The following is a 57671-nucleotide window of genomic DNA, read 5'->3' as shown; positions in this document are numbered from 1 at the left end:
GATATCTTATTAAGCGAATACCATACCAATACTAATCCCAGGGTTAGTGGTAATCCAATTTTCAAGATGGTCTTCGCCGTTTTAGACAAATTGTTACTTTAAAAGATTGGTATTTTCATCAGGAAATACCAGAGATGGTTTAAATATCTTAGCCTCTTCAAAATCCATCATTGCATAGGCGATTAAAATGAGTACGTCGCCAACAGCAACTTTTCTAGCCGCAGCCCCATTTAATGTTATTTCACCAGAATTACGTGGCCCTGGAATAACATATGTTTCTAATCGCTCTCCGTTATTATTATTAACGATCTGAACTTTTTCACCTTCAATAATATTTGCTGCTTCCATCAAATCCTGATCAATTGTTATGCTGCCGATATAATTTAAATCAGCACCTGTACACTTAACACGATGGATTTTAGATTTTACTACATGAACCAACATACTAATTTCTAAATTTAATTAAGGGCTATATTATCTATTAATCTCACATCCCCAGCAAACACCGCAATGAAAGCCCTATATTTATTATTGTCCTCTTTTTCTTTGATTGATTGCAGCGTCTCAGAATCGGCAATTGTAAAATACTCCAATTCCAATAAAGGTTCTTCCATGAACTGTCGCTGAACCCAATCATTAATTACTGTTGCATTTTCTGTGCCAAATCTAGATTTGGCAGATTTTAATACTTGGTAAATAAGAGGGGCCACGGCCCTTTGGCGGTCTGTAAGTCTTTCATTTCTTGAACTCATAGCCAAGCCATCGTTCTCCCTGAATATTCTGCAAGGCACTATAGTTACAGGTATTTTGAGAATTTCAACCATGCGCTTGATGATCAGGAGTTGTTGATAGTCTTTTTCTCCAAAGTAAGCCTTATCTGGGCCAACAACCTCAAACAACTTACTGACAATTGTGGCAACCCCGTCAAAATGTCCAGGTCTGAATTCACCTTCCATTTCATTCTCCAGTCCCTGAAAATCATAATTCACAGATTCCAATTCTTCAGAGTACATTTCATTCACTTCAGGCGCAAAAATCAGCAAGGGTTTATCAACGCGATTTTTTAAGAAGTTTTGATCTCTTTCTAAATCTCTTGGATACTTTTCCAGATCGCCAGAATTGTTGAATTGGGTAGGGTTAACAAATATAGACACAATGACAACATCGTTTTCAAAGGCGCATTGTTTTACAAGAGACACATGACCTTGATGCAAGGCCCCCATGGTTGGTACCAAACCAACGGTCTTTTGATCCTTTGACAGAAGATTGAGCTCTTTAATCAGCTCGGATTTTAAGAAAAATGTTTTCAAAACCTAGGCCAAAAATAATGGCCTGCAAACTTAAGATAATAAAGGCAATCTGCATAAATTTTTGTAATTTTGCATGTTTTTACTTTGAAATTTGCAAAGCACCATTTTTATGAAAGATAAACGTATATTATATGTCTCCTCTGAAGTAGTACCGTATTTACCTGAAACCGAAATTTCTTCGATGTCATTTGAGGCACCTAGAATGGTAAATAAACAAGGTGGACAGATACGTATTTTTATGCCCCGATTTGGCAATATTAATGAACGTAGACATCAATTGCATGAAGTGATAAGATTATCAGGAATTAATTTGGTAATTAATGATTTGGACATGCCCTTAATCATTAAAGTTGCTTCCATTCCAAAAGAGCGCATACAGGTTTACTTTATAGATAATGAAGAGTATTTTAAGCGTAAAGCTACTCTCACTGATGAAAATGGTAAGTTATTCTCAGACAATGATGAACGGGCGATCTTTTTCGCGAAAGGTGTCATTGAAACTGTTAAAAAACTTAATTGGGCTCCAGACATTATTCATGTCAACGGTTGGATGGCATCCCTTTTACCGCTGTATTTAAAAGAATACTATAAGACCGAACCTTTGTTTAACGAAAGTAAAATTGTAACCTCAATATACAATCAATCCTTTGACGGAACGTTAGATAAGGATATGAAGAAAAAGGTGAGTTTTGACGGTTTGGATGAAGACGCTATTAGTCTTTTAGATAAGCCCGATTATTTAAACTTAATGAAAATAGCCATCGATAACTCGGATGCTATTATTAAAGGATCTCCAGAACTAGATGCCGAATTGGAGGCTCACTTTGAAGCGGCAGATAAACCAAAACTTGATTATCATTCATTAGAAGATTTCTCAGAGCCATACACTGAATTTTATCAGACTGAGGTTCTTGGATAGCCCAAATTATTATGAATAATAAATTAAAGCGATTTGAATCCCTGCTTTTAGTAGGGTTCTTAGTAACACTTTTTATTAGTTGCAACAACGATTTTGTTGATATAAATTCTGACTTAGTTAATACGGAAGTAGCTACAAATTTTGGCCTAGACTCTTTAGAATATGACGTTGTAGCTTACAATTTACCTCTGGGGCCTGTACAGTCAAACAATTTGACATTAAATTATATCGGTGTTTATGGCGACGGTTATGGGAGTTCTAACTACAACTTTGTCAGCCAAATTGGGCCAACCATTTATGACCCTGAATTTGGTGACAGTGTGACTATTGATTCTGTAACATTTTATGTTCCTTACTTCAGCACCAATCTGGGGTCGGACGAAGATGGTCGCATTCAATATCAATTGGACTCGGTATTTGGTGATAAACCCATAAAATTGAGCCTTTTTGAAAGTGAGTACTTCTTGCGAGACTTTGATCCAGATGGAGATGTTGGAGATTTCCAAAGATATTACTCCAACAAGTCAGCTTCTGAAAGTGAACCCATTCCGGATAATGTTTTAGAGGGTCCAGTTATTCTTGCTCAAGATACCATTGAGGTAAGCAACCGATCCATTTACCTGACCCAAGGAGAGGATGTTACCGACTCATTATTTCCTGGGTTTTATTTCAAACTAGACACACTTTTCTGGAGACAAAAGATTATTGATAAGCAAGGAAGCCTTGAACTGTCCAATGAAAGTTCTTTTAGAAACTATTTTAGAGGAGTTTATTTTAAAACAGAAGGCATTGAGAATGATGGATCTTTACTTGGAATGAATCTTGGCAATGGCCAGGCTAATATTACCATCTATTATAAAAACGAGAATTCGGATAACCCTGAAAATGTAGATGAGGATGGAAATCCACAGCAGTTTACGTATAGGTTTAATTTCGAGAATAATCAGGTTAATTTTATTGACAATGACTTTACAGGATCTATTCCTGTTGGGGATATGGAAAATGGAGACCAATCGCTCTACCTAAAGGGTGGTGAAGGAAGTTTAGCTGGAATTGAATTATTTAAAGGCGAAACAGACACTGGAGAGGACAGGCTTCAGGCCTTTAAAAACGAATTTGCAGAATTTGATGAAAATGGCAAATTCCTTGCTTACAAGCGCCTGATTAACGAAGCTAATTTAGTGTTGTATGTAGATCAGACTCAGATTAGTGGAAACGAGCCCGACCGGATTTACTTATACGATCTCGACAACCAGACCCCTTTAATTGATTATGCTATAGATGCCTTTGTGTCCACTATACCTCGACTATCAGTCTCTTCTCACTTAGGAATTTTACAACGTGAAGGAGAAGAACCTGATGGTAAGGGTATTAGATATACTATGAAATTAACAAGTCATTTATTAAATATTATAGATTCAGATTCTACTAATGTTCGCTTGGGCCTTGCGGTAGCCTCAAATGTTAATTTAGAATTAGATACGAGTCAAGGTGATGTACAAGATATTGACGGATCTGCAGAAGCAGTTCCATTAAGTTCCATCACATCTCCTAAAGGAACCGTTCTTCATGGGAATAGGTCTTTAAATCCTGAAGTTGCATTAAGGTTAAAGATTTTTTACACCTGTCTAGAGGATATTGAAGATTGCAGTTCAGATAACTAATCAAAACTAAAACCTTAAACAAATGTGTGGAATTGTTGGTTACATTGGTCATAGAGAAGCTTATCCGGTAATCCTTAAAGGCTTGCAGCGATTAGAATACAGAGGTTATGATAGTGCTGGTATTGCCTTATATGATGGTAGCTCCATAAAACTGTCTAAAACCAAAGGAAAGGTGTCAGATCTGGAAGAAAAAATTACCAGTTCAATGCCTACCAAAGGAACACTCGGTATTGGTCACACACGATGGGCCACACACGGTGAACCAAACGACATCAACAGTCATCCCCACTATTCCAATTCTGGTGACTTAGTAATTATCCATAACGGTATTATTGAAAACTATGAGTCCCTTAAAAAGGAGCTCACTAAAAGGGGTTATGTTTTTAAATCCGATACCGATACTGAAGTACTCATCAACTTGATTGAGGATGTCAAAAAAAACGAAAAGGTCAAACTTGGAAAGGCCGTTCAAATTGCATTAAACCAGGTTATTGGAGCCTATGCTATCGCTGTTTTTGACAAAAACAAACCCAATGAAATTGTAGTTGCAAGATTAGGCAGCCCTTTAGCTATTGGTATTGGGGACGGTGAGTTTTTTATTGCAAGTGACGCCTCTCCGTTTATTGAATACACCAAAAATGCCATTTATTTAGAGGATGAAGAAATGGCTATTATAAGAAGGGATAAAGAAGTTAAGATTCGAAAGATCTCCGATGACGCGTTGGTTGATCCTTACATGCAGGAACTTCAAATAAACCTTGAGCAAATTGAAAAAGGTGGTTATGAACACTTTATGCTTAAGGAAATTTATGAGCAACCAAGCGCAATTCTGGATACCTTCAGAGGAAGACTCCTTACAAACGAAGCTATTATTAAAATGTCTGGTGTTGAAGATAACATGAAGAAGTTTCTCAATGCAGATCGCATTATTATAGTGGCTTGCGGCACCTCTTGGCATGCTGGTTTGGTGGCTGAGTATATTTTTGAAGATCTGGCACGAATTCCTGTTGAAGTGGAATACGCTTCAGAATTTAGATACCGTAATCCTGTAATTACCGAGAAAGATATTGTAATTGCCATCTCACAATCTGGAGAAACGGCAGATACTCTGGCAGCTATAAAATTAGCCAAATCAAGAGGGGCTTTTGTCTTCGGTGTCTGTAATGTTGTTGGCTCATCCATTGCCCGAGAGGCAGACGCAGGTGCTTACACCCACGCTGGACCAGAAATCGGAGTTGCTTCAACCAAAGCTTTTACTACTCAAATAACTGTATTGACACTTATCGCATTGAGATTAGCAAGAGCTAAAGGCACCATATCAAGCTCAGATTACAGACATCATTTGATAGAACTTGAAACAATTCCTTCAAAAGTGGAGGCCGCTTTGACTTCTGATTCATATGTTCAGGTAATAGCTGATATTTATAAGTCAGCTAGAAACTTTCTTTACTTAGGAAGAGGGTATAATTTTCCCGTTGCATTAGAAGGCGCTCTCAAGCTAAAAGAGATATCCTATATACATGCTGAGGGCTATCCCGCAGCAGAGATGAAGCATGGTCCTATTGCACTTATCGATGAGCATATGCCTGTTGTTGTCATTGCAACTAAGAAAGGGCATTATGAAAAAGTAGTTAGCAATATTCAGGAAATAAAATCCCGCAAAGGAAAAATAATTGGTATTGTAACCGAAGGAGATGAGAGCGTTAAAGGGTTAGCTGACCATGTTATTGAGGTACCAGAAACTTTAGAATGTCTTAGCCCCTTGTTAACTACGATTCCGTTACAATTACTCTCATACCACATAGCTGTTATGTTGGATAAGAATGTTGATCAACCAAGAAACCTCGCAAAATCGGTAACAGTTGAATAAGAGACTGTTAGGGATTTAAATTTTGAGGATTACTTTGTTTTATTGTTAAAATCAACTTAAATCTTTAACAAATTCTCTTTTTAAGCTCATCTTTTTAAGAATTTCTTATTGTTTTCTTTGATATTTATTTAAATTGGCATCCATATCCATTTAAATTAACTAATTCTTTAAAATGAAAACAAAATTAACGCTCGTCGTAATGCTTTGCTTTGCGTTTGCTTGGTCACAGACAACAGTTAAAGGAAAGATTACTGATGACACCGGGCAACCTTTGCCTGGTGCCAATATTATTATTGTGGGAACTACGGTTGGAACTAGTTCCGATTTTGACGGAAACTATACTTTAACCACAGACCAAACTCCCCCATTCACAATTCAAGTTACCTATACTGGATTTGAAACTCAAACAGCTGAAGTGACGGGGAATAATCAGACCTTTGATTTTGGAATGAAAGAAGGAAATACACTTGATGAAGTGGTAATTTCTGCCTCTAGAACCCCAGAACGAATTTTCGAATCTCCTGTTACCGTTGAGCGCTTTGGCTTAAAAGAAATTAAAAATACGGCATCCGCGGATTTTTACGATGGCTTAGAAAATCTTAAGGGTGTAGACATTAATGTTAACAGTTTAACCTTTAAGTCTATTAACACAAGAGGATTTGCAACTTTCGCAAATACAAGATTCATGCAATTAGTGGACGGAATGGATAACTCTGCCCCGGCTCTTAATTTTCCACTTGGTAATTTACTAGGTATGACGGAAACTGATGTCAATAGTGTGGAGCTATTGCCTGGGGCCGCCTCTGCACTTTATGGAGCTAATGCCTTTAATGGCATCCTTTTTATGCGAAGTAAAAGTCCATTTGATATTCAAGGTATCAGTGGCTACTTAAAAGGAGGGATCACTTCGCAAGAAGCCGCTGGAAATAATGAGTATTATGACGTAGGGCTTAGAATGGCCTATAAATTTAGTGAGTATTTTGCTGCCAAGGTTAATTTTGGATATCTGAAAGGAACAGACTGGTGGGCTACCAATACTGACGACAAGCTCTTTAGGGGATTAACAAGGGATGACTATGATTATGATGGAGTTAATGTCTATGGAGATGAAGTTGCCACTGATATTAATGTAGTAGCACAAATTTTAGAAGATGCTGGTTTACTTCCTGAAGGAGGATCTGCATTAGTCCCTTCTGTAGATGTTAGTAGAACGGGGTATGATGAAAGAGATCTTACCAACTATAATGCCGAAAGTATAAAAGCTGACTGGGGTCTTTACTTCAGACCTTGGGCTAATGATTTTGAAATTCAATATGTCGGTAAAGTTGGATCAGGTAATACTATTTACCAAGGGGCTAACAGATACAATATAAAGAACTTTTTTCTACAACAGCATAAACTCGAAATTCGTAATAATAATTTCTTTATTAGAGGATACGTGACCGAAGATAAAGCTGGTGATTCTTATGACATGGTCTTTACCGGTATCAATATTAATCGCGCTTGGAAAGACGATAGTATTTGGTTTGGAGAGTATGTTGCTGGTTTTGTTGGAGCAACTCTTGGTGGTGCCAATGAGGCGCAAGCTCACCAGGCAGGTCGAGCCACTGCAGATACTGGAAGAGTTGATCCCATAGATAATCCGGAAGAATTTCAAAGGCTTTTTAATCAAGTAACAAATGATCCTGACTTGGCAACAGGTTCAAAATTTCAGGATAATTCAAAAATTTACCATGGAGATGCTAATTATAATTTTAGCCATATTTGGGATTGGGCTGAAGTTCAAGTAGGAGGATCAGCTAGACAATATTCGCTTAATTCGTTTGGAACTATTTATACGGATACTGACGGACCTATCAATTATTCAGAATTTGGTTTGTACACGCAGTTGCAGAAGAGTTTAATTTTATCAGAGAGCGTAAATCTTAGATTAACAGGGTCCATTCGCTATGATAAATCACAATTATTTGAAGGTTTCTTCTCTCCAAGAGTATCAGCCGGATTTACAATAAATGATAATCATAACATCCGGGCATCTTTCCAGACTGGATTCCGTAATCCTACCACTCAGGATCTCTATATAGGTCTTGACGTAGGACGAGCTATATTGGTTGGTGGTGCTGCCGATAATCCTGCAAGAGACGTTAGAAATTATGCACTTAGTCCATTTGGTCAATTAGTGACTGGACAAGCTAATTTAGATGTTACTGGTGAGGGTGCTTACAATAATTCCTTTTTTGCAAGTTCAGTAAGTGAGTTTGCACAGACTGGAAATCCTGCAGATTTAAAAGTAGCCAACTCAAATCTTGTGCAACCTGAACAGGTCACTTCCTATGAAATAGGGTATAGAGGAAAGTTAGGAGACATCATAATTGATGGATCTGCCTATTATAACTCGTACAAAGACTTCATAGCAAATGAAACTGTTATCTCACCATTTTATGGTGATGTTGGCTTAACGCAGACAATCCCTGGTGATCCAAATAACACCCCTCTGGCCATAGCCGCCATTGCTAATAGTGATTTTCAGGCGTATCAGACCTATACAAATGCCGATGAGGATGTAAGTTCTTACGGTGCGGCCGTTGCTGTTTCCGCTAAGGTTTTTAATGGTTTTGACCTAGGTCTTAATTATACATTTGCCCGATTAGAGTTTGATAGGGAAGCGAATCCAGATTTTAGAACAAGTTTTAATACACCACAGCATAAAGTGAAAGCCTCTTTTGGAAAAACTGAATTATTTAAAAACTTTGGATTTAATGTGGCCTGGAGATGGAGTGATACTTTTTTCTGGGAAGCGTCCTTTGGTGACGGTGTAGTACCGTCATACAATGTTGTTGATGCTCAAATTAACTATAGAGTTCCCGGCATTAAATCCACTTTTAAATTAGGTGCAGCAAACATTCTTAATCAAGAATATTTTACAGCCTTTGGTACCGGTTTCATCGGTGCGCAATACTATGTATCTTGGACAATTAATAATTTATAGTAATGATAATGAAAACACTAAAATATATTGGCTTAAGCTTATTAGTGCTTGCCTTTCTATCATGTGACGATGATGTTAACAATTTTAGACTTCCTCAGCAAGAGGTGTTTCCACCTCTTGAAGCGGGAACTGCAGATTTTTCCACCTATGTAGCTTTGGGTAATTCCCTTACATCAGGGTTTACAGACAATGCCCTTTTCAGAGCATCCCAGTTTAACTCTTATCCTAACATTATGGCCGAAAAGATGGCCTTAGTTGGTGGGGGAGCCTTTAACCAACCCTTAACCAATGACAATTTTGGTGGTTTAGCGGCTGGTGGAGTGCGCATTCCTGGATTTGATCCAAGACTTGTATTTGGTGGTGCAGGTCCTGTTCCACTGGAATCGGTAATTGGTCCAGTAACCGTAACTACGGATATCGTATTAAATAATCCAATTGGTCCGTTTAATAATTTAGGAATTCCTGGAGCTGCCAGTTTCCACTTATTGGCACCTGGTTATGGAAATATTGCAAATTTACCAGACGCAGCAAATCCATACGCCGTTCGCGTTACGGGAAATGCACCAAATGCAACTATGGTAGAATTGGCGTTGGCTCAAAACCCTACCTTCTTTAGTTTATGGATTGGTAACAACGATGTACTTGGTTTTGCTACTAGTGGTGGTGTAAGACCTATAACCCCGCAACCAGTTTTTGATCAAGCACTTGGGGCCACTGTTGCTCTCATGGCAGGAGCTACTTCTGGCGGAGTTATAGCCAATATCCCAGATGTAACGACTATTCCATTCTTAACTACTATACCTTTTGCACCGTTGGACCCATCTAATCCAGCTTTTGGACCTCAAATTCCTGCCTTAAATGCGCAATTCGCAGCTTTAAATGCGGCTTATGCCTTTCTAGGTGTGCCTGAGCGATCGGTAGTCTTTTCTGAAACAGAAGCAAGTCCAGTTGTTATTTTCGATGCAGCACTCCCAAATATTTCGGTTGAGCTTGCTCAAGTGCTTATAGGAGGTGGTTTAGATCCTCAGACAGCAGGGCTATTAGCACAGCAATACGGCCAATCACGTCAGGCCAATGCAAATGATCTTTTAACCTTACCTAGTTCAGCTGTCATAGCTACCCTTAACGAAGCACGCTTTGCTGAATTAGTAGGTCTTGGAGTAGATCCTCAAACGGCAGGACAACTATCAGTAAATGGAGTTACCTTCCCTCTTGAAAACCAATGGGTGTTAACAGGTGGTGAAAATGGCGAAATTGATATGGCAAATATGGCTGTAACTAATTTCAATGCCACCATAGAATCACTCGCTAGCCAAAATGGTCTGGCTTTAGTTGATGCAAACGCATTATTAGTGGAGTTAAACACGACTGGAATCATGTTTGATGATTACATGTTAACGTCTGACCTAGTGTTTGGTGGTGTATTCTCATTAGATGGAGTGCATTTAACCGCAAGAGGCTATGCTCTTGCAGCTAATAAATTCTTGGAAGCTATTGATGAGAAATATGGTTCCAACTTTATAGAATCGGGTAACGGTGCTAAGGCTGGAGATTATCCAACAAATTATTCTCCCACTTTACAATAAGACCAAGTTTAAAATATCTAAAAAGCCCAGATTAACTCTGGGTTTTTTTATATCCAAATAGAAGGTTTAAACTAGGCCAATAAACGCAAGTTCTTTAGTCTTTTTTTTGACAAAAATATTGTTCGCATAATTAATTTAAAACTGTATCTTTGCAGCGCAAAAACCAGGTGGTTTTTCTTATTTAAAATATTGAGAAATAAAAACATATAAGTAATGTCAAAAGTTACAGGTAAAGTTGCCCAAATTGTAGGTCCGGTTATCGATGTTGAATTCGGGACTGAAGTTGAACTTCCAAAAATTTATGATTCCTTAGAAATTGCAAGACCTGACGGTTCAACATTGGTACTTGAAGTACAATCACACATTGGTGAGGATACTGTACGTACCATTGCAATGGACTCTTCTGATGGTTTAAGCCGTGGAACAGAAGTTGTAGCAACTGGGGCTCCAATCCAAATGCCAATTGGTGAAGACGTTTACGGACGTTTATTTAACGTAATTGGTGATGCCATTGATGGTCTAGGAGATTTACCTAAAGCAAATGACGATGGTCTTCCAATCCACAGACAGGCTCCAAAATTTGAAGAACTTTCAACGTCTACAGAAGTACTGTTTACTGGTATTAAAGTAATTGATTTGATCGAGCCATATGCGAAAGGTGGAAAGATTGGATTATTTGGTGGTGCTGGTGTTGGAAAAACAGTACTTATTCAGGAATTAATTAACAACATTGCAAAAGGTCACGGTGGTTTATCTGTATTTGCTGGTGTAGGAGAAAGAACACGTGAAGGAAATGATCTTTTAAGAGAGATGTTAGAGTCAGGAATTATTAAATATGGTGATGACTTTATGCACTCTATGGAAGAAGGTGGATGGGATCTTCAGAAAGTGGACAAAGCGGCTATGAAAGAATCTAAAGCTACCTTTGTTTTTGGTCAGATGAATGAGCCTCCTGGTGCACGTGCACGAGTAGCACTTTCTGGTTTGACAATTGCCGAGTATTTCCGTGATGGAGCTGGTGATGGTCAAGGAAAAGACGTGTTGTTCTTCGTAGATAACATTTTCCGTTTTACGCAAGCGGGTTCTGAGGTATCTGCACTTCTAGGTCGTATGCCTTCTGCGGTAGGTTACCAACCAACTTTGGCAACAGAGATGGGTGCGATGCAAGAGCGTATTACCTCAACTAAAAAAGGATCTATTACTTCTGTACAGGCAGTTTATGTACCTGCAGATGATTTAACTGACCCTGCACCTGCTACTACGTTCGCCCACTTAGATGCAACAACAGTACTTTCTCGTAAAATTGCAGAGCTTGGTATCTACCCTGCGGTTGATCCATTAGATTCTACATCTAGAATTTTAACGCCTGAGATCTTAGGTAACGATCATTATGACTGTGCACAGCGTGTTAAAGAGTTATTACAACGCTATAAAGAATTACAGGATATTATTGCCATCCTTGGTATGGAAGAATTATCAGAAGAAGATAAATTAGCTGTGTCAAGAGCAAGACGTGTACAACGTTTCTTATCTCAGCCATTCCATGTTGCTGAACAGTTTACTGGTATACCAGGTGTACTTGTAGATATTAAAGAAACTATCAAAGGATTTAATATGATTATGGATGGTGAATTAGACCACCTTCCAGAGGCAGCTTTCAACCTTAAAGGTTCTATTGAAGAAGCTATTGAAGCTGGAGAGAAAATGTTAGCTGAAGCTTAATCAGCAGTTTATCAATTATTAATTGATTTTGTATGTATTTAGAAATTGTATCACCGGAAGCCACCTTGTTCAGTTCAGAAGTTGATTCTGTAGTTGTCCCTGGGGTTAAGGGTGAATTTGAAATGCTGAATAATCACGCGCCTATCGTTTCCACACTAAAGGAAGGCACAGTTAGAATTAAGGTTCATACACAAACTCACATTGTTTATGACGAATTACACAGTGATATCGAACCGCATTTCGAAGACCAAAAGGTTCTTACCTTGAATATCAAATCAGGTACTGTAGAATCTAAAGACAATAAAGTAATTGTATTAGCAGATTAATACAACTAAGCTATAAACAACAAAAAAGTCGCAGTTTCCACTGCGACTTTTTTATTGAGTCCCCATTTTTAAACGGAACTTAATTGTGCTACAGCATTATAATACATTTGATCCTGAAAAGCATCAATTAGCATTATAACCGATTTAATAAAGAAAATTAAGAATAGAACAACGGCTACTACTGTAATTGCATCAATAATGCGATTCTCTGTAAAAGAGCGATTGATTGGTTCCATAACCGATTGATTTTGTTAGTTATGTCATCAAGTTACAAAAAAATTAACAATTTTTTAAGATTTGATACTATTAACTCATTTCAAAGCCTCTAATTTGCTCCAACTCAACTTTTAATTCCTGGAACATAGTCATAATACTACTGAGTTTAAGTTCCTTTTCGTCATACTCCTGTGTGTTGATACAACAGGTAAATTCCCAGAGCTCCAAAATAGCCGCTTTTGGCACCAAATAGGGCTGGTATGCTTTATTATCAGAACTTAATAATAAGTGGGTCTCATTGCCCTCAGGAAGGTACACGCGTTTATATACCAAGCCATCATCCTTAGTTAGTACAATATAGGTGCGCCCTGTTTTAAGTTCACTTATATTTTCTAAAAACTTTGCCACTACAAAAGACCCATCTTTAACCGGCAGCATGGAATCACCCTTAATAGGGAATGCCCTGTGCGTTCCCGTAGGTAAAAAAGGAAGTTTTATCTTCTGAAGCTGTTCTATATACTCGGGATCATCATAACCCGATAAATAACCGGCCGATGCTTTTGCTGGGATAATTTCAATAAGGTCTTCATTATCTTCATTAACCGTTACAGGAAATAAGACGCGTTTGTTACCCACCTCAATAAAAGAGGTGTCCTTAGCCAACCTAAGGTCTTTTCTAACCAGAATATCAATTGGAATATTAAAGTAATTAGACAGATCTATCAATCGCTGTATAGGAGGTTCAGATCGCCCTTCTTCATAGGAGCCTACCATGGATCGGGACCATTGTAATTCATCGGCAAAACGCTCTTGAGACAACTGTTTTAAATTTCGCAGGTGTCTGATATTGGCTTGAATGGGTTTCATAATTGTTTCAACTTTAACATTGTTTACTACAAATGTAAGCAATAATAGCTACATATAGGGGTTAATTTTGTTCTCCTGATGTATTTAAACTGTCACACATATTACAGCCTAAGATATGGCACTATTAAACCAGAACAGCTACTCGCTATCGCTTCAGAAAACGGGGTGAAAACGCTAGCGCTTACAGACATTAACAGCACTACTGCTTGTTTGGATGTAATGCGGCTTTCAAAAAAATACAAGATAAAGCCAGTACTAGGAGTCGACTTTAGAAATAGTGCCCAACAACAATTTATTCTTATAGCCAAAAGCAATAAAGGCTTCCAAAATATCAACAACTACCTCTCGACATTTCTACACCAACCCAACTCCAGAATCCCTGAACGGCCAGAATATGTTTTAGAGGATTGTTATGCTATTTATCCGTATCAAAGTGGTAAAGACTTTCAATTGAGAAAAAATGAGTTTTTAGGGATCAGCCCCAAAGACCTCAATCAACTTAAATTTTCTAAATGGAATGAGTATCGGGACCAACTGGTCGTTTTAAAAACCGTTTCATTTCAAAACAAAAAAGGATTCAATACCCACCGCCTTTTGCGCGCTATTGACAACAACACACTTTTAAGTAAACTTCCTAAATCCGAAGAAGGGCAGCCCGATGCTACCATGATACCTTATGAGGAATTGTGTGCTCAATACCGTAATTTCCCGGAGCTTATTAGCAATAGCAATGCTTTACTTGACAGCTGTCATATCACTTTTGATTTTGAAAGTATTACACCAAAAAATCAGCGGTTTTATACCAACAATGCAGAGCTGGATTTTAAGCTACTAAAGAAGCTTACTTATGACGGATTGCACTATCGCTACAAAAAACCAGGAGTACGCATCTTTAACAGAATTGAGAAGGAGCTTCATATTATTAAAGAGAAGGGCTTTGTCTCCTACTTTCTAATCAATTGGAAGATTCTAAAATATGCCCGAAGTAAGGGCTATTTCTATGTAGGACGTGGTAGTGGAGCTAATAGCATTATCGCTTATCTATTACGTATTACTGATGTAGATCCAGTGGAGCTGGACCTGTATTTTGAGCGTTTCATTAACCTATTCCGCACCAATCCCCCTGACTTTGATATCGATTTTTCCTGGACCGATCGTGATGATATTACACAATTTATTTTCAAACGTTTTAAGCACACGGCGCTGCTAACTGTTTACAACACCTTTAAGTTTAGAGCATCTGTTAGAGAATTAGGAAAAGTATTTGGTCTCCCTAAGTCTGAAATGGATGTACTCACCCGTGGCAAATACAATATCAATCAACTGGACAAACTCTCACAATTGGTGGTCTATTACAGCACCTACATAGATGGGTTTCCTAACTATCTGGGTATTCACGCTGGAGGTATTTTAATCTCAGAACGTTCTATCCATTATTACAGCGCTACTTTTATGCCTCCAAAGGGTTTTCCTACCACTCAGTTTGACATGGTAGCAGCTGAAGATATCGGTCTTTATAAGTTTGATATTTTAAGTCAGCGTGGGCTAGGCAAGATCAAAGAAACCACAGAAATCATTGCCTATAACCATCCCCAACTACCACCAATTGACATCCATGATATTAAGGGTTTTAAAAAAGACCCACGAATTAAATACCTGCTAAGACATGCTAAGGCTATTGGTTGCTTCTATGTAGAGTCTCCAGCTATGCGTATGCTGTTAACTAAGCTACAAGTAGACAATTATCTGGGATTGGTAGCTGCCAGTTCTGTCATTAGACCTGGTGTGTCCAAATCAGGAATGATGCGCGAGTATATTTTGCGTTACCGCTATCCAGAACGCCGTAAGGATGCCCATCCAGTATTGTTGGATATTATGCCTGAGACCTATGGAGTTATGGTTTATCAGGAAGATGTCATTAAGGTTGCCCACCATTTTGGAGGGCTCACACTTGGAGAAGCTGATATGTTGAGACGGGGCATGTCTGGGAAGTTTCGCTCCAGAGATGAATTCTTAAAAGTAAAACAACAGTTTTTTGACAACTGTGAAAACGCCGGAAAAGCTAAAGATCTCACTAAAGAGGTCTGGCGACAAATTGAAAGTTTTGCAGGCTATGCATTTGCTAAAGGGCATTCCGCCTCCTATGCTGTAGAAAGCTACCAGAGTCTTTATTTAAAAGCCTATTTCCCATTAGAGTATATGGTGGCTACCATTAATAATTACGGAGGCTTTTATCGTACAGAATTTTATGTTCACGAAGCACGTATGCATGGGGCTGAAATTGAAGCTCCTTGCATCAATACCAGTTTAAGTAATACCATTATTAAAGGCAAGACCATCTATCTGGGTTTTAAATTTCTGCAGTCACTGGAATCTAAAACCATCCAGTACTTTTTAAGAGCACGTGATGAAGATGGTCCTTTTTCAAGCCTAGATGATTTTATTGAACGGGTACCTATCTCTATAGAACAGATAAGCATTCTCATTAAAATTGATGCGTTTAGGTTCACACAACAAAACAAACGCAAGTTACTATGGGAAGCTCATTTAAAAATTAGTAAAACCGTTTTAGAGGAGCATCGGATGACACTTTTTAAAACCGAACGTATTAATTATAGAACTCCCGAATTACCAAGTACTGCTTTAGAAAATGCTTTTGATCAGATCGAGTTATTAGGCTATCCCTTATACAATCCTTTTCACCTTCTAAAAACGGTCTCTACCAATACAATGAGAGCCAAAGCCCTCAAACATTTTGAAAAGCAACAAGTAACTATTGAGGGCTATTTGGTCACCACTAAAACTACCTCAACTTCTAACCGAAAGGTCATGTTCTTTGGCACTTTTTTAGACCGTGATGGAGACTTTATTGATACGGTTCACTTCCCCCCTGTTGCCGCCAAATACCCCTTTAGAGGAAAAGGTATCTATGAAATAACTGGAACCGTTTTAATAGAATTTGATTGCATCAATATTGAGGTTTCTAAAATGGAGCATCTGGCCATTATAGAAGACCCAAGGTATGCAGATGAAACACCACTGGCTTCATGAATCAAAATCGCTCTATAGTACATATGGATTTAGACACATTTTTCGTGTCTTGCGAGCGTCTGCTAGACAGTCGCCTCAACGGCAAACCCATTCTCATAGGAGGCACCAGTGACAGAGGTGTGGTAGCCTCCTGTAGTTACGAAGCTCGTAAATTCGGAGTCCATTCGGCCATGCCCATGCGTATGGCCAAGCAGCTATGTCCGGAAGCCATCGTATTGCGTGGCAACTCCGGGGTATATACCAAATTTTCAAAAGAAGTCACCGATGTTATTAAAGAAAGTGTACCGCTCTACGAAAAATCTTCCATCGATGAGTTCTACATTGACCTGACAGGGATGGATAAGTTCTTTGGCTGCCATAAACTAGCCTCAGAACTTCGGCAGCGTATTATGAAAGAAACAGGTCTGCCTATTTCCTTTGGTTTATCTGTCAATAAAACAGTTTCCAAAATTGCCACCGGAGAAGCTAAACCCAATAATGAAATCAGGATTGTTTCAGGAACCGAAAAGCCCTTTTTAGCACCGTTATCAGTTAGAAAGATTCCTATGGTTGGTAAGGTAACCTATAAGTCTTTGTGTGATTTAGGTATTAAACGCATTAAAACCGTTCAGGAAATGCCAATGGACCTCATGCATAAGGTTCTGGGTAAAAATGGTCTGGGCATTTGGAAAAAAGCCAACGGTATTGATAACAGCCCCGTAATTCAATACCACGAACGCAAATCCATTTCAACCGAACGCACCTTTGGTCAGGACACTACCGATATGCACAAGTTAAAAGGCTTGGTTATTGCCATGACCGAAAATCTGGCTTATCAGCTTCGACGGGGCAATAAACTAACAGCCTGTGTCACATTTAAAATTCGTTATTCAGACTTTCAAACCTATACCCAGCAGAAACGAATTCCCTACAGTGCTATGGACCATAACCTCATTCCTGTGGTACTGGAACTGTTTAATAAGCTCTACAACCGCAGGTTACTGGTACGACTTATTGGAGTGCGTTTTAGTCATTTAGTAGAGGGAGGGCACCAAATCAATCTATTTGAAGACAATGAAATTCATCTGAATCTGGCTCAGGCCATCGATAAGATGCGGGAACGTTATGGGGACAGAGCTGTGGTTAGTGCGGCAGGGATGGAGGCCAAAACCATTAGCCGCTGGAATCCTTTTACGGGAGAACCCCCCCCACTTCTAGCCAACAGACATCAATAATTTTAGCGTTTCAAGGAAAAATGCGATGCCAAAATCTTTAATTCACCATTAGGATCCGAATAGCTTACTTTAAACCAATAATCATTAGCTGGTGATGGTTGTCCATTATACCTTCCGTCCCAACCAGGGCCATCAGGCCTAATTCTTGTCAGTTCTTTTCCATACCTGTCATAAATATTTATAATGGCGTTCGACTGATCCTGAAGGCAGTAAATATTCCAAAAGTCATTATTGGAATCCCCATTAGGGGTGAAAAAATTAGGATAATCAAAAACTCTAAATTTTGCAGAAGCAATATTACTACAAGTGGTAATTTCTCTTGCCTTAATTTCTAATTCATCGCAACCTGTCAATCCTTGAAATACATTGGATTCTTGCCAAACTATACCATCCAGAGAATACTCATAATTACCAGAACCGCCAGTGACCATAGCTTCTACCGTCTGATTTTCTGCAAATGGTTCTGAAACAAGACTCACCGAAATCCCTAATTCAAATATTGGATTGACTATAATTTCTAAACTAACCTGCACATTAGTACATTGTCCTGGATCAGGAGTAAAGGTATAGGTGGTAGTTTCCTGATTATTCAAATCAGGAGACCAGGAACCTGATACCCCATTTGCAGACATAACAGGAAGGGGCATCATAACATCCCCCTCACAAATGGAATCTCTCTCATTAAACACAGGGACTACCGGATCGATAACGACAATCTCAAGAGTAGATTCTACAGTGCACCCCTGTCCTGAAAGTGGAGTAAATGTATATATTGTTGTTTCCAAATTATTGAGTTCTGGAGACCAAACCCCTTCAATTCCATTGTTAGAAATTAGTGGCAAATCACTTAAGGTATCACCCGGACAGATGGGGTCTACTGGATCAAACTCAGGGATAACTAATGGAACCACTTCAATTTCCATTGTTACCGTTGAGGCACACTCATCAAAATCTGGTGTGAAGATATATAATGTAGTTCCTTGATTATTTAAATCTGGCGACCAGGATCCAGACACCCCATTTAAAGAAAGAACTGGCAAGGGAGTCAATGTTTCTCCCCGGCAAATTGGCTGTACCTGATCAAATAATGGAGTTACAATTGGAACAATCTCAATCACTAAACTAGTACTTTCAGCACACTCATCAACATCTGGTATAAACACATAGGTTGTGGTGACCAAATTATTCACTTCTGGAGACCACGAACCAGAAATACCATTATTTGATACCGTTGGTAGCGGATTAATGGATGCCCCCTCACATTGTGGAGCAATTGCGTCAAAAACAGGAACTTCTTTAGTTATAACTTCTAACAACAAAGTCGCTTGAACGGTACAACCTTGTCCCGGCTCTGGTGTAAATGTATAAAGTGTGGTTTGGCTTGTGTCTAATGTTGGTGACCAAAAACCTGATATTCCATTTGTTGAAATATTTGGTAACGGACTTAGTGCTTCTCCTTGACAAACTGGATCAATGGGATCAAAAAAAGGAATTATAATAGGGTTCACTACAATTTCCATGGTGGATGATAAGGCACATTGATTGGTATCAGGAATAAAAGTATAGGTTGTTGTAACGGTATTATTTAAGGCTGGAGTCCATACCCCTGTAATACCATTATTTGATATAGTTGGCAGCGGATTTAAGGTCTCCCCAAAACAAATAGGATCCACCGAGTCAAATACAGGAGTAGACTCAGGCAATACTGTTAAGGTCACATTACCTGTGGTGGTCTCTCCACAGATATCTTCAATCGTAACAGTGTAGGTCGTCGTCGTAGATGGAGTAAAAAAGGGATTAGGACTATTAGGATCACTAATTCCTTCTGTAGGGGACCAAGAATAATTAACACCACTTGGTATGCTAGCATCAACAATAACGGTTTCACCTTCGCAAACGTTCCTATCTTGAAGCTGTAGATTATCTACAAATGAAATACTATTAAAGCATACTTCATGGATATTAGACAGTCCGCCTGTTGACCCCACAAACCCAAAAAACACAGAATCATCACCAGAAAATATGGTTTGTTTTACATTTTGATTCAAGGTTAGCCTTAGATCACAATCAAAAAAGATATTTAATTGATTACTAGCAGCAATCCACTCTATTTTAACTTCATGCGGTACTCCATCTTCAATATTAGGATTTGAACCACTTGCCTGAACGGGCCCAGCCAGATTATTCGCTACACTATTATGATTAGGATCACCATTTCTCATAATGGCGATATGATCAAAGGCCGGGTCATCAAGCAAACCCTCAGCGGGAATATTGTTTTGATAGGTGTCGAACTCAATTACCAATGACGGAGTGATTCCCTGATAGCCAATTCCTCCACCAGGACTCCCAATCACTGCCGAAGGATTTCCTTTGAAAACCAAGGCCATACCATCTGCCCCATCAGTATCTTTGGAGCCAAAGTTATTCTGATAATAAATGGTGAAGTCATTATCAAAATTTATCGCATTATCAAACCATACACCGCCTGCTTGAAAATCGAGATTTTGAGTTATGGTGTAACAGTTATTACCTTGATCAATGGCATCACCTATCACTTCCGCATTCAACTGAGCCAACAGAAGATTGCTTGATAATAGTACCAAAATCAGCAGCGTATTTTTCATGCAATTTTTATTCAGAAAAACTGAAGACTATAAAGATAAGTTTTGTTCCTTTTACCTGGGCCTCGCATTCGTATCTTTACACCGTGCTACCCAAAAAACTCCAAAATAAATTAGAAACTCGCAAAGAGGAGAACGCGCTCAGGCGACTTGGAAGCTCCAACCTATTGGTGGACTTCTCGTCTAACGATTACCTCGGGTACTCGCAATCCAAGGACATATTTAAACAAACTCACAGTTTAATGCACGAGGAGAATATTGAGGCCAATGGCGCTACTGGATCTAGATTACTCTCCGGTAATCATCCTCTTTATAAATTGCTCGAATCCAATTTGTGTAAGATTCATTTATCGGAAGCTAGTTTGGTATTTAATTCAGGTTACACTGCCAACTTGGGTTTAATTAGTAGCGTTTCCCAACGTGGTGATATAGTCTTATATGACGAGCTCTGTCATGCTTCTATTAGAGATGCAATTGGCATGAGCCACGCTAAATCTTATAAGTTTCAACACAACAATCTAAAGGACCTGCAAAGCTTACTTGAGAAATACAGTCTGGAGTCAGACAGGACTATCTACGTCATAACCGAGTCGGTTTTCTCTATGGATGGGGACACTCCAGATTTATCAGGTTTAATTAAATTAACTAAATCCTATGGAGCACATTGTATTATTGATGAGGCGCATGCTTTAGGGGTGTTTAAATTCGGACTCGTACAATCTCTTGGACTTCAGGAAAAAGTGTTTGCCCGTATTGTCACTTTTGGTAAAGCCATGGGATGTCATGGTGCAGCCATTTTAGGGTCCAAAGATCTAAAAACCTATTTGGTTAACTTCTCCAGACCATTCATATACACTACTGGGCTTCCTCCTCACGCAATTGCTAGTATCATAAGCGCATATAATTACTTGCAATTAAACTCCAATGATAAAGCTCTTGCAAAGGTTATAAGCTACTTTAAAGATCAAATTGAGGCAAATAAATTAAGTCAGCTATTCATAGAGAGTAGTTCTGCCATTCAATGTGCTGTAATTTCAGGAAATGACAGAGTAAAACGTATTTCTCAAAAGCTGCAGGAAGTTGGTTTTGATGTTAAACCCATTTTATCACCTACTGTTTCAAAAGGAAAAGAGCGTTTGCGGTTTTGTTTGCATACTTACAATTCCAAAGAAGAAATTTCGGAAGTTTTAAGGCTGTTGGCTACCTTTGTTTGATCCTTAAAAATTGTATCAAGCACTGTTTAAACGGTCACTTTTATGAGTCAAAAAACCTTTTTTGTAACGGGTATTGGAACGGATGTTGGTAAAACGATTGCTGCGGCCATACTAACTGAAGCTCTTGAATCTGATTATTGGAAACCGGTTCAGGCTGGAGATCTAGACAATAGCGACACGCATAAGGTACGTCGTTATGTGACTAATAAAAAAACCATATTCCATCCTAATAGTTTTGCTCTAAATACACCAATGAGCCCACATGGTGCGGCCAAAATTGACGGACTGAATATTACTCTTGATCTAATTTCCAGACCAAAAACTAAGAACCATCTTGTTATCGAAGGAGCAGGTGGCTTATTGGTACCACTGAATAACAAGGATACAGTAATGGATCTCATTCAACCAAAAGACCATGTTATCGTCGTATCTAGACATTATTTAGGTAGTATTAACCATACCCTAATGACTTTAAAACTCTTGAAAAATGAAGGCTTCAATGTTTCTCTTATCTATAGCGGGGACAAACATGATTCAACAGAATCCATCATAGATACCATGACTAAAACCCCGGTAATTGGTCGAATTGAAAACGAACCTTACATCGATCAAAACGTTATTAAAGAATACGCCCAACATTTCAAACCCAATCTTTTATGACCTATAAAGAACGGGATAAGCAACACCTCTGGCACCCCCTAACCCAGCATCAGGTCCATCCAGAAAGCACAGCGATTGTGAGAGCTGAAGGATGCACGCTTTTTGATGAGGATGGCCACTCTTACATTGATGCTATTGCTTCCTGGTATACCTGTATGTACGGTCATTGTAATCTATATATTACCTCAAAGGTTTCTGCACAGATGCAGACCTTGGATCAAGTGGTATTTAGCAGTATGACCCATCCTCCTGCAATTGAATTGGCCGAAGCTTTAGTTAGCATCCTCCCAAATAATCAAGAGAAATTATTTTTTAGCGATAACGGCTCCACCGCTGTGGAAGTGGGTATTAAAATGGCCTTGCAGTACCATTTCAACAAAGGGGAACGACGACATGTACTCATTGCTTTTGAAGATGGATTTCACGGAGACACATTTGGTGCTATGAGTGTCTCTGGGTTATCAGTTTACAACGGACCTTTTGAAGACTTTTTTCTAGAAGTAAAACGCATTCCAACTCCAGATGGTTCCAATCATGAGCGTATTATTGAGCAGCTTAAAGACCTTTCAAAAGATCATAAAATAGCGGCCTTTGTTTATGAACCATTGGTACAGGGTGCAGCCGCTATGCAAATGCACAACAAAAATGGATTGGACCAAATTCTACAATTCTGTAAAACTCACGGAATCATAACGGTGGCCGATGAAGTCATGACTGGCTTTGGAAAAACCGGAAAACACTTTGCCTCACTTCATTTGACAACACAACCTGATGTAATTTGTTTGAGTAAAGCACTAACAGCAGGTTTATTACCCATGGCCATTACCAGCTGTTCTCTAGAGATTTATGAAGCCTTTCTCAGCGATGATATTACTAAGGGATTCTTCCATGGTCATACGTACTCAGCCAACCCTCTGGCTTGTACTGCTGCGCTAGCAGGAATCGAATTACTACTTTCTGAAGACATGCAAGAGAATATCCAAAATATCATACACTCGCACCAGGGCTTTGGTGAACATATAGCCCAGCATCCTAAGGTAAAATCCGTACGTCAAACTGGAATTATATTTGCTCTGGACATCAATACAAAAATGGAACGATATGGTAATTTAAGGGACCGCTTGTTTCAATTTTTTATGGATCATGGGGTGTTTTTGCGCCCTCTTGGAAACACCATATATATCTTAGCACCTTTTACTATTTCTCAGGGTGAATTAAACACAATTTATCAGGTGATTGAGTCGGCCCTGGACTCGGTGATTTAGATCAATTACCATGCTTTATTTCGAATTTGAAGACTTATTTTTGCCTCAAATCAATTCAGCTTGCACGATCCCATTCACATAACTGCACTCTCTACAAGTTCTGCTCTTGGCCATAACAGACAAGACGTTTGGAACAGCTATAAAAGCAGGGGCCATTTGCTTACTTCGGTTGATGGTAATTGGGTAGCTCAGTTGTCTGATACTGCAACTAAAGAACTCAACACAATTCAGCAAGAATCCCAATACAGAACTCTTGACAAAACGGCTCACTTGGCTCTTCAATGTAGTCGTGCAGCCTTCAAAGAATCTGGCTGGAATGGTGATTTTAATTTTGGAATCAACATTGGGTCCTCTCGAGGAGCCACGGGGTTATTTGAACAGTATTACGATGATTTTAAGCAGTTAAAAAAAGTATCACCTCTAAGTTCACCGAGTACCACTTTAGGCAATATATCCTCCTGGGTGGCACATGACCTCAAAAGTAGAGGTCCTGTAATATCACATTCCATCACATGCTCCACGGCTCTGCATGCCATATTAAATGGTATGGCCTGGATTAAAGGGGGTTTAAGCACAAAATTTATGGCAGGTGGTGCCGAAGCCCCCTTGACACCATTTACCATTGGTCAGATGAAAGCCTTAAAGATTTATTCTAAAGAAAATGGGTCTTACCCTTGTCGTGCCTTAGATATGACTAAAATGCAGAATACAATGGTCCTATCGGAAGCAGCAGGCATGGTTTGCCTGGAGGGTGGGCAACCTAATCATTCTTTAGGCCAGATCATTGGCTTTGGCTATGCTACAGAACCCCTAGCTCATGGAGCCTCATTATCATCTAATGCGCAATGTATACAAGATGCCATGGCCATGGCTTTAGGCGAGTTTAAGCCTGATGATATAGATGTTGTTATTACCCATACACCTGGAACCATAAAGGGAGATCTGGCCGAATATGAAGCGATAAAATCGATATTTAAGAATAAAGTTCCGGCTTTAACCACTAACAAATGGCAAGTAGGTCACAGTTTGGGTGCTTCTGGATTATTAAGCATCGAAATGGGCTTGCTCATGCTTGAGCATCAGGAGTTTCTTGAGGTTCCTTTCCTAGACCAAGAGCCACCCTCTAAACTGTCTAAGATTATGGTAAATGCCGTGGGATTTGGGGGAAATGCCGTTTCACTTCTATTGTCAAAAGCCCAATAGAATGTCATTAATTTAATGACAATTGTTATATCTTTATTTTTTATAGAAACCTATTTTTGTCACAACAAAACAATACCATGAGCGAAGTAAGGCACAATTGGACTAAGGAAGAAATTCTAAATATTTACAACAAACCATTGATGGAATTACTGTATGATGCAGCCACTATTCACAGGCTTCATCACGATCCTAATACCGTACAGGTTTCAACACTATTATCCATAAAAACTGGTGGTTGCTCCGAAGATTGTGGCTACTGCCCACAAGCCGCCCGTTATCATACCAGTGTAGAGGGTAATGACTTAATGAGCGTGCAGCAAGTAAAAGCTCAGGCATTAAGAGCTAAGTCTACTGGGAGTTCTCGTGTATGTATGGGTGCCGCATGGAGAAATGTGAAAGATGGCCCCGAGTTTGATCAGGTATTGGAGATGGTACGCACCATTAACAAACTGGATATGGAGGTGTGTTGTACACTTGGCATGGTTACTGAGAACCAAGCTAAACGCCTGGCAGAAGCTGGTTTATATGCCTACAATCACAATCTGGACTCTTCAGAAGAATATTATAAAGAGGTGATTTCTACCCGTGGTTTCGAAGATCGCCTGGAAACCATCGACAATGTTAGAAAAACCAATGTCACTGTGTGTTCCGGAGGCATCATTGGTATGGGAGAAAAGTTAGAAGATAGAGCTGGTATGTTAGTGGCTTTGTCTACTCTTAACCCACAACCAGAATCTGTGCCCATTAACGCCTTAGTGGCTGTGGAAGGCACGCCATTAGAAGATGAAGAACCAGTGTCGATATGGGAAATGATTCGAATGGTGGCCACCACAAGGATTGTAATGCCAGAAACCCAGGTGCGATTGAGTGCAGGGCGTACTCAAATGTCTCAAGAAGGTCAGGCCATGTGCTTCTTTGCAGGGGCCAATTCTATTTTTGCCGGTGACAAGTTGCTGACTACGCCAAACCCTGATGTGAACGAAGACATGAAATTATTTGGTTTATTAGGGGTCAATCCACAGAAACCTTTCACTAAAAAGGTACAACCTCAAACGGTTGAGGCGGCTGACTCAAAGTACGAAGCCCTTGGTGAAAAACCCAAATGGACACGACCAGAGCATAGCATCGAGCGTAACGAACAAAAGAAACAGGAGGCTAAAGATATCCGTAAACAAGAAAAACAAATTAAGGATTTAGTATCTGAGACAGAATCAGTTAAAAAGTAGAACACTCTACTTTCATTTTTCTGTTGAAAAGATTTCGTAACGTTTTATTAACTTTAGCGGCTGTAAATCTCATGCTATGAAGTTGAATCTGCAAAGCATCCCTAGGGTTTCTACAATTACCAAGGAAGACTTTATTAAAAACTATTTCAAGCCACAAAAACCTGTGGTTATAGAGAAGTTTATTGAAGATTGGCCCGCCTACTCCAAATGGAGCCTCGATTATATGAAAGAGGTGGCAGGTGATAAAACAGTACCACTGTACGATGACCGTCCTGTAGATTATAAAGATGGATTTAATGAGGCCCATGCGACCATGAAAATGAGTGCGTATGTGGACCTCTTAAAACGAGAACCAACCAAATACAGGATATTTCTTTGGAACATATTAAAGGAAGTTCCTGAACTTCAAAAGGACTTTAGCTACCCGGATTTTGGTTTACGTTTGATGAAGGGCCTGCCTATGTTATTCTTTGGTGGAACCGATTCCTATACCTTCATGCATTACGACATTGACCTAGCCAATATCTTTCATTTTCATTTTGAAGGTAAAAAACAATGCATCCTTTTCGATCAAAAGCAAAATCCCTATTTGTATAAGGTGCCACACTCCCTAATTACAAGGGAAGACATTGATTTTGCCAATCCCAATTTTGATAAATGGCCTGCCTTAAAAAAGGCCAAAGGTTGGATCTGTGACCTCAACCATGGTGAAGTCTTATACATGCCAGAAGGTTACTGGCATTACATGCGTTATATTACTCCAGGATTCTCAATGAGCTTAAGAGCCATTGCCCGCAATCCTAAAAACCTTGGAAAAGCGGTTTACAATGTCTTTTTAATGCGTAATTATGATAATTTAATGCGACGCCTCCAGGGACAAAAATGGATCGACTGGAAGAATGAACAGGCTATTGTACGTACCGAGGCTTAATCTTGGACTCATAGCTTTTCGTTAACAATCTCGTAGACCAGATTGGCTTCCCAACCGCGATACAGAAGGTAATCACAAACCTTCTTTTTGCGTTTAAAAGGATGCGGTTCCTTAACAACTGCAATGCGCTTATCTGCTAATTCATCCAGTGCATTATAATAGTCTTCGTCGGAGATTAAAGCAAGTGCTTTCTTAATACTAAACTCTGACAATTCTCGATATTTCAACTCACGTTTTAACCGGAGTCTCCCCCATTTTTTAATACGGAATTTGCCCAATACAAATTGCTCGGCAAAGCGTTGCTCGTTAAGATAGTTGCGCTCAATTAAATGCACTAGAATTAGGTCAATAGCTTCAGGTATCATCTTCATCTGCACCAACTTATCCTTAACGTCTTTATGGCAACGTTCCTGGTAAGTACAGTAGTACTCCATTTTAGCTTTGGCCTCATCCACCGTAAATGACGACTTCTTAATCATAGGGCTAAATCTATGCTAAAATAAAGCTCCTGAATTCTCAAAACATAAAGAATGAGAATTTTGTTTATTTTTAGTCGATTAATCAACCACCCTCATGTTCAGATTTTACGCAATATTACTGTTTATATTAGTGACTTGTATTGGGTATGGGCAGGTTAATGAAAGTTTTGATACCTGGACGGACAATTCTTATGGTGGTATTAGTAGTACAACTCTACCCTCAGGAAATTGGGAGTCAAATAACTCAATTTGTAGTACTGACAATTCAAGAAGTGGACGTGCAGTCAGATTTAACGACGACAGCGGATCAAATCAATATCTACTCTATTCAGGATTAGACGGTAATGGTAAAGACAATGGTCTTGGCACAATATCTTTCTGGTATAGGCATTGGGATGGGGATGGGAGTTCTGTGCAATTCCAAACACAGTATAGTTTAAATTCTGGGACAACGTGGATAAATATTGGGAGTATCGTAGATGTGACTTCGACCACATATCAACAATTCAATGAAACTTTAAATATTGTTAATGATGATATTTTTATTCGAATAATATCAATATCAGATGATGAAAGACTGTTGATCGATGACATTGAAATTAATGATTTTACCAGTTTTTCGACAGTAGACTTTGCCAATCTTCAGTCCCCAGCCACAGGTAATACCAATCGTTGTAATGAGTATTACGTCTATGCCAGAGTTAATGTGGACGGAGTTACTAATAATTCAGGCGAAAGCGGGGATATTGAAGCTTGGATTGGATATTCAACCACCAATACAGACCCGAGCACATGGGCATCTTCCAATTGGGTAAGCGCAGGGTTTTTTGCAGAATATGGAAATAATGATGAATATAGAGGGGATTTAGGTCCAGAATTGGATACTGACGGCACTTATTACTACGCTAGTCGATTTAGATATGACGGAGGTCCCTATGCCTATGGTGGATACAATGCAGGCGGTGGTGGTTTTTGGGATGGCGCATCCAATAATAGCGGTGAAGTAACCATAACCAATGAAACAGCAGGATTTGCAAGTATACAATATCCTTATTCTGGAAGTATTGATCTCTGCGAAAACTTTAATGTCTATGGTCGGGTGTATCAAGCTGGAATTACTGATCCTCCAGGCCAAGGAGCAAATATCACCGCCTGGATCGGTTATAATAACATAAGTCAATCCTATAATGTGACTTCGGCAACTGGATGGACTTGGATCGAAGCTACCTATAATGGAGACATTGGTAACGATGATGAATATGTAGCAACTATTGACGGTTCCATTTTACCTCCAGGAGAATATTATTATGCCAGTCGATTTCAAATTAATTGTAACGACTATTCCTATGGAGGTATACTACCTGACGGAACTGGTAATTTTTGGGGGGTTCCTTCAGCTGGGGGAACACCTTATAGTGGTACACTTACTGTAAACGACCCCGGTACTGCCAACGTGGTGATTTCTGAGATCATGTACAGTACTTCGGGAGTTGATGATGAATGGATCGAGATCTGTAATGTTTCAGGATCTAGCCAGGACCTTAGTTTTTATGAAATTGAAGTTGGCGGAAGTTCAGAATTTCAATTTCCCTGTGGGACAGTAATTGCCGACAATGCATGTATTACCATTAGTCTTGGTGATGGTGGTGAATCTGAATATAACCCTGGATGTCCTTTCACAGCAGATTATTCCAACGGTTCTGGAACGGGGACCTTACCAAACTCAACCACAACCATAGAACTGGTTTCATTTGATGATTCTGTTATTGACACTGTCACCTACAATACCACTGACGGCGGCAATAATACAGATGGTTCTTTGCATGTGATTGACTTATTTCAGGATAATTCCTCTACCTCAAGCAATTGGTTTGAAGTCTTATATGGTGGCAGTGAAGGCAGTACAAGTCTCGTATCCACTTGTGCGCCTATGACGGCGGAATTAGATGTGGAACGAAATACCTATGCCAGCATCGCCGAAAATGCCATTGCAAGTACAGGTAACAATACGATATTTTCTCAAACAGCAATTGGAACAACCTCATCAGCTAAGATTTATTACATCAGAAATGAAGGAACTGCAGCGTTAAACATTAGTTCAATTTCATCATCTAATGCAACAGAATTCAGTTTGGTAACCAATCCAGCACCGGTTAACAATCTTGGATTTATTCCTCCCAATGACGTGGTGTCATTTGAAATAGCATTCTCACCTTCAGGATTAGGAACCAGAAACGCCACTATTTCAATTAACAGCAATGACCCCGATACTTCACCATTTAGACTCAATGTACAAGGCGAAGGAGAATGTGCCAATGTCTTGAGTATTTCTCCCGAAGAGGGACCAAGAAATACAGTTGTTACGGCGATAGGAACTAATTTTGGTGAATCTACCACGGCTAGTCTCGATGGCATAAGTGCTACCGTTACTGTTATATCCAGTACAGAAATAAAAATCACCATACCTAGTGGTGCTTCTACTAGTAATTTGATTGTCAATAATGATTTAGACTGTGATTTAAGTGCTCCTTTTAATGTAATTGATGACCTTATTTCATCCTGCGAGGGATCCTCAGGAATTGTACCAACAAGTTTATTTATAAGTGAGGTGACAGATAAGGGAGTTGGTTCCCATTCTTACATTGAGATTTATAACGGCACTGGAAGCACAGTAGATTTAGATGATTATGAAATTAGAATTCATAACAATGGACAAACAAGTGCCACAAGCGTTATTCCCTTAAGTAGTAATTTACTCAATAATGACATTTATGTCATTGGAATTGGCGGAACCGATGCCACTGATCCGGAAGGAGGGTATGTTGCAGATCAGTTTAGCGGTGTTGGTGGTATTAATGAAGATGACAACATAAGACTGTATTTTGATGATGGTCTTACTGAATCCTGGATAGACTTATGGGGAGATACCAGTGGTGATGCCTTCACTATAAGTTCAAAAGACTATACCTATAGAAGAAAAAATACTGGAATAACTGCACCTAGTACAACATGGGATCCAGATGATTGGAATGCACTCACTCCGGTAAATTATACTGACATTGGCACCTTTGATTTCTCTGTAGGCACCCCACCGTCAGTATCAATTGAACCTTCAGATCTTGAGGACATTTGTTCCAAATCAGCCACAATAACAGTAGAAGGTGAACAGGGATCTGCTGGAGGCAAAGAGCTTACCTACCAGTGGTACGTGCATGTCCCGGGAGATTCAAATTGGACAGAAATAAGTGACAGCTCATTATACAACAATTTCACCACTGCAACGCTTGACATTTTAAATACTTATAATTTGGACGGTTACCAATACTATTGCCAGATTAGAGAAGATGATGCTACTTGTTATACAGCTTCCCAGGCGGTTATGCTGACCTTAAAACGAAGCGTTTGGAATGGAAGTGTCTGGCTACCCTCGGATCCCGACCTCAGTACGATTGCCGTATTATCCAACGACCTAACTGTAACAAACGCAAATAGTTTTAGTGCTTGTCAGTTATTTGTTGGGAGCCCCTTTGCGCTGAATATCGGCAATAATGCTTATATAGAAATACAGAACGATCTCTATGCCGACGGCAATGTGACCATAGAAACCTCAGGCGCTTTAGTTCAAAATTCTGAAACTGCTGAAGTATCGGGTGCTGGTACCATGCTTGTTAATAAAACTACCTCTGTTTTAGAGACCTTGTATGACTATACCTATTGGAGTTCTCCTGTAGATCAACCCGAAATTGCAACAGCTGCCTTGGTCAATGCCAATCCTGAACGTATCTTCTGGTTCAATGCACAAAACTATGAAGATAGACAAGCAGAGATAGGAAATACCGGAGGATTCAACGTTGGTGAACAAGATGATATTGATGATGATGGCAATGATTGGACTTTAGCAACGGCCTCTAGCAATATGACCAACGGATTAGGCTATGCAGCTACCCATAAATCCTCGCTTTACAACGGTTCAGGGCAATATCCTTATTCATTTTCGGGACAATTTAATACAGGTCCAATAAGTGTAGACATCTATAGAAACGATGCTACTAGTAATGACACTAATTGGAATCTTGTGGGCAATCCATACCCTTCAGCTATTAGTATTATGGATTTTTTTGATTTGAACACATTTGACGCTACAGACAATCCTACCGGTGCAATAGATGGTGCCCTGTACATTTGGTCCCAAAGTACTCTCCCTAGTTCGGTTAACAGTGGAAACCAACAAATTAATTTCTCAAATGATGATTATTTTATAGTAAATTCTACTGGTGTCATTTCACCAAATACAGAGGGAGACCAACTTACCAATCCCTATATCCCTTCTGGTCAGGCATTTTTTATTTCGATGAGTGATGATCCTCAAGTACAAGTAGTTGATGTGGATGGAACAATTAAGAGAGCTGAAGTTAGCTTTACTAATGCCATGAGACATACAGGTTATAACAATGAATTTTTCCGAAATAACAATGGCATTGGTGGGTTCAACAAGATTTGGCTTAATATCAATGTGGAAAATGGCATGCTGTGTCAAACCCTCATTGGTTATTTGCCGGACGCATCAGCAGAATATGATGGAGCAAGGTTTGATGCCAAAAGACATTTGTCTTCCTCCAAACCGGCCTTATTGTACTCAACCATTGAGGGTAATTCTCAGAAATTTGGAATTCAAGCAAAAGCACAATCAGACTTAACAACAGATGAGATAATTCCCTTAGGGTTTGAGTCAAAATTTGATACCCCAGTTGTATTTAATATTTCTATAGACCATTACATTGGTGATTTTATGGAAGCTGAATCCATTTACATAATTGATCAATATCTCAATATTGCTCACAATCTCAAGGATTCAAATTATTATTTTACTAGTGAGTCGGGTATTTTCTTAGATAGATTTTTAATAGGTTTTTCAGATGCTTTGTTAAGTATACCGGATGACAAATCACCAGATAACCAACTCCTTATCTATCCTGAGAATGGTAATTATTGGACATTCAAAATAAACGGCCCTTCACCAATAATACGCATTCAACTTTTTGATTTACTTGGAAGACTCCTGTACGACCTGCATCCGAATAACTATATAGCCACATATAATTTACCTAATTTATCCAATGGCCCATTTATAGCAAGGGTAGAATTATCAAATATGGCAATATTTACCAAAAAAGTAATAAGGAATTAATTATATGCTGTAACGGAGCGACAGGATCACATTAGTTCCAGGACCAGCAATCCCAGAGGAGTAAGGTCGGTACAATTGGTTGGTGAGATTCTCGACGCTGGCAATAAGCCTCCACTGGTCTGCCAACTGGTAACTGGATCTAAAGTTTAGGGTATACCATGACGGTGAATAGGGGTTGCCATTGGCATCCTTTGCATAGATAAAAGGCTTGGCCCTTTCTGATGGCGCCAGATTTTCAAAGGTGATTTCTGCATTATAGACCGCAAAGAAATCCAACTCAAAACTGTCATTAGCCCATTTAATATGCGTACGTCCAAAATTGGGGGATACATGCCTAACCGGCACCTCAGTACCATCGGCATCCTTTTCCCTGCCATCCACTATATTGTACTGGGTCAATAAACTCAGGTGCTCGGTAAAATTGACCAGAGCTCCAATTTCGAAACCATATAGCCAGGCCTGTGAGGCATTTTGTATGGCCTGTACCCTGCTTAATTCCCCATCGTAAATTATAAACTCTTCACCATTCAAAGTGAAATCGCGACGCACCATGGCATTGTCAAGAAAGGTATAATAAGTACCCAGATCAATGATTACTTTATTGGAGAAATTTAGCTTTAAGCCCAAGTCCGCACCATAGGCATATTCCGATCGCAGATCCTTATTGGGCACTACCACCGCACCAGGTTCGGAGTCAAATACCTTACCCTTATCATCAATATTTGGTGCTCTAAAGGCCGTAGATAGATTAAATTTCCATTGCACTATATCACTAGGCAACCAACTAATTCCCGCAGAGCCAGTAAGGGCACCCGTGTTTAAATTAGCCTCATCAAATGGTAGGTTTAAAAACTGATTGTTCTCCACAAAACTAGCTCTAGAAATCACATGATTGTACCGCAATCCCGATTGGAAAATAAACTTTGGATTGGGCTTAAACTTAACACTGGTATAAGCTGCTACGGATTGCCAGGTGGATCCATTAGGATAGCGTGTGACCGTGGTACTACTTTCTCCAGAATTGATATTTAAGGTATTGGCCTTAGACCCAACCATATTGTATACATACTCCAAGCCATAGTACAGATTAGTTCTTGTGCTTAAACGCTTTTCAAGATCTAAATTGAATGATAACGCATCCACATTTTCAGAGCGCAAGGTTCGTATATCGGACTGAAAGTCACGGTTTTTACGACTTTCTTCAAAATTTTGATATGCAAAGGTCGCCTTGAGCTGGTCATACAGGTTAGAAGTACTGGAGGTCTTTGTCAACTGGGCATTAGCCATAAACCATTGTTGTGGACCATAGTCCCATTCAGCAGAAACAAATTGGCCATCTTCATCGGTTCTGAGTAAGCGGTCATAACGAGGTACATCAGAGGTAGAGGTATAATACAACCCAAAGTCAAAAAACAAATTATCAGAAGGTTCATAATGAGCTTTTTGCATAAGGTTGATCTGGTCATAGCCGGTAGGTACTTGAATTCGAGGGTTTGGGTTATCAACTACCACATCTATATCGTCCTGGCGAATGACATATTGATTTCTTAAGTAATCTTCTGGTCCAAAGACCCCCATCCGTAAGTCATCAAATTTCGAGTAGGAAACACTCGTATAGAAGGCCCATTTTTTTAATCCAAAATTTAGATCTAAATGCCCTGTCAATTCATTATTGGCCGACGAATATCGTGCCACTGCATTGCTTTTAAAATACAACTCATCCTTATAGGATAATTGTGGTTTATTGGTATAAAAACTCATCACACCACCAATGGCATCACTACCATAAACTACCGAGCCTGCTCCAAGAGTAATCTCAGTTTCACGAATGGAAAACGGATCAATAGAGATCACATTTTGTATGTTTCCACCTCTAAAAATAGCATTGTTCATTCGTACCCCATCTACCGTTATTAATAAACGATTGGTAGAAAACCCACGAATCATAGGGCTTCCCCCACCGAGTTGACTTTTTTGAATGAAAACATTACCTGAATTTTCCAATAAATCAGCACTGGTTTGCGGATTAGCCACAACAATATCTGCCGCATCCAGGGTAACAATCTTCTGAACCACGTCTGTTTTTTCCTGAGAGAACTTAGATGCCGATATGACAACTTGATTTAAGTCTTCAATGTTTTCTTCCAGCACCACCACATACCTGAGTGCCGCTAACTCCGATTTTTTAAGTGTGCGTTTTATAAATAGAAAGTTCTGAAAAAGGAGGTCCTCGTCCGCGTCAAAAATGGTTACATCGGCGAGTCCGTTAAGGTCCGTTATGACGTATTTGGATTTACTAAGGTTATAGATGGCCACCCCCTCAATTGGCAAATTATCAATAGCATCAACAACCTTTACCTGTTGAGCACAGAGATTTAAGGCAAACCACAAGCTAATGACAGTTGTTAAGGCTTTTTTATAACCAAAAACACGATATTGTGTTTTGTATACCATAAGATAGACGCTTCAAACTACTCATTAGATTTACTGAAAAACATCAATAAATACCTGAAGAGATTTGGGCTTTTTAAAATTTCCCAAATGTAGCTCAAAATATACTAATAGCGTCTTTAATAAATCGCGCCTTTCTGTAATGTTTAACTTTATTTGATCTACAGTTGAAAAATCAGCGTCCAGCAATAGTTTAAATTGGTTTTTAAGCTGTCCTTCTAATGCGTAAACCGACGATTTTTCCACCTCAAATAAACCTGACTCCAAATTAAAGTACGGAGAATCATCCTTAGACGTATCAGGATAAAACCCGAGATGCTTGGTTAACCTAAGAAGGAATAACAAATGGAAATTGGCAAAATTACCAGACACATCAAGGAATTGAATAGCCGTTTCAATAAAGGTAAATAGCTCCAAATCTGCCTCCTCCTCTTTAAGAACAGTAGACAATACTTCAGCTATAAAAACACTTAATGATGCTTTAAGGACATTAGTGTGTATGGATTTTAGTGGAATATAGCTTCTCACTTCCTTTAAAAACTGTAACGATCGTCCTGGTATATAATTTTCTTCGATCTCCAAAAGCATTAAAGGCTGAAAAAAAACCGCCTTTGTTTTGGACCGCTTCGATTTTAAAACTCCCTTTTGCAGGTAACTGACTACACCTCTTTTATTGGTATAACACTTTACAATGAGATCATTTTCTTTATACCTAAGCGTTGATAGTACTATAGCCTTGCCCTTACTCTGCATACTACCTGATGATCAACAGCTTAAGAACCTTGGTCTCAAAAGTATCCAAATCAGTAATCATGATGACATATACTCCAGAGGCAACAATATTATTCGCGAGGTTTTTACCATTCCAAACCGCCGTACCACCGTCAATGGCAAAATTATATCCAGCTGTTGACGATCTCAGGTTAATTCTTGACTGCGCCTCAGCAACAAGATTCCCCTCAATATCGGTTATTTTAATGTTGACATCTTCGGTTAACCCTGCAATCTTGATTCCTTTTGTAATATCATTTAAATTATCAAATCCTAAAATTTCATATTCAGGCCTTACAGGATTGGGGTATACATAGGCCTCACTTAAATTATCCTCAGGTGCAGATCCTCCCGCAAGAAAGGCCACCAAACCACGACTTGTGGCAAAATACACCTTCCCGTTATTCTGATCAATGGAAATATCGTTTATACTATTAGAAGGTAATGGTGAGTTGTCTTCTGTAAAATGGAAAATGGTTTGTTGCCCATTAGGGCTAAAATAAAACACCCCTGAATCTACAGTACCAACCCACTTATTGTTAGAACCATCCACTTCAATATCGGTAATATACTGGTCCTCCAGAAGTTCCCTAGGAATACCATCCTCAAGAATAATGATAGAATTTAAAGTGGGAAAAGGGTCTTCAAAGAATCCTCCTGTATTAAACAAAACTCTTAATCCAAAAATAGTTCCAATCCAAAGTTGATTTCTTTGATCCAGAGCCAAAGCGGTAACACGAGGAACGGGCAGATTTTGCTCTTCTGAACTCAAGTTCTTTAAAGGTTCTGATTTGCTTTCATTAAAAGCGAATAACCCATTTGTATAAGCACCAATCCATTTGGTTCCAGAGTTGTCAATTTCCAAATCAAAAAAGCCGATTTCACCTGTTAAAGGATCCCCAATAACATTTGAAAAACTGTAAGATCGCCAAGATCCTGTATTTGGATCAAATGACTTAAGCGGCCTCTCTACTCTACTAGTAACCGACCAAAATAGTCCATTAATATCAAATCCTGAACCAGATACCCTAATATCTGATACATCAGGATTTCCAGGTAAGACCAAAGACTCTAGGCCACTGTTGGTCTCATCGTATAAAACCGTAGGTTCTAAATTATTAAGTACTAGTAAGCCATCATGAAATGAGCTCACATAGGCCTCAGTTGGGTTAGAAGGGTTAGGAGTTATCTTATTTAAAACCCTCGCCCCCAGTAAACTGTCAAATGGTATATTCGTCCATCCTTCCTGTCTGAAATAACTTAAGCCTCTTGAATTTAATGGGAATGGATTTAAGGCTTGTGTAAACTCGCCATAGGTAATAATTAAAGCGTTGGTACCAGAATCAATTCTAAATCCATTATTTCTCAATGGTCCGTTTGGCAATAATTGTAAATATTCACTGGGAGATGCTATGAGGTTGCTTAAAACACCTTGCGATTGTGTTCCAATAAATATTTCATTATTGTTAATGATTGATGAAGTAAATCTAGTATCAAAATCGTCGTTCGGTGCAAAGGTTGTGACTAAGTTAATTTGGTCATCATAAATCAACACTTCATCAGAAAAGGTAACATTTAAATACTGGTCCGATACTTCAGCCTCTTCTGGTACTGCTGAAAAACTGAGAATAGTAGTTGGAATACCAGGTGCTACACGAAACAAACTCCTGTTGGTATTAATAGCATATACATTTGTACTCAGGGTGTTGATGGTTAAAAAATTACCAGTCTGCACAGTACTCCATTGGCTAAAATCAACAAGATTAGGATTGGATAAATCTGCCTTCTTAACCCCATTATTATTTAAACAAGCCGCATAGATTTCGTTATTTAAAACCGTAATTTGATTCACCGTAATCTGTGAGCCACCATCACCCATAAAATAGGTGTCTCCAAATTCCAATCGATCAAGATCGTAAACAGAAATACCATAATTAGTAGCTATATAAATCAAATTTTCATATTCGTAGAAATAATTAATTCTACGGTTTATTGGAGTAATATTTTCCCGTTCCAGAATGTCTACGACGCTCAACACCTGATCGGTCCCAGTAAAGTAAAGCTCAATAAGGCCGTTTTCATACCCTATAAGTAGCGTATTGAATTGTTCACTAAAACGAATGGTTGTAATAGATTGGCCTGACAATCCTTCAATGGTAGTAATGGTATTAATTTCATTCGTTAGCAGATCAAAAGAAAACACGGCGTTCTCTGAAGCCGCATATACTTTATCCGTGCCTGTAGCGACATCTACAATTTCGTTGAATGAAAAATGACCTTCCCACAAACTTGAAAACTCCTGGCAGGTGATCTGCCATGTCCAGAATAGACATCCAAAAATTAAAAGGGCTTTTTTCAGCATTATTAGATATTGCTCAAATATATTAAGGAAACGTAAAAGGCGGATTAAAAGTACCCAACAAAAAAAGCCTTAATTAGAAAATTAAGGCTTTCAATTTCAATAAACTGATTTTATACTACCCCCTGAGCAAGCATTGCATCGGCCACTTTAACAAAGCCTGCTATATTAGCTCCTTTTACATAGTCCACGTACCCAGTGTCGTCTTTTCCATAGGCAATGCAGGATTCATGGATATCATTCATGATCTCTTTTAATTTATCATCTACTTCTTTTCTCGTCCATTTGTAGCGAAGCGAATTCTGAGTCATTTCTAGGCCAGAAGTGGCAACCCCACCGGCGTTAGAAGCCTTTCCAGGTGCAAATAAGATTTTAGCCTCATGGAACACCGCAATCGCTTCATGCGTAGAAGGCATATTAGCCCCTTCACTCACACAAATACATCCGTTGGCGATCAAAGATTTCGCATCCTCTCCGTGCAGCTCATTTTGAGTAGCACAAGGTAATGCCACATCACAGGCAACCTTCCATGGTGTTTCACCTGCCACATAAGTTGCACCAGGATACTTCGCAACATAATCCTTAATACGTCCACGTTTTACATTTTTAAGATCCATGATAAAGGCCAGTTTTTCTTCATCAATACCATCAGCATCATGAATATAACCTGAGGAATCAGACATGGTCAAAACCTTAGCCCCTAACTGCAAACTTTTCTCTGCAGCGAATTGTGCCACATTTCCTGAACCGGAGATCACCACATTTTTACCCTCCATGCTATCCCCTTTCGTATCAAGCATATTTTGTGCAAAGTAAACAGTTCCATAACCCGTAGCTTCCGGTCTTATCAAGGAACCACCCCATGTAAGTCCTTTACCTGTAAGAACTCCTGTAAACTCGTTTCGTAATTTTTTATACATACCAAACAAAAAGCCAATCTCTCTACCTCCAACACCAATATCACCAGCAGGGACATCTGTATCATTTCCAATATGTCTAAATAATTCGCTCATAAAGGCATGGCAGAATCTCATGATCTCATTATCACTCTTCCCTTTAGGATTGAAATCAGACCCTCCTTTACCACCACCCATAGGCAAGGTGGTCAAGCTATTTTTAAATACCTGCTCAAATGCCAGGAACTTAAGAATGCTCATATTAACCGATGGGTGAAAACGTAACCCACCTTTGTATGGTCCAATAGCAGAATTCATTTGAATTCTATAGCCACGATTGACCTGAATTTCACCAGAATCATCAACCCAGCAAACGCGGAAAGAAACAACACGTTCTGGCTCAACCATTCGTAATAGAATGTTCTTGCCATGATAAATATCATGTTGAACAATGTAAGGTATTACAGTTTCTGCAACCTCTTCTACGGCTTGCATGAACTCAGGTTCATTACCGTTTCGTTCTCTTACAAGATTTAAAAAATCTTCAATTTTTTTGTCCATTTTATTAAATGTTAATCGGTGTGGAAATTATTCCCGCAAAGATACATTATCTTTAAAATTGAGCTATTTATTTTTTCATATTATCAAAATATTATCCTTTTTCTAGCAATACCATAATACGAAATCCGTTGAAACTGTTGCTGATCGAATGTAATTTGATGGTTTACACAGTTTTAATATATTTGTTCAGGTAGCCCCTTAAGATACAACTATGGCCAACAGAATGCGTCCCTTGACTTTGCCAATGCTTTTATTGGTGGTATTCCAATTTGGGTACGCGCAATATGGATTTACAAATGAAGTTGGAGGTTTTGTTGGTGCCTACAACTTGAGATCTGATTTTGGGGAAAATCAAAATCGTGAAGCGGCCACAAATACGGGGTTTGCAGTAGGATTAATGCACTACATCAATTTTGCCTATCGTCGAAATTACAATTTCCAAAATTTTCAAGGTTATTTTAACGAACACTTCAAGGTAAGATCTGAAATTTCATATGCCCAAAGTAACCTTAAACATTATGGAACTTGGGTAGATGAAACCAGAACAAGCGAAAATGCCGAGCGACTAAGACGACACACAGGTAAAACACAGAATTTCAATATTGGTTCTCAATTGGTCTTCTATCCTATTGAAATACGTGGGTTTGAAAATGGCACTAATAGCTTTCTACCCTTTATGGCCCTGGGAGTTCAATACACTTTTTACAAACCGGAAGTGTATACAACCTACGGCGATGGGGACATAAGAAACTTAGATAACTTTTATCTTCCTTGGCAAGTTGACGAGGATCCCTTTTTAAGCACACAAAATGGTAGTACCTTTTCAATTGTAGGTAGTGCAGGAACTCGCTATAAATTGACTCCTTTAACTGATCTCGTATTAGAGTTGCGTTGGCAATATTATTTTGATGATTGGGTAGATGGCTTAAACCATAAATTGCCTTCTAATCAAAATAATGATTGGGCCATATGGCTTAACCTGGGCTATGTGATTTATTGGGAACGTTAATTATCCTATCGCCTGTTTTAAATCTGCGATTAAATCCTCCTTATCCTCAATTCCCACACTCAATCTTATAAGACTATCAACGACACCAGATTTTTCTCTTAGTTCTTTTGGAATGCTGGCATGAGTCATACTCGCGGGATGCCCCGCTAAGGACTCCACCCCACCTAAGGATTCCGCCAGGGTGAATATTTTAAGATTTTCAACAATTTTTATCGCTTCATCAAAATCGTTCCCTTTGGTAACAAAAGACACCATGCCGCCAAAATCATTCATTTGTGCTTTGGCAATATCATGATTGGGATGTGTTTCAAATCCTGGCCAGTATACTTTTTCAATTTTGGGATGTGCGGCTAAATATTCTGCAACAGCGCGACCATTTTCACAATGACGTTGCATACGAACATGCAGGGTTTTAATTCCTCTAAGTGCTAGAAAACTGTCCTGAGGACCGCAAACTGCACCACTGGCATTTTGAATAAAATAGAGTTTCTCCGCAAGGGCATCATCCTTAACTGCCAGTGCTCCCATAACAAGATCACTATGTCCGCCTATGTATTTAGTCGCCGAATGCATAACGATATCCGCCCCTAAATCCAATGGTTGTTGTAAATATGGAGTCGCAAACGTATTGTCAACCGCTAAAAGCACTTCATGTTTCTTTGCAATTCGGGCCGTAGCTTCGATATCAATAACATTCATCATAGGATTGGTTGGAGTCTCTACCCAAATAAGCTTTGTGTTATTATTGATATAAGACTCAATCACATCCGCATTTTCCATTCCAATGAAATGAAACTTAATTCCAAAATCCTCATAAATCTTCGTGAATAATCGATACGATCCACCGTAAAGATCATTTGTAGACACCACCTCATCACCAGGGCTTAATAGTTTGATAACAGCATCAATGGCAGCAAGACCAGAGGCAAACGCCAATCCATGATTGCCATTTTCAATACTTGCTAATGCATTTTCAAGGGCATGCCTTGTTGGATTATGGGTTCTTGAATATTCATAACCTTTATGGCCACCAGGAGTTGATTGTGCATAAGTTGATGTTTGATAAATGGGAGGCATTACAGCTCCATAGGCTTTATCATGCTCTTGTCCACCGTGAATGGTCTTGGTATTAAATTTCATAGTTCCTGAAAATTTGATGCTTAGTCGAAGTAATTTATAAACATGACAAAACTAGCCGTTTATTGGTTGTATTCAAAAGTTAGTTTTACCTTTAATCTATGTTTAACAAAACACCTTGAAGTTGAAGTATTTTGTTCTCCTTTTTTGTTTGGGTCTACTGATGACCAGTTGTTTATCAGATTCAAATGATAATGCGTATACTACAGAATCATTTTCTGTTAATGACTTTCCTAATATTAAAGCCAATATTGTTTTTGTTTCCGATGAGAACTCTGAGTCTCAAAAAATTAATCAAGTCATTATTGATAGTACTTTAGCTTCCTTTTATCTGGATAAACCAGTTAATAACATACAGGAGGCACTTGACAGCTTCGTTGCCAATTATAAAAGCTTTAAAGACGATTTTCCAGATTCAAGCGGGGTATGGGAACTCATTGTTGAGACCGAGGTGGTTTTTGAGTCCGAAACTATTATTTCTTACTCAATTAACACCTATACCTATACTGGAGGCGCTCATGGAAATGACAAAATAATTCTCTTAAATTTCGATGCTTCTACTGGGACAATTTTAAATCAAGAGAATCTATTTTTGGACTCAAATAAGCTCAAATCGGTAGCAGAATCATTTTTTATCAAATCGCAGAAAGAATCCTCAGATACATTTAAAATGGAAGACTATTTCTTTGGTCAGGAGTTTCAACTACCAGAGAATATGAGCTACAGCGATGATGGGTTTTTAATGCTGTATAATGTTTACGAAATAGCCTCATATGCACAGGGCTATACCGAGTTTGTCATCCCCTACGATGAACTAGAAGGCATCCTCAGGATTTCACCTTATTAACAGGTTTGGTCAGTCTTCTTATAATGGGCTCTACTGTTAATCCCTGACCTATAATTGATGCAACTACCACCACATAAGTAATTACCAAAAACAACTCCCGATGCATGTCTCTAGACAAGCTCAATGCCAGAGCAATGGATATTCCTCCTCGCAAACCTCCCCAAGTCATGATGACATTGGTTTTTGGAACAAAATCCAATCTTTTGGCAAAAGCCTTAACCGGTAACCATAACGATGCATAACGACATAACAAGATAATTGGAATGGCCAGAAGCCCTGCCATGATATAGTTATTATCTAAGGTTAGCACTAGCATTTCCATTCCAATCATTACAAACAATAAGGTATTAAGAAGCACATCAATTAGTTCCCAAAACTTGTCCACATAGGTTTCAGTGACTTCAGACATAGCCGTATTTCTAACAGTGTCGTTACCAACCACAAGACCAGCAGCCACCATTGCTAAGGGCGCCGATAAGTGAAATTTATGCGCTACTGCTGTTCCACCCATTACAGCTGCTAATGTTAAAATTACTTCTATTTCATAACTATCAATTGACTTCATTAATTTGTAGGTAAGCCAACCCAATAGTAGGCCTAGTGCCAATCCTCCAATAACTTCCTGACCAAATAAGGTTACTATATCTGAAATATCCAATGGGACCCCTGGTTTAGCAGCAATAGCAAAAATGGTAAGAAAAACAACCACTCCTACACCATCATTGAACAGTGACTCACCAACAATTTTAGTTTCAAGTTTTTTAGGTGCACCTGCTTTTTTAAGAATGCCTAATACAGCAATGGGATCAGTTGGAGAAATTAAAGCTCCAAATAACAAACAATTGATAAAGGTAACCTCAAAGCCCAACCACTGCAGCACATAAAACATGGAGGTTCCTACTAAAAACGTAGATACTACAACACCAAAAGTTGCAAATGCCAATATGGGCCCCCTTTGTACTTTCAATTGAGAAAAGTTAGTATGTAATGCCCCAGCAAACAATAAGAAACTAAGCATAATGTCCAGTAAAACCGTTTCAAAATCAATACTTTGAATAAATTCCTTTTCTCGAAGTAATAAGGTGTTATCAAACTGACCAATGAACAAAACTACTGAGGTAAATAAAATGGTAACTACCATTAAACCAATGGTTAAGGGCAACTTTAAAAAACGAACATTGATGTAACCGAATGCTGCCGAGAGCACAACTAATACAGTCACAATTGAATAGTAATCCATAAAATATACCGTTGAATGGTTAGGAGATTAGTTTAGCTTTTTTTTAAACGGCAAATCATTAATTAACAATTACCTTGCAGCGCAAAATTAGCCAATTAAACTTCAATAAACATAGATGAAAAAAATATACTACCTGAGTACCTGTGATACTTGTAAAAGAATCATGAATTCGGTTAACATAAGTGAAGAATTTCACATTCAGGATCTAAAATCCAATCCAATCTCACAAACAGACTTGGAAAAGCTGCATGAGTTCACTGGCAGTTATGAATCTCTATTTAATAAGAGATCCAGGCTTTACAAAGAACGCGGTTTAAAGGATAAGAATCTCAGCGAAATGGATTTTAAAGCATTGCTTCTTGAGCACTATACCTTTTTGAAAAGACCGGTATTTATTGCTGGTGATAAGATTTTCATTGGGAATAGCAAATCAACAATTACTGCTCTTGCAGCTGAACTCAATGAGTAGAAAAACAGCATTAGTTGCCCTTGTTACTGTACAATTATTGTATGGTTTAAACTACACGTTTGCGAAGACCGTGATTAATGATGGTTATGTAGGTGCTTTTGGCTTTGTGGTGCTCCGTGTTGTGGGTGCATTAATCCTCTTTTGGCTATTGAGTCTCTTTCTACCAAAAGAAAAGATTGATAAACGTGATTATCTTAGATTTATAGTGGCTGCGATATTTGGCGTTTTTATAAACATGCTCCTGTTTCTAAAAGGGTTGGAATTAACCTCCCCCATTCATGCCTCCTCCATCATGACTATCACACCAGTAATTATTCTTATACTCTCCTATTTTATTCTAAATGAAGCCCTAACCAAACGGAAAATTTTTGGCGTGTTTCTGGCCTTTGCAGGTGCCTTAGTCCTCACTATTTATGGAAAATCGGTAAGAGCTGCAGACAATGTTTTTCTTGGCAATACCTTTATTTTTATCAATGCCGTGTCCTATAGCATTTATGTAATTCTTATAAAACAGTTAACCACAAAATACCATCCGCTAACATTTATAAAATGGTTGTTTTTGTTTGGTGCCTTTATGGTGTTCCCGTTTGGTTATGAAGAATTAACTGAAATCAAATTAAACACCTACACCAACTACGCTTATTTTAGCATTGCCTTTGTAGTACTGGGGGCTACCTTTGGCACCTACCTCCTTAACCCATTAGCACTTAGTAAATTGAAGGCCTCAACTGTTGGTGCCTTTGTATATTTACAACCAGCGATCGCTGGGATCTTTGCTATTGTTATGGGAGTGGATCAAATGGATACAGTCAAAATGCTGGCTATGCTTATCATTTTTACAGGAGTATTTTTGGCTAGTAAAAAACCTAAGGCTACAGCCTAGTCGATAATGGTTTCGGCTTAACTCCAAATTTTCGAGTATCCTCTTTGGTTAACAGCTTAAATGAATCAGCCTTTGGAAACTTCTCTCCTAACTCTAATAAGTCCTGAGGAAGTCCTGTGAGTTTTCTGGTCTTAAGGTCAATCCAAGCGCCTAACATCTGGCAATGAGCCAAATGCTCTCCTTTGTGATTGTAGAAATCATGATCAAAACTAAAGAACATACCATCTTCACTTAAACCTGATACTTCTATAGTCACCTGAATTGGAGTCCCTAGAAAAGACTCTTTAAAGTAGTACATGTGTTCATAAAAAACGACCGGACCAAGACCATTTTTCTGAATGGTTTTCATACTGAACCCGTGATCTCCAAAAAAGGACATCCGCGCATGACTCATAAAGTTAGTATAAGCAGAATTTGCTAAATGCCCATTGGCATCAACATCACTCCAGCGTATTTCGAATTGTTTTGAAAACATACTTGCTTTTTTTAAAGGTTCAAAAATAATAAAACTAAAGATTGAAACTGTTAAGTAGATGTTAGTATAAAAATCCTCTAACCCGCCCAATTTTGTACCTTTGGGCACTAATTTAATTTGTAAATGATACAATCAATGACTGGCTATGGGAAGACTGTAATTCAGCTTCCTACGCGCAAAATATCCATTGAGATCAAATCTCTCAATAGTAAAAATCTGGACCTCAATGCCAGAATGCCTTCTACCTATCGCGTAAAAGAACTTGAAATAAGAAAGCGAATCGCCGCAAAACTTGTAAGGGGCAAGGTTGATTTTGCATTGTATGTGGATGTTACAGGAGAGGAAACCTCATCCAGTATAAACAAATCTGTTGTAGGCTCATATATGAATCAACTACGTGAGGTTGCCCAGGCGACTGAAGGTGAGTTACTGCAAATGGCCATTAGATTACCCGATGCTATTAATACAGAACGTGAGGATATAAATGAAGATGAATGGAAGCAATTATCAGAGGTCATTGACACTACCTTGGACAAATTAGTACAATACCGTACAGAAGAGGGGACTAGTCTCAAATTAGATTTTGAAAAAAGAATAGAGAATTTGAATTCTTTATTGAAAGAAGTCGCCTTAATCGATCCTGAACGTATTGAAAATGTCCGTGTCAAACTCGAAAAAGGAGTTAGTGATATTAAAGAAAAGGTTGATGAAAATAGATTTGAACAAGAACTGATCTATTACATTGAAAAATTTGATATCACGGAAGAGAAAGTACGACTTAGCAATCATTTAGATTATTTCGTTAGCACCCTCGGATCTAAGGATTCTAATGGTAAAAAGCTTGGTTTTATATGTCAAGAAATAGGACGTGAAATCAATACCATTGGGTCTAAAGCCAATTTCGCCCCAATGCAAAAATTGGTTGTGCAAATGAAAGACGAGTTAGAGAAGATAAAAGAACAAATGTTAAACGTCCTGTAATTACCCCTATGTCAGCACCAAAAGGAAAACTTATTGTTTTTTCAGCCCCGTCTGGATCAGGAAAAACAACCATAGTAAGGCATCTTTTAAAACAACCGGAGCTCAATCTGGAATTTTCCATTTCAGCCACTTCAAGAGAAAGTAGAGGACAAGAAGTAGATGGGAAAGATTACTATTTCTTGAGTCTTGAAGAGTTTAAAAATAAAATCAGAAATGATGAATTCTTAGAATGGGAAGAAGTTTATAGAGACAATTTTTATGGCACTTTAAAATCAGAAATTGAGCGCATTTGGAGCAAGGGCAAACACGTTATTTTTGATATTGATGTTACCGGGGGGCTTCGTATAAAGAAGAAATTCCCAGAAGAAACTCTAGCTGTTTTTGTCAAACCCCCCAATTTAAATGAGTTGATAAGACGTCTTAAAGACCGTGGTGAAGAGTCTCAGGACAAAATAAACATGCGGGTTGCTAAGGCACCTGTAGAATTGGCAACAGCTCCTCAATTTGATACAATTGTTGTTAATACAGATCTGGACAAGGCGTTAGAAGACGCCTATAACCTTGTTGCTAATTTTATCAATGATTAGGATATGAACATTGGTCTTTTTTTTGGAACCTTTAACCCCATCCATGTTGGCCACCTGATCATTGCCAATCACATGGTTGAACACAGTCAATTAGATGAAGTGTGGTTGGTAGTGACACCTTTAAGTCCATTTAAAAAGAAAAACAGTCTTCTTGACAATCATCAACGTTTAGAAATGGTATACAGGGCTACGGAAGATTTTCCTAAACTTAGACCTTCGGACATCGAATTTAACCTTCCCCAACCAAATTATACCATCAAAACGCTATTGTATTTAAAAGAAAAGTTTCCTGAACATGATTTCTCATTAATCATGGGTGAGGACAATTTAGCATCATTTCATAAATGGAAAAATTATGAAGAGATCCTTAATCAACACCATATTTTTGTCTATCCAAGAATAAAAAGCAAGCCTGTAAAAGAAGAATTCCTGAATAATAAGAAAATTTTTAACATTTCAGCCCCTATTTTAGAGTTGTCTTCTACCTTCATAAGGCAGGAAATAAAGGCCAACAGAAATATTAAGCCTATGCTACCTGTTAAAGTTTGGGAGTACCTCGATGAAATGAACTTTTATCGGTAGATTTGTAAGAATTTTAAACCCCCTTTTCGAAATTCTTGTGTTATGTTAAATGAAATCGTATTTATCTCGGTTATTGTTGCTTTTATAACAATCAAACTTAAAGATATAAGTCTAAGGCAAAAGCTTAATCAGAATAAAGAAAGACGCTTATTACTGTCAGGTGGATTGGTGGTTTTATTTCTCCTTTCCAGTGTTACCTTCCCCTTTCCGCAATCCCTATATTGGTTTATAGTTTTGGGCATTCTGTTTTTGGTTGTTCTTATTTCATCCGATATTATTAAACTAGAATGGAAAAGGCAATTAGCGTTACCTTTTAATAAGAGGGTTATTAATGTACTATTTTATTCGTTACTATTTGTCTTTATCAACATCTATATCTAAAAATGATAGAAGGCATTTTTTAAGTGTTCTAGTTCCTGGTGTTCATTTGTTTTAATTATTGCTATAATATCAAATCGCACTTCAAGGTCAAGACTTTCTTCTAATATATATGCATCAACTGCTTTAACCAGGTTCTGTATTTGTCTTGGTTTTACAAAGTCCTGTGGATTCCCAAACTCTCTGGATGTTCTTGTTTTTACTTCAACCGCGGCAAGAATGCCATTTTTTTCAGCAAGGATATCTACTTCAGCTCTTTCAAATCTGTAATTTCTTGCTCGAACATTGTAGCCTTGAGCTATCAAATAATCCACAGCCAACTGCTCTCCATTTTTACCAAGTTCATAATGCTGTGCCATAATTCTAAGTTATTTAAAATAATAGTACCTTTAATATTAAGCACCGTATATATCATTGGACGCACCGTTCGCATTTATAGATAAGGCCCCAGTACTGCTCATTTTCTTTATTCATGGGATTGTATTTTCATGCTTATGTTTAAAAAAAGGGATACAATATCAAAATTTGAGTAGCCTATGGCTGAGTTTGTTACTGTTTCTATGTGCTCTCTATATAACCCCTTATATGCTAGGTTATGCCGGTTGGTATGGTTATTCAGATACCACAACAGAAATCTTATTCTTCATACCTTTTATGCAGGTTCTCGTGATTGGTCCGGTGGTTTACTTTTATATTCGAAGCTTACTCAATCCCTCGTTCCGATTCTCCCGAAAAGACTGTATACATTTTATTCCTGGAATCCTCTATCTTTTATATTCTATAGTCGTTTTTATCACTGACAAAATTATATTGGATGAATTCTATTTTTACGCTGACGGCAGAGACAAAGATCTGAAAGCCTGGTATCAGATTCTTGGATTGTTTTCTATGCTCTATTATTTAGTCTTAAGCCTTAGAACCTATTTATCTTATAAGAACATTATTTTTAATGTTGTCAGTTACGCCGATTCCATATTATTTCGATGGATTCAAAATTTCCTGATAGCGTTGCTCTTATTTGTAGTGCTTCGCATTGTTTTTTTCTTTACCAACCCCCAGTGGGAAAATTTTGGAAGTCAATTTTGGTATTACTTATCCTTTGGCTTTATCATGCTTTACATATCCATTAGCGGGTATGCCCAGTCTGTGAAATCAATTGCCATACCACCAGCTAAGGTTGAACCAAACTTTGAAGAACTAGAGGACGAGAAAACATCAGCTGTTGCGGTTGACATTGATAAATGGTATAATCAAATTGTAAACATTCTGGAGGGGAAAAAAATATTCCAAAACCCGCAATTAACACTTTTAGACGTGGCCAAAGAACTCAATACCAATTCTAAGACCATCTCCTCATCTATTAATTTGGGGGCCAAAATGAACTTTAATGATTTTATTAATCATTATCGTATAGAGGCCATTAAAGGTAAACTCCGGAATGGAGAACATCAACAGACCACCTTACTAGGAATCGCTTTAGAATCAGGATTCAATAGTAAAGCCACTTTCAATCGAGCATTTAAAAAGAGCACAGGTATAACGCCTAAGAATTTTATTGAAAATCTTTCCTGAAAAAAGGTCTCAAATCAAGATTTGAAGCGCACGGTCAGGCTTGATTTTAGAGTTTTGAAGAAAATAATTCTCATTATGAAAAACATATTTCTACTTCTCATCAATATTACAGTATTAACTGCTCAGTCACAGCTTCCCCTGCGTCAAATTGACTCCATCATCGCATCACAAATCAACGAAACAGGTCCAGGTATTATGGTAGGTATCGTCAAAGACGGTAATATCATTTATGAAAAGTATCGAGGCCTTGCCAATCTCGAACATCAGGTGAAAGTGAGTCCAAAAACCAGATCCAACATTGCCTCCACCGCCAAACAATTTACGGCATTGATGATTTTAGAACTAGCAATGGAGAATAAACTTCAGCTTGAAGATGATATAAGAAAGTACCTGCCTAATTTGTATACAAATATAGAAGAGAAGATAAAAATTCGTCACCTTATCAATCATACCAGCGGTATCAGAGATTATGTTGAATTAATGAGTTTACAAGGGGATGTCTGGTGGAAACGCGTAGGACTGGATAATGATGATGTCATAAATCTATTGGAGCAACAAGAAGATATTGGGTTTAAACCTGGATCTAGATACTCCTATAGTAATTCTGGTTATGTAATTCTAGCGAAACTTATTGAAACTGTCACGGATCAGAAATTCACAGATTATTCCGATACCTTTTTTAGAAAACTCGGAATGAATGACACTTCGTTTATAAAACGCTATATGGGTGTCATTCCCAATAAGGCAGCTCCATATTCAGATTGGGGTTATGGTGAATTATTTCATTCCATATCCGTAACCAAGACTGCTGGTGAAGGTTTTTTGTATACCACTCTTAAAGACCAGTTAGTATTTGAACAAGCCATACAAAATGCTACCAAGGACAATAACCAATTGTTGATTACAAGTCAATTGCCCATTCCAAGTAGTGAAATAAATAGTTATGGTTTTGGATTAAAGTTGGACGATCGTCTCGGACGAAAAGCCGTTCATCACGATGGTGTCACCAATGCTTATAATACTCAAACACTTCGGTTTCCTGAAGAGAACTTGTCAATTTTTATCATGAGTAATAATGGCAATATAAGAAGCGACAACCTTGCTGATGACATTGCTCAGCTAATGCTTCCTAAGCAAGAATTCAAGGTGGCGTATGACGCAGCCTTATTGGATGCTAAAAATTCTAAGGAACTCTATAAATGTGAAGGCAGCTATTATACGGCCAGTGGTTATTTAACCCGAATAGAAGAGGAAGACAATAAACTTTACTTTCTACAAGGTAAATACCTCAGATTAGGACTGACTCAGGAAGGGAATAACACTTATCATTTTGATCAGGACCAGACTCAAAAGATTCGTTTCTACAAGGATAAAATGACGGTATTCTATCCATCAGGAAAATCATTTACCTATCAAAAAACAAATACTATTGCAGCAAGTCCTGAAGATTTAGAAGCCTTAACAGGAAGTTATAATAATTCAGAACTAAACATAAGTTTTGACCTTGTTCTTAATCAAGATAAGGGACTGCATTTTTCATTTTCAAATGAAGACCGTGAAGAAGAAGTAACCATCTTTAACAGAGATGATTTATTAGCTGGAGAAAATTATAACTTAAAAGTAATTCGTGATAAGTATAACCGCGTTATTGAGCTTAAGTTAAGCTATGATCGGGCTAAAAATATGAGTTTTAAAAAGGCAACAAACCTTAAATTTCAACCGAAAATACAGACTGATATTGGATCCATGCAGGTAAGTACCATCAAATCAGCAGATGGAACATCCTCCGATATTTTATTAACCGCCAACTACCCTAATGGCAATGAGATTTTCTTTAAACGCCTTGGTGGGTCTAGTTATGATAAAGCCAGCTCCATTCTCGCTACAGATGATGGCTATTTAATTATAGGGTCTACCAGCTCTTTTGGAAACGGTAATTACGATATGTATGTCATTAAAACTGATAAAGATGGAAAACAGCAGTGGCAAAATACCTATGGGGGTTTCTACAACGAGTACGGATTTAGTGGAGAATTAACCGATACTGGATACCTACTTAAAGGGTCCAAACAAAACTGTGATAATAATACAGACATTAACAGAAAATGCCACTCCAATATTTGGTTTGTTGAGATCGATAAAAACGGAAACGAACTTTCAAGTTCCTTACTCGAAAAAATCACTAAAACTTAATAGTAGAATTATCCTTGTTGACTTTAAGAGTTATGTTTCTTCCAAGAACTAAGGCTCTATTGTCTTTTTCATGGCCTGCAGGCATATTAAAAGCAACTGGGATATCATATTCTGCCAATACATCTAGGATCAACTGTTCAATAGAGGTGCCCCATTGGGTCGTATTCTTTCGAAGCTTACTGAAATCCCCAACGATTACCCCAGCGCAATTTTCAAAATACCCAGCGCGTTTTAAACTCTGAAGCATCCGGTCTATATGGTACTTATACTCCCCTATTTCCTCGATAAACAAAATCTTACCTGTAGTATCGATGCTGGACTTCGAACCTAACATGGTATGCAACATAGTTAAATTTCCACCTACTAAGGGCCCTGTAGCACTTCCAATTTTGTTATAGTTGGACCCTTCAAGAGTATAAATACCCAAGTTCCCAAAAAGAGCTTGTTTAAATGTGGCCACACTATTCTCGATACCCTCTAGATCTTCTGTTAAACTCACACACATTAAAGCATGGATGGATTCCAAACTATGGTTATGTAACTCATTATGAAGAGCCGTGATATCACTATATCCAATAATCCACTTAGGCTGTTGTTTGATTTTGGTGAAATCAAGTTGATCCAATATACGAACCGTTCCATAACCTCCTCTGGCACACCAAATTGCACTAATAGTTGGATCATCCATTGCCTCTTGTAGATCCTGAGCCCTTTGGGCATCGGTTCCCGCAAAATGATGGTTTTGCTCAAAAACATACTCTCCAACCACAACCTCTAAACCCCAGGATCTAAGAAGTTGTTCCGCTTGTCTCACCTCACCTTCTTTACTTTTCAAAATTCCAGATGGAGCTATAATAGCCACTTTATCACCTGCTTTTAGATAAGGCGGTTGTGCAAATTCTGTGACGCTCATACTATTGCGAGTTTCAAAAGACTGTCCCCAGGAAATTGCAAAAATCATAAGACCTAATAGTTTAACAATTCTCCTCATAAATCTGATAGATGACAGCCCCCTTAGGGTCTAGGGTAAATGTACATTTTTTTTCTAATTAGGGACAGGAATCCTTAATTTTGTCGACTTAATTAGATAACGCATGAATTCCTCTGAACGATATACTATAACCGCTGCATTACCATATACAAATGGGCCAATTCATATAGGCCATTTGGCTGGGGTGTATGTGCCTGCAGATATCTATGCCAGATATCTGAGAATCAAAGGAAACGACGTCGCCTTTATTTGCGGTAGTGATGAGCATGGTGTTCCAATTACCCTTAAAGCTAAAAAAGAAGGGGTAACACCCCAGGATATTGTAGACAAATACCATAATATTATTAAGGAATCATTTGAGGATTTTGGGATTTCGTTTGATAATTACTCGCGTACTTCTAATGAAAATCATCATCAAACAGCTTCTGATTTTTTTAGGAAATTGTACGACGAGGGGAAGTTTATTGAAGAGACATCAGAGCAATTCTATGATGAAACCACTAAGATGTTTTTAGCAGACAGGTTTATAATTGGAACCTGTCCTAAATGTGGTTACGAAGAGGCCTATGGGGACCAATGTGAAAATTGTGGCACCAGTCATAACGCTACGGATCTTATTAATCCAAAATCAGCTGTAACAGGTAATACTCCTACTTTAAAATCCACGAAGCACTGGTACCTTCCATTAGACGAGTATCAAGATTTTCTCAAACAATGGATATTAGTCGATCATAAAAAGGATTGGAAAGCCAACGTCCTGGGCCAGGTAAAGTCATGGACGGATGATGGATTAAGACCCCGTGCAGTCACCAGAGATTTGGACTGGGGAATTCCAGTACCTGTTGAGGGAGCTGAGGGTAAAGTCCTCTATGTATGGTTTGACGCACCCATTGGTTATATTTCAGCAACCAAGGAATGGGCAGCGGCCAACGGTAAAAACTGGGAAGATTATTGGAAAGATGACCAAACCAAACTAGTGCATTTTATCGGTAAGGACAATATTGTTTTTCATTGTATCATTTTCCCATCGATGTTAAAAGCACATGGAGATTATGTATTGCCAGAAAATGTCCCGGCCAACGAATTCCTGAATCTTGAAGGAAAAAAGTTATCTACTTCAAAGAATTGGGCAGTTTGGCTTCCAGATTATTTAAAGGACTTTCCTAACCAGCAAGATGTATTGCGCTACACACTTACGGCCAATGCCCCTGAAACGAAAGACAATGACTTTACATGGAAAGACTTTCAGGCACGCAACAACAATGAGTTAGTGGCCATTTTTGGAAACTTCATCAATCGTGTAGTGGTACTCACCAACAAATATTATGAAGGGGTTGTTCCTGAGGCTGGGTCCTTCACTAAAGAAGATACCGCGGCCATAGAGGCACTACGAGCATATCCGGCAGTGATTTCAAGTTCCATAGAACGTTATCGTTTCAGAGAAGCCTCTCAAGAATTGATGAACCTGGCCCGTTTAGGAAATAAGTACCTGGCAGATGAAGAACCCTGGAAAACCATTAAAACTGATGAGGACCGTACCAAAACCATCATGAATGTAGCTTTGCAAATTGCGGCAGGATTGGCTGTTTTGTGCGAACCTTTACTCCCATTTTCATCAAAAAAGCTCAAATCCATATTAAACTTTGATACTTTGGGTTCACTTTCCTGGGACCATATTACATCCTCAAAAAATTTATTGCCAAGTGGACATCAAATAGGCAAGGCCGAATTATTATTCACTAAAATTGAAGACAAAACCATTGCCTTACAATTAGAAAAACTTGAAGAAAGTTTAAAAGAAAATTTAAAAGCGCAAGAGAAAACAGAACCTCAAAAACCAGAGATCAGCTTTGATGATTTCACCAAATTAGATATGCGGGTTGGTACTATATTAGAAGCAGAAAAAATGCCTAAAACCAAAAAACTCCTGGTGCTTAAAGTGGATACTGGAATCGATGTTAGAACAATTGTGTCTGGTATCGCTGAAAGCTTTTCACCAGAAGAAGTTGTAGGCAAACAGGTGACCGTATTGGTGAACTTGGCTCCACGAAAATTAAGAGGGGTTGAAAGCCAAGGAATGATTCTTATGACTGAGGATGCAGATGGTAAATTAGTCTTCGTGAACCCTGATGATCAATTGACCACGAACGGCTTAAAAATTAGTTGATTTTTATTTTGGCATTGTTATTGTAAGAATATTTCACAAAACTGCCATTATGCATAGAACTACATTTTTATCCCCCCGCCTCCCCAAAACCATCGTTCTAGTTCTATTATTTTTATGTAGTACCCTGTGGGCACAAACTACCAGTGCCCAGAAAACAAATGTCATAGTTGATGCCTTTATTGATTATACCGATACAGCCCGTGAGGTCATCTACCTCCATTTAAACAAATCCACCTATATCAAGGGAGAGTCCATTGGCTTTACGGCCTATGTCATGGATAAAAAAGAAAAAATGCCTTCATTACTCACCACCAATCTTTATGTGAGTATCGAAGACATGAATCAAAATCCTATTAAACAACAACTATTACGGGTTAACAATGGTGTTACCTCTAATGTCATTGATATTGATGATAACTTTGCCACCGGATCCTATATCGTAAAGGCCTATACCAACTGGTCACGTAACTTTAAAGAACCCAACTACTTCTCCACCACTGTTAAGATCATAGACCCTGCTACCGATGCTTATGTCGATACAGAACGTGTGGAGACTGCTATTGATGCCCAGTTTCTCCCTGAGAGTGGTCACCTGTTGGCTAATGTGGTTAACAAAGTAGGTGTGGTTATTAAAGACACCAAAGGCTATGGCGTGGCCAATGCCACCGGTAAGGTCTTTGATAAAGTGGGTACGTTGCTCACCTCTTTTGATGTCAACCATCTTGGTATTGGACAGTTCTTACTCAAGCCCTCTGTTGGGGATAACTTTAAAATAGTTATTACTCATAATTATAAGGACTTCGACTTCTCCTTTAATCAAACTATTGAACCTATCGGGCTAGTGCTTAACACCACTCAGCATAACAATCAGCTTATGCTCAATGTTATTACCAATGAACAAAGTCTGAAGTACTTTAAAGATCAGGCTTTCCAACTGAGCTTTCATAACGGCTCAGACCTTCAGGTAGAAACCCTCAGGTTTAATGATCAAACCATGATCAACCGCACCTATAATATGAAACAACTGCCCCCTGGCATTACTGTCTTCACACTATTTAATGACCGTAATAAACCCATCGCTGAACGACTGGCATTTAATTATAATGGCATTAACATGCACCCGCTTTCTAAGGTGCAAACCGCCATGGTGGAAAACGATTCTATTGATGTGTCTCTGGCCTTTGATACCATTGACCCCACTAAGTTTCATAACATCTCTGTATCCGTCTTACCTGCCGAAACCAAATCCTATAAGCACCATCATAACCTCATATCCTATAACTATCTGCAACCTTATATTCAAGGTACCGTTGAACAAGCCAAGTACTACTTTACCAATACTAATGCTCAAACTGCCGCAGACCTAGATATGTTACTACTCACACAAGGGTGGTCCTCCTATAACTGGAACAACATCTTTAACAATAACAACAGTCTACCTTATGACTTTGAACAGGGCATTAGCCTTAAAGCCAATGTTAATGGCAATAGCAATAAACCCAAAACCTTTATGGTGCATGCCATAGAAGATAAAGTGCCTGTCTTTGTTGAACTCAACGAAACACAGAGTTCGTTTCAAGTTGATAATACCTTTGTCTCTGATACGGACAAAGTGGCCCTATCGGAATTGGGTAACAATGAACGACTAAGTCCTGCTAAACTTTACCTGCAATCCTTCCCCAATAACATTCCTAAAATAGCACTTGGACTATCCCCTCTCGAACCTAAACCAGATTACAATCTTAAAACCAGTTTCGACAATAATTATATGTCTACTAAAACACTGGATCAGGTTCAGGAACTAGATGAGGTGGTTATTATGACCGACGTGACCAGAACCAGAAATAGATATATGGAACTGAGCGCCCGCAATATTGGACAGGTGCGTGTACCCTTAGATAGGGATCGCGATATGTACTGGACTGTGGGTGATTGGTTAAGTACATTTAGAGCAAGAAATATCTTCTCAGGAGATCCTGTAAGAGACAATAGACTTGGGGGGCGTGTATACCTGGATGATGTACTTACCGATGCTTCAATCGTAGTCAATTTACCTACCAATATCCTAGACTATGCTGTTTTTGGATACAATGGATTTAATGAAATCCGGTTCTATACAGATTTGAGCATCCCCGCGAGAAGACGTGCTAAAGACTCCTTTACAGATTTTGATTTAGCCCTTACCTTCACGAGCGAAAAGAAATTTTACAGACCTCTGTATCGCCTGCGTTCCGATGATTTTTACAAGCACTTCGGAACCATATCCTGGGAACCACACTTGCTGCTTAACCAATATTCTAAGACACATTTGAAAATTGAACGGCCTTTAATTCCAGTTACCCTTTTTATTGAAGGAATGGACCATCTTGGCAACCCAATTTTTGTAGAGCATGAATTGAATTTAAACTAATCTAATAATAGGCTCACTTCTAAGTATAAAAGTTGTAAAAACGAAATCGATAAAATGAGGTCATATGCACCTGCAAATCCAAAAGCCCTTAGTGCCAATCACCTTATTTATTGAAGGTATCGACGCAGATGGTATGACTGTGTATGAAGAAAAAACCTTGGTGTTAAACTAGGTTAAAAGCCTCTAAA

44 protein-coding genes (1 of these 44 only partly in view) are annotated in these 57671 nt (G+C 38.6%); 28 read left to right on the top strand and 16 right to left on the bottom strand.

What is annotated here, in order from left to right; translation table 11 throughout:
• The 3 genes in view from DN064_RS02120 to panC are tightly spaced (at most 14 nt apart) and all read right to left on the bottom strand, a layout consistent with a single transcriptional unit that may run on beyond the window.
• Window positions 1-89, bottom strand: partial view of a lysylphosphatidylglycerol synthase transmembrane domain-containing protein gene (locus DN064_RS02120; protein WP_115460954.1) — the beginning only. Its footprint begins 874 nt before the window's first position; 89 of the gene's 963 nt are visible here — the first part of the coding sequence; it begins with the start codon at window positions 87-89; its stop codon lies beyond the left edge, outside the window.
• A gap of 4 nt (window positions 90-93) precedes the next feature.
• Entirely contained in the window at window positions 94-444 is a 351-nt protein-coding gene (gene panD, locus DN064_RS02115; RefSeq protein WP_115460953.1) for an aspartate 1-decarboxylase, read from the bottom strand.
• A gap of 14 nt (window positions 445-458) precedes the next feature.
• Window positions 459-1310 (bottom strand): pantoate--beta-alanine ligase, encoded by an 852-nt coding sequence (gene panC, locus DN064_RS02110; RefSeq protein WP_115460952.1) that lies wholly within the window; start codon window positions 1308-1310, stop codon window positions 459-461.
• Window positions 1311-1419: 109 nt separating this feature from the next.
• Here panC and DN064_RS02105 point away from each other — a divergent pair, with 109 nt between their 5' ends.
• From DN064_RS02105 to DN064_RS02075, 7 genes are all read left to right on the top strand, one after another.
• Window positions 1420-2229: a glycogen/starch synthase gene (locus DN064_RS02105; protein WP_115460951.1), complete on the top strand. Its 810-nt coding sequence runs from the start codon at window positions 1420-1422 to the stop codon at window positions 2227-2229.
• An 11-nt stretch (window positions 2230-2240) separates the two neighbouring features.
• Window positions 2241-3893, top strand: a complete 1653-nt coding sequence (locus DN064_RS02100; protein WP_115460950.1) for a DUF4270 domain-containing protein — start codon at window positions 2241-2243, stop codon at window positions 3891-3893.
• Window positions 3894-3915: 22 nt separating this feature from the next.
• Entirely contained in the window at window positions 3916-5763 is a 1848-nt protein-coding gene (gene glmS / locus DN064_RS02095) for a glutamine--fructose-6-phosphate transaminase (isomerizing) (protein WP_115460949.1), read from the top strand.
• A gap of 172 nt (window positions 5764-5935) precedes the next feature.
• Window positions 5936-8752, top strand: coding sequence for a TonB-dependent receptor (locus DN064_RS02090; protein ID WP_115460948.1), 2817 nt, complete (start codon window positions 5936-5938; stop codon window positions 8750-8752).
• 8 nt (window positions 8753-8760) lie between these two features.
• Window positions 8761-10338, top strand: coding sequence for an SGNH/GDSL hydrolase family protein (locus tag DN064_RS02085; RefSeq protein ID WP_115461360.1), 1578 nt, complete (start codon window positions 8761-8763; stop codon window positions 10336-10338).
• A gap of 213 nt (window positions 10339-10551) precedes the next feature.
• On the top strand, window positions 10552-12060 hold the full coding sequence (atpD, locus tag DN064_RS02080; RefSeq protein WP_115460947.1) for a F0F1 ATP synthase subunit beta: 1509 nt from the start codon (window positions 10552-10554) through the stop codon (window positions 12058-12060).
• Window positions 12061-12092: 32 nt separating this feature from the next.
• Entirely contained in the window at window positions 12093-12386 is a 294-nt protein-coding gene (locus tag DN064_RS02075) for a F0F1 ATP synthase subunit epsilon (RefSeq protein ID WP_115460946.1), read from the top strand.
• Window positions 12387-12454: 68 nt separating this feature from the next.
• On the opposite strand, the gene DN064_RS14125 is transcribed toward DN064_RS02075, so the two are convergent.
• Together DN064_RS14125 and DN064_RS02070 are read right to left on the bottom strand one after the other, a co-directional pair.
• Window positions 12455-12622 (bottom strand): hypothetical protein, encoded by a 168-nt coding sequence (locus DN064_RS14125; RefSeq protein ID WP_157962203.1) that lies wholly within the window; start codon window positions 12620-12622, stop codon window positions 12455-12457.
• A gap of 70 nt (window positions 12623-12692) precedes the next feature.
• Window positions 12693-13469 carry an XRE family transcriptional regulator gene (locus DN064_RS02070; protein ID WP_115460945.1) on the bottom strand — a complete coding sequence of 259 codons (777 nt, stop codon included), beginning with the start codon at window positions 13467-13469 and terminating at the stop codon, window positions 12693-12695.
• A gap of 78 nt (window positions 13470-13547) precedes the next feature.
• Here DN064_RS02070 and DN064_RS02065 point away from each other — a divergent pair, with 78 nt between their 5' ends.
• Together DN064_RS02065 and dinB are read left to right on the top strand one after the other, a co-directional pair.
• Window positions 13548-16520 carry a DNA polymerase III subunit alpha gene (locus DN064_RS02065; protein WP_115460944.1) on the top strand — a complete coding sequence of 991 codons (2973 nt, stop codon included), beginning with the start codon at window positions 13548-13550 and terminating at the stop codon, window positions 16518-16520.
• The gene (gene dinB / locus DN064_RS02060) at window positions 16517-17734 is read left to right on the top strand and encodes a DNA polymerase IV (RefSeq protein WP_115460943.1); all 1218 of its coding nucleotides are present in this window, start codon (window positions 16517-16519) and stop codon (window positions 17732-17734) included. The genes DN064_RS02065 and dinB overlap by 4 nt, the downstream gene beginning before the upstream one ends.
• Before the next feature lie 2 nt (window positions 17735-17736).
• Here dinB and DN064_RS02055 read toward each other — a convergent pair whose 3' ends face one another.
• Window positions 17737-20361 (bottom strand): lectin-like domain-containing protein, encoded by a 2625-nt coding sequence (locus tag DN064_RS02055; protein WP_115460942.1) that lies wholly within the window; start codon window positions 20359-20361, stop codon window positions 17737-17739.
• Window positions 20362-20444: 83 nt separating this feature from the next.
• Between DN064_RS02055 and DN064_RS02050 the strand changes: the two genes are divergently transcribed.
• The 6 genes from DN064_RS02050 to DN064_RS02025 all read left to right on the top strand — a co-directional run bounded on the left by DN064_RS02050 (window position 20445) and on the right by DN064_RS02025 (window position 26857).
• On the top strand, window positions 20445-21572 hold the full coding sequence (locus tag DN064_RS02050; protein WP_115460941.1) for an aminotransferase class I/II-fold pyridoxal phosphate-dependent enzyme: 1128 nt from the start codon (window positions 20445-20447) through the stop codon (window positions 21570-21572).
• 42 nt (window positions 21573-21614) lie between these two features.
• Window positions 21615-22232: a dethiobiotin synthase gene (bioD, locus tag DN064_RS02045; RefSeq protein ID WP_115460940.1), complete on the top strand. Its 618-nt coding sequence runs from the start codon at window positions 21615-21617 to the stop codon at window positions 22230-22232.
• Complete coding sequence (gene bioA / locus DN064_RS02040) at window positions 22229-23497, top strand: adenosylmethionine--8-amino-7-oxononanoate transaminase (RefSeq protein WP_115460939.1); 1269 nt, start codon at window positions 22229-22231, stop codon at window positions 23495-23497. The genes bioD and bioA overlap by 4 nt, the downstream gene beginning before the upstream one ends.
• Window positions 23498-23557: 60 nt before the next feature.
• Entirely contained in the window at window positions 23558-24700 is a 1143-nt protein-coding gene (locus tag DN064_RS02035; protein ID WP_115460938.1) for a beta-ketoacyl synthase N-terminal-like domain-containing protein, read from the top strand.
• 77 nt (window positions 24701-24777) lie between these two features.
• On the top strand, window positions 24778-25926 hold the full coding sequence (gene bioB / locus DN064_RS02030; protein WP_115460937.1) for a biotin synthase BioB: 1149 nt from the start codon (window positions 24778-24780) through the stop codon (window positions 25924-25926).
• 76 nt (window positions 25927-26002) lie between these two features.
• Window positions 26003-26857 carry a cupin-like domain-containing protein gene (locus tag DN064_RS02025; RefSeq protein ID WP_115460936.1) on the top strand — a complete coding sequence of 285 codons (855 nt, stop codon included), beginning with the start codon at window positions 26003-26005 and terminating at the stop codon, window positions 26855-26857.
• Window positions 26858-26865: 8 nt separating this feature from the next.
• Here DN064_RS02025 and DN064_RS02020 read toward each other — a convergent pair whose 3' ends face one another.
• Window positions 26866-27336 (bottom strand): regulatory protein RecX, encoded by a 471-nt coding sequence (locus DN064_RS02020; RefSeq protein WP_115460935.1) that lies wholly within the window; start codon window positions 27334-27336, stop codon window positions 26866-26868.
• Between the two features lie 94 nt (window positions 27337-27430).
• On the opposite strand from DN064_RS02020, the gene DN064_RS02015 reads away from it, so the two are divergent.
• Window positions 27431-32524, top strand: a complete 5094-nt coding sequence (locus DN064_RS02015; RefSeq protein WP_115460934.1) for a lamin tail domain-containing protein — start codon at window positions 27431-27433, stop codon at window positions 32522-32524.
• Here the strand turns inward: DN064_RS02015 and DN064_RS02010 are convergent, their stop codons facing one another.
• From DN064_RS02010 to gdhA, 4 genes are all read right to left on the bottom strand, one after another.
• Window positions 32525-34978, bottom strand: coding sequence for a TonB-dependent receptor plug domain-containing protein (locus DN064_RS02010; protein ID WP_115460933.1), 2454 nt, complete (start codon window positions 34976-34978; stop codon window positions 32525-32527).
• 30 nt (window positions 34979-35008) lie between these two features.
• Window positions 35009-35728 (bottom strand): DNA repair protein RecO, encoded by a 720-nt coding sequence (gene recO, locus DN064_RS02005; protein WP_115460932.1) that lies wholly within the window; start codon window positions 35726-35728, stop codon window positions 35009-35011.
• A 1-nt stretch (window position 35729) separates the two neighbouring features.
• Window positions 35730-38108: a type IX secretion system anionic LPS delivery protein PorZ gene (porZ, locus tag DN064_RS02000; protein ID WP_115460931.1), complete on the bottom strand. Its 2379-nt coding sequence runs from the start codon at window positions 38106-38108 to the stop codon at window positions 35730-35732.
• Window positions 38109-38218: 110 nt separating this feature from the next.
• Window positions 38219-39562: an NADP-specific glutamate dehydrogenase gene (gdhA, locus tag DN064_RS01995; protein ID WP_115460930.1), complete on the bottom strand. Its 1344-nt coding sequence runs from the start codon at window positions 39560-39562 to the stop codon at window positions 38219-38221.
• Between the two features lie 211 nt (window positions 39563-39773).
• Between gdhA and DN064_RS01990 the strand changes: the two genes are divergently transcribed.
• Entirely contained in the window at window positions 39774-40571 is a 798-nt protein-coding gene (locus tag DN064_RS01990) for a THC0290_0291 family protein (RefSeq protein WP_115460929.1), read from the top strand.
• Here DN064_RS01990 and DN064_RS01985 read toward each other — a convergent pair whose 3' ends face one another.
• The gene (locus DN064_RS01985) at window positions 40572-41711 is read right to left on the bottom strand and encodes a cystathionine gamma-synthase (protein WP_115460928.1); all 1140 of its coding nucleotides are present in this window, start codon (window positions 41709-41711) and stop codon (window positions 40572-40574) included.
• 121 nt (window positions 41712-41832) lie between these two features.
• Here DN064_RS01985 and DN064_RS01980 point away from each other — a divergent pair, with 121 nt between their 5' ends.
• Window positions 41833-42555, top strand: coding sequence for a DUF3298 and DUF4163 domain-containing protein (locus DN064_RS01980; protein ID WP_157962202.1), 723 nt, complete (start codon window positions 41833-41835; stop codon window positions 42553-42555).
• Here the strand turns inward: DN064_RS01980 and DN064_RS01975 are convergent.
• Window positions 42536-43795, bottom strand: a complete 1260-nt coding sequence (locus DN064_RS01975; RefSeq protein ID WP_115460926.1) for a cation:proton antiporter — start codon at window positions 43793-43795, stop codon at window positions 42536-42538. The two genes, DN064_RS01980 and DN064_RS01975, sit on opposite strands and share 20 nt — an antisense overlap.
• 115 nt (window positions 43796-43910) lie before the next feature.
• Here DN064_RS01975 and DN064_RS01970 point away from each other — a divergent pair, with 115 nt between their 5' ends.
• Window positions 43911-44264 (top strand): arsenate reductase family protein, encoded by a 354-nt coding sequence (locus DN064_RS01970; RefSeq protein WP_115460925.1) that lies wholly within the window; start codon window positions 43911-43913, stop codon window positions 44262-44264.
• Window positions 44257-45147 carry a DMT family transporter gene (locus tag DN064_RS01965; protein ID WP_115460924.1) on the top strand — a complete coding sequence of 297 codons (891 nt, stop codon included), beginning with the start codon at window positions 44257-44259 and terminating at the stop codon, window positions 45145-45147. Before DN064_RS01970 ends, DN064_RS01965 begins: the two co-directional genes overlap by 8 nt.
• On the opposite strand, the gene DN064_RS01960 is transcribed toward DN064_RS01965, so the two are convergent.
• Complete coding sequence (locus DN064_RS01960) at window positions 45137-45622, bottom strand: acyl-CoA thioesterase (RefSeq protein ID WP_115461359.1); 486 nt, start codon at window positions 45620-45622, stop codon at window positions 45137-45139. The genes DN064_RS01965 and DN064_RS01960 overlap by 11 nt on opposite strands.
• Before the next feature lie 123 nt (window positions 45623-45745).
• On the opposite strand from DN064_RS01960, the gene DN064_RS01955 reads away from it, so the two are divergent.
• Genes DN064_RS01955 through DN064_RS01940 form a run of 4 tightly spaced genes read left to right on the top strand, consistent with a single transcriptional unit; the run spans window position 45746 to window position 48153 of the window.
• Window positions 45746-46603: a YicC/YloC family endoribonuclease gene (locus DN064_RS01955; RefSeq protein WP_115460923.1), complete on the top strand. Its 858-nt coding sequence runs from the start codon at window positions 45746-45748 to the stop codon at window positions 46601-46603.
• Window positions 46604-46611: 8 nt separating this feature from the next.
• Window positions 46612-47190 carry a guanylate kinase gene (gene gmk, locus DN064_RS01950; protein WP_115460922.1) on the top strand — a complete coding sequence of 193 codons (579 nt, stop codon included), beginning with the start codon at window positions 46612-46614 and terminating at the stop codon, window positions 47188-47190.
• Window positions 47191-47193: 3 nt separating this feature from the next.
• Window positions 47194-47772 carry a nicotinate (nicotinamide) nucleotide adenylyltransferase gene (gene nadD / locus DN064_RS01945; RefSeq protein WP_115460921.1) on the top strand — a complete coding sequence of 193 codons (579 nt, stop codon included), beginning with the start codon at window positions 47194-47196 and terminating at the stop codon, window positions 47770-47772.
• 42 nt (window positions 47773-47814) lie between these two features.
• A complete protein-coding gene (locus DN064_RS01940; protein ID WP_115460920.1) occupies window positions 47815-48153 on the top strand; it encodes a hypothetical protein in 339 nt (112 codons plus the stop codon).
• Here the strand turns inward: DN064_RS01940 and DN064_RS01935 are convergent.
• Window positions 48150-48509 carry a YraN family protein gene (locus DN064_RS01935; protein WP_115460919.1) on the bottom strand — a complete coding sequence of 120 codons (360 nt, stop codon included), beginning with the start codon at window positions 48507-48509 and terminating at the stop codon, window positions 48150-48152. The two genes, DN064_RS01940 and DN064_RS01935, sit on opposite strands and share 4 nt — an antisense overlap.
• Before the next feature lie 226 nt (window positions 48510-48735).
• Here DN064_RS01935 and DN064_RS01930 point away from each other — a divergent pair, with 226 nt between their 5' ends.
• On the top strand, window positions 48736-49722 hold the full coding sequence (locus tag DN064_RS01930; RefSeq protein WP_232827344.1) for a helix-turn-helix domain-containing protein: 987 nt from the start codon (window positions 48736-48738) through the stop codon (window positions 49720-49722).
• Between the two features lie 75 nt (window positions 49723-49797).
• Window positions 49798-51915, top strand: a complete 2118-nt coding sequence (locus tag DN064_RS01925; protein WP_115460917.1) for a serine hydrolase domain-containing protein — start codon at window positions 49798-49800, stop codon at window positions 51913-51915.
• Here DN064_RS01925 and DN064_RS01920 read toward each other — a convergent pair.
• Window positions 51905-52876, bottom strand: coding sequence for a S66 peptidase family protein (locus DN064_RS01920; RefSeq protein WP_115460916.1), 972 nt, complete (start codon window positions 52874-52876; stop codon window positions 51905-51907). The two genes, DN064_RS01925 and DN064_RS01920, sit on opposite strands and share 11 nt — an antisense overlap.
• Before the next feature lie 133 nt (window positions 52877-53009).
• On the opposite strand from DN064_RS01920, the gene metG reads away from it, so the two are divergent.
• Window positions 53010-55073: a methionine--tRNA ligase gene (metG, locus tag DN064_RS01915; protein WP_115460915.1), complete on the top strand. Its 2064-nt coding sequence runs from the start codon at window positions 53010-53012 to the stop codon at window positions 55071-55073.
• A gap of 49 nt (window positions 55074-55122) precedes the next feature.
• Window positions 55123-57483, top strand: a complete 2361-nt coding sequence (locus tag DN064_RS01910) for a hypothetical protein (RefSeq protein WP_115460914.1) — start codon at window positions 55123-55125, stop codon at window positions 57481-57483.
• The last annotated feature ends 188 nt before the right edge of the window (window positions 57484-57671 follow it).

The sequence above is a fragment of the Winogradskyella aurantiaca genome, from assembly GCF_003362725.1.
Classification (GTDB): Bacteria; Bacteroidota; Bacteroidia; order Flavobacteriales; family Flavobacteriaceae; genus Winogradskyella_A; species Winogradskyella_A aurantiaca.
The sequence above is the reverse complement of the archived record's forward strand: the minus strand, read 5'-3'. Positions and strand labels throughout refer to the sequence as shown.

Coding starts and splice junctions, on each gene's coding strand:
- DN064_RS01960 (WP_115461359.1), bottom strand. CDS start 45,622: ATGTTTTCAAAACAATTCGAAATACGCTGGAGTGATGTTGATGCCAAT.
- DN064_RS01970 (WP_115460925.1), top strand. CDS start 43,911: ATGAAAAAAATATACTACCTGAGTACCTGTGATACTTGTAAAAGAATC.
- recO (WP_115460932.1), bottom strand. CDS start 35,728: ATGCAGAGTAAGGGCAAGGCTATAGTACTATCAACGCTTAGGTATAAA.
- glmS (WP_115460949.1), top strand. CDS start 3,916: ATGTGTGGAATTGTTGGTTACATTGGTCATAGAGAAGCTTATCCGGTA.
- DN064_RS14125 (WP_157962203.1), bottom strand. CDS start 12,622: ATGGAACCAATCAATCGCTCTTTTACAGAGAATCGCATTATTGATGCA.
- DN064_RS02010 (WP_115460933.1), bottom strand. CDS start 34,978: ATGGTATACAAAACACAATATCGTGTTTTTGGTTATAAAAAAGCCTTA.
- metG (WP_115460915.1), top strand. CDS start 53,010: ATGAATTCCTCTGAACGATATACTATAACCGCTGCATTACCATATACA.
- DN064_RS01990 (WP_115460929.1), top strand. CDS start 39,774: ATGGCCAACAGAATGCGTCCCTTGACTTTGCCAATGCTTTTATTGGTG.
- DN064_RS02065 (WP_115460944.1), top strand. CDS start 13,548: ATGTATTTAAACTGTCACACATATTACAGCCTAAGATATGGCACTATT.
- gdhA (WP_115460930.1), bottom strand. CDS start 39,562: ATGGACAAAAAAATTGAAGATTTTTTAAATCTTGTAAGAGAACGAAAC.
- DN064_RS01920 (WP_115460916.1), bottom strand. CDS start 52,876: ATGATTTTTGCAATTTCCTGGGGACAGTCTTTTGAAACTCGCAATAGT.
- DN064_RS02100 (WP_115460950.1), top strand. CDS start 2,241: ATGAATAATAAATTAAAGCGATTTGAATCCCTGCTTTTAGTAGGGTTC.
- DN064_RS02075 (WP_115460946.1), top strand. CDS start 12,093: ATGTATTTAGAAATTGTATCACCGGAAGCCACCTTGTTCAGTTCAGAA.
- DN064_RS02070 (WP_115460945.1), bottom strand. CDS start 13,469: ATGAAACCCATTCAAGCCAATATCAGACACCTGCGAAATTTAAAACAG.
- DN064_RS02085 (WP_115461360.1), top strand. CDS start 8,761: ATGAAAACACTAAAATATATTGGCTTAAGCTTATTAGTGCTTGCCTTT.
- bioA (WP_115460939.1), top strand. CDS start 22,229: ATGACCTATAAAGAACGGGATAAGCAACACCTCTGGCACCCCCTAACC.
- DN064_RS01925 (WP_115460917.1), top strand. CDS start 49,798: ATGAAAAACATATTTCTACTTCTCATCAATATTACAGTATTAACTGCT.
- DN064_RS02090 (WP_115460948.1), top strand. CDS start 5,936: ATGAAAACAAAATTAACGCTCGTCGTAATGCTTTGCTTTGCGTTTGCT.
- panD (WP_115460953.1), bottom strand. CDS start 444: ATGTTGGTTCATGTAGTAAAATCTAAAATCCATCGTGTTAAGTGTACA.
- bioB (WP_115460937.1), top strand. CDS start 24,778: ATGAGCGAAGTAAGGCACAATTGGACTAAGGAAGAAATTCTAAATATT.
- porZ (WP_115460931.1), bottom strand. CDS start 38,108: ATGCTGAAAAAAGCCCTTTTAATTTTTGGATGTCTATTCTGGACATGG.
- bioD (WP_115460940.1), top strand. CDS start 21,615: ATGAGTCAAAAAACCTTTTTTGTAACGGGTATTGGAACGGATGTTGGT.
- DN064_RS02015 (WP_115460934.1), top strand. CDS start 27,431: ATGTTCAGATTTTACGCAATATTACTGTTTATATTAGTGACTTGTATT.
- DN064_RS01965 (WP_115460924.1), top strand. CDS start 44,257: ATGAGTAGAAAAACAGCATTAGTTGCCCTTGTTACTGTACAATTATTG.
- atpD (WP_115460947.1), top strand. CDS start 10,552: ATGTCAAAAGTTACAGGTAAAGTTGCCCAAATTGTAGGTCCGGTTATC.
- DN064_RS01975 (WP_115460926.1), bottom strand. CDS start 43,795: ATGGATTACTATTCAATTGTGACTGTATTAGTTGTGCTCTCGGCAGCA.
- dinB (WP_115460943.1), top strand. CDS start 16,517: ATGAATCAAAATCGCTCTATAGTACATATGGATTTAGACACATTTTTC.
- DN064_RS01985 (WP_115460928.1), bottom strand. CDS start 41,711: ATGAAATTTAATACCAAGACCATTCACGGTGGACAAGAGCATGATAAA.
- gmk (WP_115460922.1), top strand. CDS start 46,612: ATGTCAGCACCAAAAGGAAAACTTATTGTTTTTTCAGCCCCGTCTGGA.
- DN064_RS02055 (WP_115460942.1), bottom strand. CDS start 20,361: ATGAAAAATACGCTGCTGATTTTGGTACTATTATCAAGCAATCTTCTG.
- DN064_RS02025 (WP_115460936.1), top strand. CDS start 26,003: ATGAAGTTGAATCTGCAAAGCATCCCTAGGGTTTCTACAATTACCAAG.
- DN064_RS01930 (WP_232827344.1), top strand. CDS start 48,736: ATGCTAGGTTATGCCGGTTGGTATGGTTATTCAGATACCACAACAGAA.
- DN064_RS01935 (WP_115460919.1), bottom strand. CDS start 48,509: ATGGCACAGCATTATGAACTTGGTAAAAATGGAGAGCAGTTGGCTGTG.
- DN064_RS02105 (WP_115460951.1), top strand. CDS start 1,420: ATGAAAGATAAACGTATATTATATGTCTCCTCTGAAGTAGTACCGTAT.
- DN064_RS01940 (WP_115460920.1), top strand. CDS start 47,815: ATGTTAAATGAAATCGTATTTATCTCGGTTATTGTTGCTTTTATAACA.
- DN064_RS02020 (WP_115460935.1), bottom strand. CDS start 27,336: ATGATTAAGAAGTCGTCATTTACGGTGGATGAGGCCAAAGCTAAAATG.
- nadD (WP_115460921.1), top strand. CDS start 47,194: ATGAACATTGGTCTTTTTTTTGGAACCTTTAACCCCATCCATGTTGGC.
- DN064_RS01910 (WP_115460914.1), top strand. CDS start 55,123: ATGCATAGAACTACATTTTTATCCCCCCGCCTCCCCAAAACCATCGTT.
- DN064_RS01955 (WP_115460923.1), top strand. CDS start 45,746: ATGATACAATCAATGACTGGCTATGGGAAGACTGTAATTCAGCTTCCT.